The sequence below is a fragment of the Streptomyces sp. NPDC030995 genome (assembly GCF_055571215.1).
In genome coordinates, this window is the sequence record NZ_JBVIFS010000017.1 from 56,464 (window position 1) to 112,847 (window position 56,384).

Below are 56,384 nucleotides of genomic sequence, written 5' to 3' on the forward strand. Positions count from 1 at the left end.
GCACCCGACGCGGTCGGTCTGCTGCACCGGATCGGGCGCGCCCTGGAGTCCGGCGGGGTGCGGGTCCGCAGCGCGCACGTTTCGACGCTGGGCGCGAATGCCGTGGACTCGCTGTACGTGGTCGACGGCGACGGCAAACCCCTTGCCGCGCGGGACGCCGCCGCCTTGGCCTCATCGGTGCAGGCGGCCCTGGCGTAGCTCACGGCGCGGGTCACCTGGGGCTCCGCCCCAGACCCCGCGCCTCAATCGCCGGCGGGGCTTGATTCGGCCGACGCCGGGTAACTTCAGCCCCTCCGGCGTTTGAGGAGCGGGGTACGGGGCGGAGCCCCGCCCACGCGAGCCGGGGCTCCGCGTGGGCGGACGCGCGGGTCCGGGCAGAGCCCGGTTCGGACCGCAGGGTCCACCACGTGGCCCGGCCCGATACCCTGGGGGGCACCAACCGCCCCCGACCCGAGGAATCGCGACCACCGTGTTCGATACGCTCTCCGACCGCTTGGCGAATACCTTCAAGGGCCTGCGCGGCAAAGGCCGGCTGTCCGAGGCTGACATCGACGCAGCGGCCCGGGAAATCCGTATCGCCCTCCTCGAGGCCGACGTCGCCCTCCCGGTCGTCCGCTCCTTCATCGCGAACGTCAAGGAACGCGCGCGCGGCGAAGAGGTCAGCAAGGCCCTGAACCCGGGCCAGCAGGTCCTGAAGATCGTCAACGACGAGCTCGTCACCATCCTCGGCGGCGAGACCCGGCGGCTGCGCTTCGCCAAGACCGCGCCCACCGTGATCATGCTGGCCGGTCTCCAGGGTGCCGGTAAGACCACCCTCGCCGGAAAGCTCGGCCTGTGGCTGAAGGGGCAGGGCCACGCCCCGCTCCTCGTCGCGTGCGACCTCCAGCGCCCCAACGCCGTCAACCAGCTGAGCGTCGTCGCCGAGCGCGCCGGCGTCGCGGTCTACGCGCCGCAGCCCGGCAACGGCGTCGGCGACCCGGTCCAGGTGGCGAAGGACTCCGTCGAGTACGCGCGGACCAAGCAGTACGACATCGTCATCGTCGACACCGCCGGCCGCCTCGGCATCGACGCCGAGCTGATGCAGCAGGCCGCGGACATCCGCGACGCCGTCAGCCCCGACGAGATCCTCTTCGTCGTCGACGCCATGATCGGCCAGGACGCGGTCAACACCGCCGAGGCCTTCCGCGACGGCGTCGGCTTCGACGGCGTCGTGCTCTCCAAGCTCGACGGCGACGCCCGGGGCGGTGCGGCGCTCTCCATCGCGCACGTCACCGGCAAGCAGATCATGTTCGCCTCCAACGGCGAGAAGCTCGACGAGTTCGACGCGTTCCACCCCGACCGCATGGCGGGCCGGATCCTCGACATGGGTGACATGCTCACCCTCATCGAGCAGGCCGAGAAGACCTTCTCGCAGGCCGAGGCCGAGAAGATGGCGGCCAAGCTCGCCAAGGGCCCCAAGGAGTTCACGCTCGACGACTTCCTGGCCCAGATGGAGCAGGTCCGGAAGATGGGCTCCATCTCCAAGCTGCTCGGCATGCTCCCCGGCATGGGTCAGATCAAGGACCAGATCAACAACATCGACGAGCGCGACGTCGACCGCACCGCCGCGATCATCAAGTCGATGACTCCGGCCGAGCGCCACGACCCGACGATCATCAACGGCTCGCGCCGTGCCCGTATCGCCAAGGGTTCCGGCACCGAGGTCAGCGCCGTCAAGTCGCTCGTCGAGCGGTTCTTCGAGGCGCGCAAGATGATGTCCCGCATGGCCCAGGGCGGCGGCATGCCCGGGATGCCCGGCATCCCCGGGATGGGCGGCGGCCCCGGCCGACAGAAGAAGCAGGTCAAGCAGGCCAAGGGCAAGCGCAAGAGCGGCAACCCGATGAAGCGCAAGGAAGAGGAGGCCGCAGCCGCGGCCCGCCGGGAGCAGGGCCCGCAGGCGATCGAGCCCGCGGCCGCCGGCAGCCCCTTCGGCCTTCCGGCGGGCGGTCAGGCCGCTCAGGACTTCGACCTTCCGGACGAGTTCAAGAAGTTCATGAAGTAGGACGCAGTCAGCTGTGCGGGGAGGGCCCCGGCCGTGGTCACACGGTCGGGGCCCTCCCGTTTCTGCTGGGGCGATGGCCCCGTTTATCCCTTATGGTCGGCCGGGAGGATGGCAGAAGGAGGCGCCCCGTGCCCAGCCCCACCCCCGTACCGCCTCGCGACCGGGCCGATACGCCCTGGCGCTCGGAAGGCGCACCGCCCACCCCGCCGCCGAGGAAGCGGATGCCGGGCGGCTGGCGGGGGCTGATCCTCACCGCCCTGATCGTGTACCTGCTGACCAACCTGGTGCTGTCCTTCTTCAACGAGGGGGACGAGCCGACGGTCTCGTACACCGAGTTCAGCAAGCAGGTCACCAACGGCAACGTCTCGAAGATCTACTCCAAGGGCGATGCCATCCAGGGCCAGCTGAAGGCCAAGCAGCCACTGCCCGACGGGGGCAAGGGCGACTACACCAAATTCGTCACCCAGCGCCCGGCCTTCGCCGACGACGACCTGTGGGCCAACCTCACCAAGCAGAACGTGAACGTGACGGCCTCCCCGGTCGTCGTACAGCGCAGCTTCCTCGCCAACCTGCTGATCTCCCTCGCCCCGATGCTGCTGCTGGTCCTGCTGTGGGTGGTCATCGCCCGCCGGATGGGCGCGGGGATGGGCGGCGGCATGGGAGCGCTGGGCCGCAAGGCCCCGCCCAAGCCGGTGGAGCTGGAGGCGGGCGCCAAGCGCACCACCTTCGAGGACGTCGCCGGCATCGACGAGGTCGAGGGGGAGCTCAACGACGTCGTCGACTTCCTCAAGAACCCCCAGGAGTACCGGAAGATGGGCGCCCGGATGCCCGGCGGGGTGCTGCTGTCCGGCCCGCCCGGCACCGGCAAGACCCTGCTCGCGCGGGCGGTCGCGGGCGAGGCCGGGGTGCCGTTCTTCTCCGCCTCCGCCTCCGAGTTCATCGAGATGATCGTCGGAGTCGGTGCCTCCCGGGTGCGCGAACTGTTCGCCGAGGCGCGCAAGGTGGCCCCCGCCATCATCTTCATCGACGAGATCGACACCATCGGACGGGTGCGGGGCGGCGGCGCGGGCATGGGCGGCCACGACGAACGCGAACAGACGCTCAACCAGATCCTCACCGAGATGGACGGCTTCTCGGGCTCGGAGGGAGTGGTCGTGCTGGCCGCCACCAACCGGGCGGACGTCCTGGACCCGGCCCTGACCAGGCCGGGCCGCTTCGACCGCACGGTGGTCGTCTCCCCGCCCGACCGGGGCGGCCGCGAGGCCATCCTGCGCATCCACACCCGCGACATCCCGCTCGCCGCGAGCGTCGACCTGGCGCAGGTGGCCCGTACGACGCCCGGAATGACCGGCGCCGAACTGGCCAACCTCGCCAACGAGGCCGCGCTGCTCGCCGTCAAACGCCAGCAGAACGAGGTCACCCAGTCCGACCTCTCCGACGCCCTGGAGAAGGTCCAGCTGGGCGCGGAGCGCTCCTTGGTCATGCCGCTGGAGGAGCGCCGGCGCACGGCGTACCACGAGAGCGGCCACGCCCTGCTGGGCATGCTCCAGCCGGGCGCCGACCCGGTCCGCAAGATCACGATCGTCCCGCGCGGGCGCGCCCTGGGCGTCACCCTCTCCAGCCCGGACGCGGACCGGTACGCGTACACCGAGGAGTACCTGCGCGGCCGCATCATCGGGGCGCTGGGCGGGATGGCCGCCGAGCACGTCGTCTACGACGTCATCACCACGGGCGCGGAGAACGACCTCGAACAGGTCACCAACATCGTCCGCGGCATGGTCGGCCGCTGGGGCATGAGCGAACGCATCGGCAAGCTCACCGCCATCCCCTCCGACGCGCAGAGCCCCTACGGCCTGTCCGCCGCCCCCGCCACCCTCGACGCGGTGGACCACGAGATGCGGCGGATCGTGGACGAGTGCTACGTGGAGGCCTGCCGCCTGCTGCGCGAGCACCGCCCGAAGCTGGACGCCCTGGCGGAGGCCCTCCTCGCCAACGAGACCCTGGACGAAGCGGCCGCCTACGCCGCCGCGGGCATCCCGCGGCTGACGAAGGCGCACGGCACCGACTGAGGAGCCTCGGTTACGCCACTCGGGCGATCACGTACCGGAAGATGTTCGGCAGCCACACGGCGCCGTCGGACCGCTCGAACGGGTGAAGCGCCTCGGCCAGCTCCTTCTCCGCCAGCGCCGGATCGGCCGCGCCGTCATAGAGCTTGGTCGACAGCAGTCCGCGTACCGCGCTGTCCACGTCCGCGTACCCGAACGGGCAGAACACCCGCCCCGAGCCGTCCGGCAGCAGCCCCGCCCGCTCCACCAGCGCGTCCAGGTCCCGCGGGTCGGGCCCGCCGCCCAGGACGGAGGGCACGGTGCAGCGTTCCGCCGGACCCCAGTCGGCCAGCACCACCGCGCCGCCGCGGCGGACCGCGGGCAGGGCCGCGGCCAGGGCCGCCGGGGACGGCGAGAAGGCCAGCAGGGCGTCGTACGGGCGGGGCGGGTCCGGCGGGGCCGCCAGCACCTCCAGCAGCCGTTCACGGGCCAGCGCCCGCCGGGCCGGATCCGCCTCCACGCCCGTGGCCAGGGCTCCCCGCCCGGCCGCCAGCAGCAGGGCCAGGCCCGCCCCGCAGTCGAGGGCCAGCAGCCGGTCTCCCGGCCCGACCTCCAGCCGGTCGTAGACCGCCTCGTACAGCGGTACCAGCATCCGTTCCTGGATCTCCGCCCAGTCCCGGGCGACGAGCGTCGCCGTCGGCGTCGGTGTCATCGAAAGAGCGCTCCTGATTCCGTGTCGCCCCCTTGCCCCCGTTGCCAGGGAACTCCCCATTCGCCCCCGCGTCCAGAGGAGCGACCACCCGATTCACGCATCGCATGCCCGGCGCCGTACGATTCGCGGCATGGCAAAGGCACCCGTTCTCACCCCGCAGGCGGAGGATTTCCCCCGCTGGTACCAGGATCTGATCAACAAGGCCGAGCTGGCCGACAACGGTCCGGTCCGCGGCACCATGGTCATCCGACCGTACGGCTACGGCCTGTGGGAGCGGATGCAGCAGGAGATGGACGCACGCATCAAGGACGCGGGCGCCCAGAACGCGTACTTCCCGCTGTTCATCCCGCAGTCGTACCTGACGAAGGAAGCGGAGCACGTCGAGGGCTTCGCCCCCGAGCTCGCGGTCGTCACGCACGGCGGCGGCAAGGAGCTCGAAGAGCCGGTCGTCGTCCGGCCGACCTCCGAGACGATCATCAACGACTACTTCTCCAAGTGGGTCCAGAGCTACCGCGACCTGCCCCTGCTGATCAACCAGTGGGCCAACGTGGTCCGCTGGGAGATGCGCCCGCGCGTGTTCCTCCGGACGAGCGAGTTCCTCTGGCAGGAGGGCCACACGGCCCACGCCACGTACGAGGAGGCCCGCGACTACGCCGCCCGGATCCACACGGACGTCTACGGCGACTTCATGACGAACGTGCTCGGCATCGACGTCGTGCTCGGCCGCAAGACCGCCAAGGAGCGCTTCGCCGGCGCCATCAACACCCTCACCCTCGAGGGCATGATGGGCGACGGCAAGGCCCTCCAGCTGGGCACGAGCCACGAGCTGGGCACCAACTTCGCCAAGGCCTTCAACACCCAGTACCTGTCGAAGGAAGGCAAGCAGCAGCTCGTCTGGCAGACCTCGTGGGGCGTCTCGACCCGCATGGTCGGCGGCCTGATCATGTCCCACGGCGACGACAACGGCCTGCGCGTCCCGCCGCGTCTGGCCCACGTCCAGGTCGTCGTCATGGCCATCAAGGGCGACGAGGCCGTCACGAAGGTCCGCGAGCTGGGCGCCCAGCTGAAGGCCGCCGGCATCCGCGCGCACGTCGACGACCGCGTGGACACCCCCTTCGGCCGCCGTGCCGTGGACTGGGAGCTCAAGGGCGTACCGGTCCGCATCGAGATCGGTCCCCGCGACCTGGAGGCCGGCACCGCGATGCTGGCCCGCCGCATCCCGGGCGGCAAGGAGCCGGTCCAGATCACCGAGCTGCTCGACCTGCTGCCCAAGGTGCTCGAGGAGGACCAGGCGCAGCTGCTGCGCGAGTCCCGCGAGCGCCGCGAGGCCCGTACCTCCGACGTCTCCACCATCGAGGAGGCCGCCGAGGCCGCCATCGCCGGTGGCTGGGCGCGGATCCCGTGGGCGGACCTCGGTCCGGAGGGCGAGGCGAAGCTGGCCGAGCAGGCCGTCTCCGTGCGCTGCCTGATCGCCGCGGACGGTTCGGTCCCGGAGTCGGACGACGCCCCCGGTACCCTCGCGATCGTCGCGCGCTCGTACTGAGTGACCTGTACGCCCCGGCGTGCGGCTCGTGCCGCGCGCCGGGGCGGCTTTGTCGTTAGTCCTCGTTACGTACCGACTCATCCTGAGATCGACGCACCCGTCCTCGTCAGGACGCATGAGACTGAACTGACTGGTACGTGCAAAAAATTTGGAATGGCCCGGAATCGGAACACCCGGGCACCCCGGCTCGTTGTCACGACGTGAGCACGACACCACCTGTTCTCGCCGCAGAGCTGGCGCAGGCGTGGGCCGACATTCAGCGGTACCACCCCGAGCTGCCTGACCTTGCCGCGCCCGAGTCCCTGATCGGAGAGTCCTCGTCCGCCTGTGGCGCCGAACTCTCCTTCGAGCGACTGCTGCACGAGGCAGTCCACGGCATCGCCGCCGCCCGCGGTGTCCGCGACACCTCGCGCGCAGGCCGCTACCACAACCGCAGATTCCTCGCGATCGCCGAGGAGATGGGGCTGGACCACTCCGAAGAGCCGCACGCGAGCAGCGGCTTCTCGCTGGTCTCGCTCAATCCCGAGGCGAAGCGGCGCTACCGCCCCACGATGGAGCGGCTTCAGCGCGCGCTGAAGGCGCACACGGTCGCCACGGCCGCCGACACCAAGCGCAGCTTCCGCGGACCGGCCGCCCGGCACGGCTCCTCGGGCGGCGGCGTGCGCGTCAAGGCGGTCTGCGACTGCGGGCGCAACGTGCGGGTGGTCCCCTCGGTCCTGGCCCAGGCCCCGATCGTGTGCGGCGGCTGCATGAAGCCCTTCCGCATCCCCGAGGTGGCCATCGCGGCAGCCTCCTGACCCGCGGGGGTCCGGGGCCGCCGCCCGAGGCGGACCGGGGCGCGCGCTCGCGCAGCCGTGCCCGCGGCAGGCCGCGCAGGGCAGGCGTGCGGGCCCGCCCTCGGGGGACGGTTCACCGCGCTCGGCAGTGCCTCAGGCGTATGGCACAATGGCTAGCTGTACTCGACAGTCGCATAGGACCCCTCTCTCCTCCGGCTGACGCGTCCATCGGGCACCCGAGTACCGCAACCCCACGTGGCATCTCATGTGCCCAACCACGTCAAGTTCAGGAGACACCACTCCAGTGGCAGTCAAGATCAAGCTCAAGCGCCTCGGCAAGATTCGCCAGCCGCACTACCGCATCGTCGTCGCCGACGCCCGTACCCGTCGGGACGGTCGCGCGATCGAAGAGATCGGTATCTACCACCCGACCTACAACCCGTCGCGCATCGAGGTCAACGCCGAGCGTGCGCAGTACTGGCTGTCCGTCGGCGCCCAGCCCACCGAGGCTGTGCTCGCCATCCTGAAGCTGACCGGTGACTGGCAGGCCCACAAGGGTCTCCCCGCCCCCGCGCCGCTCCTGCAGCCGGAGACGAAGGAGAGCAAGCGTCGCTCCTTCGACGAGTTCGCCAAGGCCCTCGAGGGCATCGGCGAGGGCAAGGGCGAGGCCATCACGCAGAAGGCGAAGAAGGCCGACAAGAAGGCGGACGAGGCTGAGGCCGCCGCCGAGTCGACCGAGGCCTGATCATGCTCGAGGAGGCTCTTGAGCACCTCGTAAAGGGCATTGTGGACAACCCCGACGAAGTGCAGGTCGCCTCGCGCAACCTGCGCCGCGGACAGGTGCTCGAGGTCCGGGTTCACCCGGACGACCTCGGCAAGGTGATCGGTCGCAACGGCCGCACCGCACGTGCTCTGCGTACCGTCGTGGGCGCCATCGGCGGCCGGGGGATCCGCGTCGACCTCGTCGACGTGGACCAGGTCCGCTGAGACCCGGTTTGCTAGAAGCGTGAATCACCGGCACGGGCCGGGGAGGGCATTCGTGCCCGCCCCGGCCCGTCGTCGTCTGAACAGGAGAGCACAGTGGAGTTGGTAGTCGCGCGGATCGGCCGCGCCCACGGCATCAAGGGTGAGGTCACCGTCGAGGTGCGCACCGACGAGCCGGAACTGCGGCTCAGTCCCGGCGCCGTGCTCAGGACGGAGCCCGCGACGGCGGGACCGCTCACCATCGAGACGGGCCGCGTGCACAGCGGCAGGCTCCTGCTCCGCTTCGCGGGCGTCAAGGACCGCACCGGCGCCGAGGCGCTGCGCAACATCCTGCTGATCGCGGACGTGGACCCGGCGGAGCTCCCCGAGGAGCCCGACGAGTACTACGACCACCAGCTGATGGACCTGGACGTCGTCCTCGCCGACGGCACCGAGATCGGCCGGATCACCGAGATCTCCCACCTGCCCTCGCAGGACCTCTTCATCGTCGAGCGCCCCGACGGCTCCGAGGTGATGATCCCCTTCGTCGAGGAGATCGTCGCCGAGATCGACCTGGAGGAGCAGCGCTGCGTCATCACCCCGCCGCCCGGGCTGATCGACGAGCGCGACGCGATCATCGACTCGACCCGTGACGCGGACGGGGAAGACGCCTGATGCGTCTCGACGTCGTCACGATCTTTCCCGAGTACCTGGAGCCGCTGAACGTCTCGCTCGTCGGCAAGGCCCGCGCCCGCGGGCAGCTCGACGTACACGTGCACGACCTGCGGGACTGGACGTACGACCGGCACAACACGGTCGACGACACCCCCTACGGCGGCGGTCCCGGCATGGTCATGAAGACCGAGCCGTGGGGCGAGGCCCTGGACGCGGCGCTGGCCGACGGCTACGAGGCGGGCGCGCACGGACCCGTCATGGTCGTCCCCACGCCCAGCGGCCGCCCCTTCACCCAGGAACTGGCCGTCGAGCTCTCCGAGCGGCCCTGGCTGATCTTCACGCCGGCCCGGTACGAGGGCATCGACCGCCGGGTCATGGACGAATACGCCACGCGCATGCCGGTGTACGAGGTCTCCATCGGCGACTACGTCCTGGCGGGCGGCGAGGCCGCCGTCCTGGTGGTCACCGAGGCCGTGGCCCGGCTGCTGCCCGGGGTGCTCGGCAACGCCGAATCGCACCGCGACGACTCCTTCGCGCCCGGCGAGATGGCGAACCTCCTGGAGGGGCCCGTCTACACCAAGCCCCCCGAGTGGCGCGGCCGGGACATCCCCGAGGTCCTGCTGAGCGGACACCACGGGAAGATCGCCCGCTGGCGCCGGGACGAGGCCTTCCGCCGGACCGCGCGGAACCGCCCCGACCTGATCGAGCGCTGCGAGGCCACCGCCTTCGACAAGAAGGACCGGGAGATCCTCTCCATCCTGGGCTGGACGCCGTCCCCCGACGGCCGATTTTGGCGCAGGCCGCAGGTCGTGGAAGAATAGGCGGCTGTTGTGTGCTCGCGGACGCCCCTGCCACAGGGGGACCGTCGCCCGCCGGGTCTCACAGCTCCCGAATTCTCTACGGAAACCCGCATCGGCGACCTGTGGCGTCATGCGAAGAAAGCAGACGAACAACATGTCTCACCTGCTCGATGGCGTCAACGCCGCCGCGCTCCGCTCGGACGTCCCGGCCTTCCGCCCGGGTGACACGATCAACGTGCACGTCCGCGTGATCGAGGGCAACCGCTCCCGTATCCAGCAGTTCAAGGGCGTAGTCATCCGCCGCCAGGGCGCCGGCGTCTCCGAGACCTTCACCGTTCGCAAGGTCTCCTTCAGCGTCGGCGTGGAGCGTACCTTCCCGGTCCACTCCCCGATCTTCGAGAAGATCGAGCTCGTCACCCGCGGTGACGTGCGTCGCGCCAAGCTGTACTACCTCCGTGAGCTCCGCGGCAAGGCCGCGAAGATCAAGGAGAAGCGCGACCGCTGAGGTCCCCTCCGGGGCCCGGGGGTGGCCGGATAGGCTCGCTCCCGATGGACACCGAAGCACCTCACACGCAGCGCGGCCACTCTTCCCCCGGCGAGGGGGAAGGGCGGCCGCGTTTTGCGTTCTCTGCGACCGGGCGACCTCGGGCCGGGCGGCGGGCGACCGCGGGGCCCGGCCGCCGGCGGCCGCTGACCTGGCGACGGGCCGGAGCGCTCGGTGTGATCTGCACCGTCTTCCTGCTGCTGCTCAGCCATTTCGTGGTCCAGCCCTTCCTGATCCCGAGCCGCTCCATGGAGCCGACGCTCCAGGTCGGGGACCGGGTGCTGGTCAACAAGCTGGCGTACCGTTCCGGCGGCCAGCCGCGCCGCGGCGACGTGGTCGTCTTCGACGGCACGGGTTCCTTCGTACGGGAGCGCCCGGACGGCGGCGCCCTCGGCGGGCTGCTGCACGGCGGCGCCTCCGCGCTCGGGCTCGCGGAGCCGTCCGACACCGACTTCGTGAAGCGGGTCGTGGGCGTCGGCGGCGACGACGTGGTGTGCTGCGATGCCGGCGGGCGGATCGAGGTCAACGGGGTACCGCTGGACGAGCCGTACCTGCATCCCGGCGACGCACCCTCGAAGGTGCCCTTCCGGATCGTCGTCCCCCTTGGGACCCTGTGGGTGATGGGTGATCACCGTTCCCAGTCCCGGGATTCGCGGGACCACCTGGGGGAGCCGGGCGGGGGGATGGTGCCGGTGGACAAGGTGATCGGGCGGGCCGACTGGATCGGCTGGCCCGTCTCGCGCTGGGGTAGCGTCGGCGGCGGTCATGGGTAGCCGGGGGCGGCCGCGCGGCGCACGGCAGCCGGAGCCCGAGCCGGAGCCGGAGCCGGAACCCGTCGTGGTGGTCGAGGGCGGCCGGGCCGAACGGCGCCGGCTGGCCCGCAGGGTGCGGCGGCGCCGCCGCACGCGCCGGGCGGGCGAGCTGCCCCTGCTGGTGGTCGTGGCGCTGTGCATAGCCCTGCTCCTCAAGACCTTCCTCGTACAGGCCTTCTTCATCCCGTCGGGCTCGATGGAGCAGACCATCCGGATCGGCGACCGGGTCCTCGTGGACAAGCTGACCCCGTGGTTCGGCTCCGAGATCGAGCGCGGCGACGTCGTCGTGTTCAAGGACCCCGGCGGCTGGCTCCGCGGCGAGGCGGCCCGGCCTGCCCCGGACCCGGTCGGGGTCAAGCAGATCAAGCAGACCCTGACCTTCATCGGCCTGCTGCCCTCGGCCGACGAGCAGGACCTGATCAAGCGGGTCATCGGAGTCGGCGGGGACACCGTCAAGTGCTGCGACAGCCGGGGCCGGGTCACCGTCAACGGCTCGCCGCTCGATGAGCCGTACGTGAACGAGGGCAACGCCCCCTCGGAGATCCGCTTCGAGGTGGAGGTGCCGGCGGGCCGGCTCTTCGTGATGGGCGACCACCGGTCGAATTCGGCGGACTCCCGCTACCACCTCGACGAGGCCTTCCAGGGCACCATCGACGAGAACGGGGTCGTGGGCGAGGCCGTGGTGATCGCCTGGCCCTTCGGGCACTGGAAGCACTTCGAGACGCCGGCGACCTTCCGCATGGTCCCCGATCAGGCGAGGCGCGAGGGACGCGGGCGTCGTCGGCGCCGACGGGGTGTGCCGTTCGCATAGTGTGTCCTGGGTCTCCCGCGCCTTAGGGAACTCCCGCTCGTTAAGGGAGGGGAGGGCCCGTAGCCGGTTCGGCGCGGGCGGCGATCTCGATTGAGGAGTGGATGTGGGGGATGTGGCGGTAGGCGCACGGTCCGGACGCGACGAGGGCGAGGAGCGGCCGGATGACGACGCCGTGAAGGGCGAGGCCGAGGACGGCGGTGCAAAGGCTCGTCCGCACCGCTCGTTCTGGAAGGAGCTGCCGCTCCTCATCGGCATCGCACTGCTGCTGGCCCTGCTGATCAAGACCTTCCTGGTCCAGGCGTTCTCGATCCCGTCCGACTCGATGCAGAACACCCTGCAGCGCGGGGACCGGGTGCTCGTGGACAAGCTGACCCCGTGGTTCGGCTCCGAGCCCGAGCGCGGTGAGGTCGTGGTCTTCCACGACCCCGCGAACTGGCTGTCCGGGGAGCCCACCCCGGATCCGAACCTCGCGCAGCAGATCCTCAGCAAGATCGGCCTGATGCCGTCCGCGGACGAGAAGGACCTGATCAAGCGGACCATCGCCATCGGCGGGGACACGGTCGAGTGCAAGAAGGGCGGACCGGTCGTCGTCAACGGCAAGGAGCTCGTCGAGCCGTACATCTTCCCCGGCAACACCCCGTGCGACGACGCGCCCTTCGGCCCGATCACCGTGCCCAAGGGCAAGATCTGGGTGATGGGCGATCACCGGCAGAACTCTCAGGACTCCCGCTACCACATGCAGGACTCCACCCAGGGCTTCGTACCGGTCGACAAGGTCGTCGGGCGGGCCGTGGTGGTCGCGTGGCCGGTCACCCGCTGGTCCACCCTGCCGATCCCGGACACCTTCGACCAGCCGGGCATCGGCAACCAGGCCGCGGCGACCGCGCTCGGCCTCGGGGCCGCCGGGCTGGCGCCGGTCGGGCTGGGTCCGGCCGCGCTGGGGCTCGCGGGCGCTGTGCCGCTCGTCATGTGGCGCCGTCGGAGGCTGACCAGCGGTCGTACCGCCGGGTAGGGTGCCGCCCAGGTCGACGATCCCGAAGTGTGGGGGCGCAGGAATGGGCGGAACAGAAGCGATACGCAGTGGCAAGGATGGCCGCGGCGGTCTCGGCAACGTGTTGTCGGGACTCGCCGTGGCCATCGGCTTTGCGCTCTTCCTCGGCGGCTTCGTGTGGGGGGCGATCGTCTACCAGCCCTACACCGTGCCGACCGACTCGATGATGCCGACGGTGCGGCCCGGGGACCGGGTGCTCGCGCAGCGCATCGACGGCGGTGAGGTGCGCCGCGGGGACGTGGTCATCTTTACTGATTCCATGTGGAGCGATTCGCCCATGGTCAAGCGGGTCGTCGGCATCGGCGGCGACACCGTGAAGTGCTGCGGCGCGGACGGCGGGCTCACGGTGAACGGCACCCCGCTGGACGAGCCCTACGCCGACGACACCAAGCCCGACACGGGCCTGGCCATGCCGCCCGGACAGGCCGCGCCCCCCGGAACCCCCTTCGAGGTGACGGTTCCCGAGGGGAACCTCTTCCTGCTGGGCGACCGGCGCAGCGCCTCGCTGGACTCCCGGGCCCATCTGCAGGAGACCGGGCAGGGGACCGTGTCCCGGTCGGCCGTCAGCGCCCGCGTCGACGCCCTGGCCTGGCCCTCCATGAAGATGCTGGAGCGGCCGCGGACGTACGCCGCCCTGCCCGGCGGGATCTCACGGCCCGGGCCGCTGCGGCTCCAGGGGGTGGCGGTGGTGGCCGGAGCCGCCCTGGTGCTGCTGGGGGCCGCGTACGGGCCCCTCGTACGGGTCCTGGGGCGCGGGCGGCGACAGGAGCGGGCCGGTGTCAGCTGACCCGGCCGGGGACCACGGCCACCGGAAGGTGTCGCGGGTGATCCTGCTGGACCCCGCGGACCGGATCCTGCTGCTGCACGGCTTCGAGCCGGCGGACCCCGCGGACGACTGGTGGTTCACCCCCGGCGGCGGTCTGGAGGGCACGGAGAGCCGGGAGCAGGCCGCACTGCGCGAGCTGGCGGAGGAGACCGGGATCACAGAGGTGGAGCTGGGGCCGGTGCTGTGGCACCGCTACTGCTCCTTCCCCTTCGACGGGCGGCGCTGGGAGCAGGACGAGTGGTACTTCCTGGCACGTACCACCCAGACCGTGACCGAGATGGGCGGGCTCACCGAGTTGGAGCGTCGCAGCGTCACCGGAGCCAGATGGTGGACCTCCGAGGAACTTCTCGCGGCCCATGAGACGGTGTACCCGACCAGACTCGCCGAGCTGCTCCGTGCACTGCTCGACGAGGGTCCTCCGCGCGCGCCGGTGGTCCTGGCCCCGGAAATCGTTTAGGGGCGCACGACCCTGGCGCACAATGGGGGGACGCACGGCTGAAGGGGAACATGCCATGAGTGCCGAGGACCTCGAAAAGTACGAGACCGAGATGGAGCTGAAGCTCTATCGGGAGTACCGCGACGTCGTCGGGCTGTTCAAGTATGTGATCGAGACCGAACGCCGTTTCTACCTCACCAACGACTACGAGATGCAGGTGCACTCGGTCCAGGGTGAGGTGTTCTTCGAGGTCTCGATGGCCGATGCCTGGGTCTGGGACATGTACCGGCCGGCCCGCTTCGTGAAGCAGGTGCGGGTGCTGACCTTCAAGGACGTGAACATCGAGGAGCTCAACAAGAGCGACCTCGAACTGCCCGGCAGCTGAGCTTCTCACCCGGGAGGGTGACGGGGATATCCACAACGGCCGGGTTGTCCACCAAGATCCACAAGGTGGGCGGGGGCGCGCGATCGTCGGTACCGGAGGTGGTGCCGGATGAACGCGAAGGGCGTGGCACAGCAGGCATTGGGGCGGTATGGCGAGGAGCTCGCGGCGCGGCGGCTGACCGAGGCCGGGATGACCGTGATCGCGCGGAACTGGCGGTGCCGCGGCGGGGAGATCGACATCGTCGCGCGGGACGGGGACGCCCTCGTCGTGTGCGAGGTCAAGACCCGCCGGGCGGGTGAGTTCGAGCACCCCATGGCCGCCGTGCGGCCCGCCAAGGCCGAGCGCTTGCGCACGCTCGCCGGGCGCTGGCTCGCGGACCACGGGGGACCACCCTCCGGCGGCGTGCGCATCGACCTCGTCGGAGTCCTGCTGCCGCGGCGCGGCGCGCCCCTGGTGGAACACGTCAGGGGGGTGGCCTGATGGGGTTCGCGCGGGCCTGCTCGGTGGCCCTGGTGGGCGTCGACGGCGTGGTGGTCGAGGTCCAGGCCGACCTGGAGCCCGGGGTCGCGGCCTTCACCCTGGTGGGGCTGCCGGACAAGACCCTGGTCGAGAGCCGGGACCGGGTGCGGGCGGCCGTGGTCAACTCGGGGGCCGCCTGGCCGCAGAAGAAGCTCACGGTCGGGCTCAGCCCGGCCTCCGTACCGAAATCCGGCGCCGGCTTCGACCTGGCCGTCGCGGCCGCCGTGCTCGGCGCCGCCGAGGTGGTCGACCCGGCCGCGATCGCCGATCTCGTCCTCATCGGGGAGCTGGGGCTGGACGGCCGGGTGCGTCCGGTCAGGGGGATCCTGCCAGCGGTCCTCGCCGCGAGCGAGGCCGGGTACCGGCAGGTGGTGGTGCCGCAGCAGTGCGCCGCCGAGGCCGCGCTCGTGCCGGACGTCTCGGTGCTCGGCGTGCGCAGCCTGCGCCAGCTGATCGCGGTCCTGACCGACGGGGTCGTCCCCGAGGAGGATCCCCCCGACCCGCCGGGCCGCCCCGACCCGATACTGGCCGGACTGCTCGTCCCGGGGGCGGGCCTGGGCACCGGCCTCGCGCCGGGCCGCGCCGGCCAGGGGGACTCCGCGGACTTCCCCGACCTCGCGGACGTCGCCGGGCAGCACACGGCGCGCCGCGCCCTGGAGGTCGCGGCCGCGGGAGGGCACCACCTCTTCCTCAGCGGACCGCCGGGTGCGGGCAAGACCATGCTGGCCGAGCGGCTGCCCTGGATCCTGCCGCCGCTCGGCCGCCAGGACTCCGTGGAGGTCACGGCCGTCCACTCGGTCGCGGGGATCCTCCCGCCCGGCGAACCACTGGTCTCCCGGCCGCCCTACTGCGCACCACACCATTCGGCGACCATGCAGTCCCTGGTGGGCGGTGGGACCGGGATCCCTCGGCCCGGGGCGGTCTCCCTGGCACACCGGGGCGTGCTCTTCCTGGACGAGGCCGCGGAGTTCCACAGCCGGGCGCTGGACGCGCTGCGCCAGCCCCTGGAGTCGGGGCACGTGGTCATCGCCCGCGCCGCCGGGGTCGTGAGGCTGCCGGCCCGGTTCCTGATGGTGCTCGCCGCGAACCCCTGCCCGTGCGGGCGCCACACGCTGCTGGGAGCCGGGTGCGAATGCCCGCCCTCGGTGATCCGGCGCTATCAGGCGCGGCTGTCCGGGCCGCTGCTCGACCGGGTGGACCTGCGGGTGGAGGTCGAGCCCGTGACCCGCTCGGACCTGCTGGGGCAGGGCGGCCGGGGGGAATCCACCGCCGTGGTCGCCGACCGGGTCCGGGAGGCCAGGGAGCGCGCCGCGGCCCGGCTCACCGACACCCCGTGGCGGCTCAACTCCGAGGTGCCCGGGCAGGAATTGCGGACCAGGTGGCAGGCGGGTCCCGGAGCACTGGCGCACGCCGAGCGCGACCTGGAGCGGGGCCTGCTCACCGCGCGCGGGCTGGACCGGGTGCTGCGGGTCGCCTGGACCGTGGCCGACCTGCGGGGGCGGGACCGGCCCGAGGCGCTGGACGTGGCCGTGGCGCTGGAGCTGCGGACCGGGATCGCCCGCGGGGCGATGCCGGTGACGGGGGCGGCGCCATGACCGGGGCCGGGGAAGGCGAGCTGCTCGCGCGGGCGGCGCTGACGCGGGTCCTGGAACCCGGGGAGGAGCATGGCGGGCGGTGGCTGCGCGCGTACGGCGCCGCAGGCCTGATACGGCTGCTGACCGGCCCCGAACCGGAGTCGGCCGCCCTGGCAGGGGTGGGGCCGGAGCGGCTCGCCGGATACCGCAGACGGGCGGCGCTGGCCGACCCCCGGCAGGACCTCGCGCTGGCCGCAGAGTCGGGAGCCCGGTTCGTGTGCCCCGGATCGGCGGAGTGGCCGACCCAGCTCGACGACCTCGGCGACGCCCGGCCCGTCGGGCTGTGGCTGCGGGGCCGGCCGAACCTGCGGACCTGGGCGCTGCGCTCCGTCGCCGTGGTGGGGGCCCGGGCCTGCACGCCGTACGGCGCGCACATGGCCCAGATACTGGCCGCCGGCCTCGCCGAGCGGGGCTGGGTCGTGGTCTCCGGGGCCGCCTTCGGGATCGACGGCGCCGCCCACCGCGGGGCCCTCGCCTCGGGAGGGGCGACCGCCGCGGTGCTGGCCTGCGGGGTGGACGTCTCCTACCCCCGCGGACACTCCGGGCTGCTCGGCCGGATCGCCGGCCAGGGGCTGATCATCGGGGAGCTGCCGCCGGGCAGCCATCCGACCCCCAGCCGGTTCGTCCTGCGCAATCGCGTCATCGCCGCCCTCACCCGGGGCACGGTCGTCGTGGAGGCCGCCCACCGCAGCGGCTCCCTGGTCACCGCCCGGCGCGCCCAGAAGCTCGGGCGGTTCACGATGGGCGTGCCGGGCCCCGCCACCAGCGGACTCTCGGCCGGGGTGCACGAGCTGCTGCGGGGCGAGGCCGTGCTCGTCACCGACGCGGCGGAGGTGGCCGAGCTGGTCGGCTCCATCGGCGAGCTGGCTCCCGAGCGGCGCGGACCGGTGCTCGCCCGGGACCTGCTGGACCAGGACACCGCTCGTGTGCTCGAAGCACTCCCGGCCGGGCGCCCGGCGGCCATGGCGGAGGTGGCACTTGCCTCCGGCATCGGTGCCGATGAAGTCATCGGCAGACTGTACGAACTTCACTCTCTGGGGTTCGTCGAACGGCAGGGCGACGGCTGGCAGTTGAGCAGACAAACGGCTGGAGGAGGCACACAAAGCGCAGTCACCCGGCGAGGCGGTCGTTGACCTGGGGCGTTCCGGTGAAAGAGTGAAAGCGATGAGAGACGCGGTCCTCCCGGTGGCAGTCGCCGGGACCGTGCGCCAGGCGCCGGTCCCGGGTCGCCCGCGCGAGTCGGGACGCCCCTGCGCCCCCGCGCCATCCCGTACTCTTCGCGCACCGCGACACTTTCGTCACGCTACGCTCCCAAGGAATCCGGCTCCGGCAAAGGCGAAGCATGCCCCAGCACACCCCAGGGTCTGACCGCGCTGCGGTGCCCCCCGCTGCCCGTGGCAGTGAGCGGTCCACCGCGCCCTCGTCCCTGGAGGTGCTGTGGCGCTCGTACAAGGAGTCGGGTGACGAGCGGCTGCGGGAGCAGCTGATCCTGCACTACTCGCCCCTGGTGAAGTACGTCGCCGGCCGCGTCAGCGTGGGTCTGCCGCCCAATGTGGAGCAGGCGGACTTCGTCTCCTCCGGGGTCTTCGGACTGATCGACGCCATCGAGAAGTTCGACATCGACCGGTCGATCAAGTTCGAGACGTACGCGATCACCCGGATCCGCGGCGCGATGATCGACGAGCTGCGGGCACTGGACTGGATCCCCCGCTCGGTCCGGCAGAAGGCGCGGGCCGTGGAACGGGCCTACGCCACGCTGGAGGCTCAGCTGCGGCGCACCCCGACGGAGGGCGAGGTCGCCGGCGAGATGGGGATCGGTGTGGAGGATCTCCACACGGTCTTCAGCCAGTTGTCGCTGGCGAACGTGGTCGCCTTGGAGGAGCTGCTGCACGTCGGCGGGGAGGGCGGCGACCGCCTCTCGCTGATGGACACGCTGGAGGACACCGCCGCCGACAACCCGGTGGAGGTGGCGGAGGACCGCGAGCTTCGCCGCCTGCTGGCGCGGGCCATCAACACGCTGCCCGAGCGGGAGAAGACGGTGGTGACCCTCTACTACTACGAGGGCCTCACGCTGGCCGAGATCGGCAACGTGCTGGGGGTCACCGAGAGCCGGGTCAGTCAGATCCACACCAAGTCCGTGCTGCAACTGCGGGCGAAGTTGGCGGATGTAGGACGGTGAGCTTGCGGCACCTCCGTAAAGTGGATGCGTGCCCAGGATTCGAGCGGCCTCCGTGGCCGAGCACCGGTCGATGCAGCGCGGCGCCCTGTTGGACGCCGCGCGTTCCCTGCTGTCCGAAGGTGGGACAGAAGCGCTGACCTTCCCCGCCCTGGCGGAGCGGACCGGGCTGGCCCGGTCCTCCGTCTACGAGTACTTCCGCTCCCGCGCCGCCGTCGTCGAAGAGCTGTGCGCGGTGGACTTCCCCGTGTGGGCCGCCGAGATCGAGGCGGCCATGGAGCAGGCGCAGTCGCCGGAGGCGAAGATCGAGGCCTACGTGCGGAGCCAGTTGGGGCTGGTGGGGGACCGGCGGCACCGGGCGGTGGTGGCCATCTCGGCGAGCGAGCTCGACGCCGGGGCGCGGGAGAAGATCCGCGCGGCCCACGGGGGGCTGGTGGCGATGATCGTCGAGGCGCTGGGTTCGCTGGGGCAGGCGGAGCCGAGGCTCGCCGCGATGCTGTTGCAGGGGGTCGTGGATGCGGCTGTGCGGCGGATCGAGCTCGGTGCGGCCGAGGATCCCGACGTGGTGACGGAGGCGGCGGTCGCGATGGCTCTGCGGGGCGTCCGAGGCTGAGGCCCCGGGGCTCCGCCCCGGACCCCGCGCCTCAAACGCCGGCGGGGCCGGATCTGCCGCCGGGGCTGGATCGGTCGGCTGGGCCGGATGGTGCGGCTGGGCCGGGTGAGGGCAGGAGGCGGGGGGTGGGGCGGGGGAGGAGGGTGAAGGGGTTGAGGTACTCCTCGCCGGCCAGGAGGCCCCAGTGGAGGCACGGTGCCGGGCAGTGGGAGCCCTCCGTCAGGACCGCCACCACCTGCCCCGCCGCGACCTGCTCGCCCTCCGTGACCAGCGGCCGGACGGGCTCGTAGGTCGTGCGCAGACCGTTCGGCAGGGTGAGGGAGAGGACCCCGCGGCCCGCGACCTGCCCGGCGTAGTGGACCCGGCCGGCCGCGACCGCCCGGAGCTCCGCGCCCACCGGCGCGTACAGGTCCACACCGCGGTGCCCGGCCGCGTACGGGGTCGGCGGCGGGTCCCACCAGCGGGCCACGGACAGGGGCGCGGGCAGCGGGCGGACCCCGGGAACGGCGGCCTGGGCCAGGGCCAGGAGAAGGCTGAGCAGCAGTGTCGTCATGGCCCACAGCGTCGCGCGTACGGGTGGGTCCGCGGACGGGCCTGTGGACAGTCCGGGCACTGTGGACAACGGCGTCACCCGGCATACCACCGGGTCCCGTACACTTCTTGTGGCGATCCGGGTCACCGGGTCGACTTCGCACGCCCCAGCACCGGCCCGAAACGGCCAGGTGACAGCGTCTCTCGGTCCCTCATCGGGGCAGGGCGCGGCGGGGCGTCAGGAACCAAACCGAGAAACCAAGGAGATGGCCATGGCCGTCGTCACGATGCGGGAGCTGCTGGAAAGCGGCGTCCACTTCGGTCACCAGACCCGTCGTTGGAACCCGAAGATGAAGCGCTTCATCTTCACGGAGCGCAACGGCATCTACATCATCGACCTGCTGCAGTCGCTGTCGTACATCGACCGCGCCTACGAGTTCGTGAAGGAGACCGTCGCGCACGGTGGCTCCATCATGTTCGTCGGTACCAAGAAGCAGGCCCAGGAGGCCATCGCCGAGCAGGCGACGCGCGTTGGTATGCCGTACGTCAACCAGCGGTGGCTGGGTGGCATGCTCACCAACTTCTCCACCGTCTACAAGCGCCTTCAGCGTCTGAAGGAGCTTGAGGCGATCGACTTCGAGGACGTCGCCGCCTCGGGTCTCACCAAGAAGGAGCTCCTGGTCCTCTCCCGCGAGAAGACCAAGCTGGAGAAGACCCTCGGTGGTATCCGCGAGATGTCGAAGGTCCCCAGCGCCGTCTGGATCGTCGACACCAAGAAGGAGCACATCGCCGTCGGTGAGGCGCGCAAGCTCCACATCCCGGTCGTCGCGATCCTCGACACCAACTGCGACCCCGACGAGGTCGACTACAAGATCCCGGGCAACGACGACGCGATCCGCTCCGTCACCCTGCTCACCCGCGTGATCGCCGACGCCGTCGCCGAGGGCCTCATCGCCCGCTCCGGCGCTGCGACCGGCGACTCGAAGCCGGGCGAGAAGGCCGCTGCCGAGCCGCTCGCCGAGTGGGAGCGCGACCTGCTCGAGGGCGACAAGAAGGCCGACGACGCTGCTGAGGCCGCTCCGGCCGAGGCCGCTGCCGAGGCCCCCGCCGCCGAGGCCCCCGCCGCCGAGGCTGTCGAGGCCCCGGCCGCCGACGCCGAGCAGGCCTGACCCACTGAGAGGGCCCGGCGTTCACCCGCCGGGCACTCGCAGCACGGACGATGACGGCGGGGGAGCCGCGCCTGGGGCGCGGCGCCTCCGCCGTTCACCCGTAGATCTACGACTTCGAGAGAGAATCACAGACTCATGGCGAACTACACCGCCGCTGACGTCAAGAAGCTCCGCGAGCTCACCGGCGCCGGCATGCTGGACTGCAAGAACGCGCTCGTGGACGCCGACGGCGACGTCGACAAGGCCCAGGAAGCCCTCCGCATCAAGGGTCAGAAGGGCGTCGCCAAGCGCGAGGGCCGTTCTGCCGAGAACGGTGCCGTGGTCTCCCTCATCGCCGACGACAACACCTCCGGTGTCATCGTCGAGCTGAAGTGCGAGACGGACTTCGTCGCCAAGGGCGAGAAGTTCCTGGCCGTTGCCAACCAGCTGGCCGCGCACGTCGCCGCCACCTCCCCGGCCGACATCGAGGCGCTGCTCGCGTCCGAGATCGAGCCCGGCAAGACCGTCACCGCTTTCGTCGACGAGGCCAACGCCAACCTCGGCGAGAAGATCGTCCTGGACCGCTTCGCGCAGTTCACCGGCGGTTACGTGTCGGCGTACATGCACCGCACGATGCCCGACCTGCCGTTCCAGATCGGTGTCCTGGTCGAGCTCGACAAGGAGAACGCCGAGGTCGCCCGCGGCGTCGCGCAGCACATCGCCGCGTTCGCCCCGCAGTGGCTGTCCGCCGAGGACGTCCCGGCCGAGAAGGTCGAGTCCGAGCGTCGCATCGCCGAAGAGGTCACCCGCGCGGAGGGCAAGCCCGAGGCTGCCATCGCGAAGATCGTCGAGGGTCGCGTCAACGGCTTCTTCAAGGACGCCACGCTGCTCGGCCAGGCCTACGCCCTGGACAACAAGAAGTCCGTCCAGAAGGTTCTGGACGAGGCCGGTGTCACCCTGAAGCGCTTCACCCGCATCAAGGTCGGCATCTGAGTCCGTCCGTACGCGACGGACACCGGACCCCGGTAGGGTCTGAAGCAGTCGTCCGCGCTTGCGCGAGGCGACCGCAGATCTGACGAGGAGGCCATTGCCGTAGAGGGAACCGCAAGGACCCACCGGCAATGGCCTTCTTCGTATGTGCACGAGGAGATCTCCATGAATCAGGGCGTGGACCCCCACACCGCATCCGACGACAAGAGCGACCAGAACAAGAAGGGCCGCCGCTTCATGCTGAAGCTGTCGGGCGAGGCCTTCTCCGGTGGCGGAGGACTGGGCGTCGACCCCGACGTCGTCCACGCCATCGCGCGTGAGATCGCCGCGGTGGTCCGCGACGGCGCGGAGATCGCCGTCGTGATCGGCGGCGGCAACTTCTTCCGCGGCGCCGAACTCCAGCAGCGCGGCATGGACCGGGCCCGGTCCGACTACATGGGCATGCTCGGCACGGTCATGAACTGCCTCGCCCTCCAGGACTTCCTGGAGAAGGAGGGCATCGACTCCCGCGTGCAGACGGCCATCACCATGGGCCAGGTCGCGGAGCCGTACATCCCGCTGCGTGCCGTGCGGCACCTGGAGAAGGGCCGCGTCGTCATCTTCGGCGCCGGCATGGGCATGCCGTACTTCTCCACCGACACCACGGCCGCCCAGCGCGCCCTGGAGATCGACGCCGAGGCCCTGCTCATGGGCAAGAACGGTGTCGACGGGGTCTACGACTCCGACCCGAAGAAGAACCCGGACGCGGTGAAGTTCGACGCGCTGGAGTACGGCGAGGTCCTCTCGCGCGACCTCAAGGTCGCCGACGCCACCGCCATCACGCTCTGCCGCGACAACAAGCTGCCGATCCTCGTCTTCGAGCTGCTCGCCGAGGGCAATATCGCCCGGGCCGTCAAGGGTGAGAAGATCGGCACGCTCGTCAGCGACCAGGGAACCCGGGCCTGAGCAGTCCGCTGCCGGACCGAGCCCGGACCGGCCCCGTCCGCCCCGCCCGCCTGAACCATCCATTCAAGACATGCAGGAGCACGTGGTGACCGAAGAGATCCTCCTCGAGGCCGAGGAGAAGATGGAAAAGGCCGTCGTCGTCGCCAAGGAAGACTTCGCCGCGATTCGCACCGGTCGTGCGCACCCGGCGATGTTCAACAAGATCGTGGCGGACTACTACGGCGCCATCACGCCCATCAACCAGCTCGCCTCCTTCTCGGTGCCCGAGCCGCGCATGGCGATCGTGACCCCGTTCGACAAGAGCGCCCTGCGCAACATCGAGCAGGCCATCCGCGACTCCGACCTCGGTGTCAACCCGAGCAACGACGGCAGCATCATCCGGGTGACCTTCCCCGAGCTGACGCAGGACCGCCGCAAGGAGTACATCAAGGTCGCCAAGAACAAGGCCGAGGACTCCAAGGTCTCCATCCGCTCCATCCGCCGCAAGGCGAAGGACGCCCTTGACAAGCTCGTCAAGGACAAGGAGGCCGGCGAGGACGAGGTGCGCCGCGCCGAGAAGGAGCTCGACGACACCACCGCGAAGTACGTCGCGCAGGTGGACGAGCTCCTCAAGCACAAGGAAGCCGAGCTCCTCGAAGTCTGATGAACGACTCTTCCTGGCAGCCGGAGCCGGTTCCGGCGGGTCCCGCATACGATGCGCAGGTGGGCCCGCACACTCGGCCCATGCCCATCGTGCCCGATGCCGCCGGCCGTGACTTCGACGACCGGGAAGCACGCGATCGGGGGGCCGCCGCGGACGGCGGCCCCCTCTTCCGCGCCGAGACGCCGCCGCAGGAGCCCATGCCCAGCCCCCCGCCTCCGCATGCCCAGCAGCCGCAGGGCGCCCCGACCCCGCCGCCGAAGAAGCGCGCTGGGCGGGACCTCCGCGCCGCCATAGGGGTCGGTATCGGTCTCGGCGCGGTGATCTTCGCCTCGCTGCTGATCGTCAAGGCCGTGTTCGTCGGCGTCGTCGTCGTCGCGGTCGTCGTCGGCCTGTGGGAGCTCACCTCCCGGCTGCAGGAGCAGAAGGGCATCAAGGCCCCGCTGGTCCCGCTCGCGGTCGGCGGTGCGGCCATGGTCATCGCCGGATACGTCCGGGGGGCCGAGGGCGCCTGGGTCGCCATGGCGCTGACCGTGCTGGCGGTCCTGGTGTGGCGGATGACCGAACCGCCCGAGGACTACCTCAGGGATGTCACGGCGGGCGCCTTCGCGGCGTTCTACGTGCCCTTCCTGGCCACCTTCGTCGCGATGCTGCTCACCGCCGACGACGGTCCGCAGCGCGTGATCACCTTCCTGCTCCTGACCGTGGTCAGCGACACCGGGGCCTACGCGGTCGGCTGGCGCTTCGGGAAGACCAAGCTCGCGCCGCGCATCAGCCCCGGCAAGACCCGCGAGGGACTGTTCGGCGCGGTGGCCTTCGCCATGGCCGCCGGCGCGCTGTGCATGGAGTTCCTGATCGACGGCGGCTCCTGGTGGCAGGGCCTGCTGCTCGGCCTCGCGGTCGCGGTCAGCGCCACCCTGGGCGACCTGGGCGAGTCGATGATCAAGCGGGACCTGGGCATCAAGGACATGGGCACCCTGCTGCCGGGCCACGGCGGCATCATGGACCGGCTCGATTCCCTGCTGCCGACCGCCCCGGTGGTGTGGCTGCTGCTCGCGGCGTTCGTGGGTACGGGCTGAGCCCCGACGGCTCCGGTGCCACGCGGCGGAGCCGCATATCGGATACTGCGCTGCTGCTCCCCGCGTTCGTGGGCACGGGCTGACCTGCGGAAAGGCGTCGTAGGACGCCGGGCGGTTACTCTTGAAAGGCGCGCTGCTTCTGCGGCGCGCCTTTCGTCTTACAAGGAGTACCTGCCATGGCCCGCCCTGTTCCGGGAGAGCTCACCTTCGTCGCCCCGCGCGGAGCCAAGAAGCCGCCCCGGCACCTCGCCGACCTCACGCCGGAGGAGCGCCGCGAGGCCGTCGCCGCGATCGGTGAGAAGCCCTTCCGGGCCAAGCAGCTCTCCCAGCACTACTTCGCCCGGTACGCGCACGACCCGGCCGAGTGGACGGACATCCCCGCGGGCTCGCGCGAGAAGCTCCAGCAGGAGCTCCTCCCGGACCTGATGAACGTCGTCCGGCACATCTCCTGCGACAACGACACCACCCGCAAGACCCTGTGGAAGCTGCACGACGGCACGCTCGTCGAGTCCGTGCTGATGCGCTACCCGGACCGGGTCACGATGTGCATCTCCTCGCAGGCCGGCTGCGGCATGAACTGTCCGTTCTGCGCCACCGGCCAGGCCGGTCTGGACCGCAACCTGTCCACCGCCGAGATCGTGCACCAGATCGTCGACGGCATGCGCGCGCTGCGCGACGGCGAGGTTCCCGGCGGCCCGGCCCGGCTGTCGAACATCGTCTTCATGGGCATGGGCGAGCCGCTCGCCAACTACAACCGCGTGGTCGGCGCCATCCGCCGTCTCACCGACCCGGAGCCCGACGGCCTGGGCCTGTCGCAGCGCGGCATCACCGTTTCCACCGTCGGCCTGGTCCCGGCCATGCTGCGGTTCGCCGACGAGGGCTTCAAGTGCCGTCTCGCCGTCTCGCTGCACGCGCCCGACGACGAGCTGCGCGACACGCTGGTCCCCGTGAACACCCGCTGGAACGTCCGCGAGGTGCTCGGCGCGGCCTGGGAGTACGCGGAGAAGTCCGGCCGCCGGATCTCGATCGAGTACGCCCTGATCCGCGACATCAACGACCAGGCCTGGCGCGGCGACCTGCTGGGCAAGCTGCTCAAGGGCAAGCGCGTCCACGTCAACCTGATCCCGCTGAACCCGACGCCGGGCTCCAAGTGGACCGCCTCGCGGCCCGAGGACGAGAGGGCCTTCGTGGAGGCCATCGCCCGTCACGGCGTGCCCGTGACCGTACGCGACACCCGTGGCCAGGAGATCGACGGCGCGTGCGGTCAGCTGGCCGCCTCGGAGCGCTAGATTCCGCTTCTTCTCTTCATGATTCGGCCACGGGGTACCCTGTGGCCGAACCAATTTCATATTCCGACAGGGGAGCGCCACAGCGCTGAGAGTGCGGCAACCGTCATCCGCAGACCCTCTGAACCTCGCCCCGGTCATTCGGGGTAGGAAGTTCGGTCACCACTCAAGCTGTTGCGCCCTGCCCGGCGTCCGCTCATACAGAGCGCCGGGCAGGGCCGCGTCTTCTCCTGGTCATCCCAGGAGGAATCACCAGTGAGCACCACCAAGAAGATCGCGGGCGCCGCGCTCGCGGCCGCGCTGGGCGTCACCACGCTCAGCGCCTGCGGCGGCGACGCCAAGGACAAGACCGCGGGCGCGAGCGAGGCCCCGAAGTCCAAGACCGTCACCCTCGTCTCCCACGACTCCTTCAACGTGACCGACACGGTCCTGAAGGAGTTCGAGCAGCAGAGCGGCTACACGGTCAAGGTGCTGAAGGCCGGGGACGCCGGCGCGGCGCTGAACCAGGAGATCCTCACCAAGGGATCTCCGCGCGGCGACGTCTTCTTCGGTGTGGACAACACCCTCCTCTCGCGCGCCCTCGACAACGGCATCTTCACGCCGTACGAGGCCAAGGGCCTGGGCGAGGTGAAGCCCGAGTACGTGCTCGACAAGGAGCACCGGGTCACCCCGATCGACTCCGGTGACATCTGCGTCAACTACGACAAGGCGTACTTCGCGGGGAAGAAGATCGCCCCGCCGCAGACGCTGGACGACCTGATCAAGCCGGAGTACAAGAACCTGCTGGTCACCGAGAACGCCGCGACCTCCTCGCCCGGCCTCGGCTTCCTGCTCGCCTCCGTCGGCAAGTACGGCGACGAAGGCTGGAAGGACTACTGGAGCAAGCTGAAGGCCAACGGCGTCGAGGTCGTCGACGGCTGGGAGCAGGCCTACAACGAGCGCTTCTCCGGCTCCGCCGGCGGCAAGAAGGCCAAGGGCGACCGTCCGCTGGTCGTCTCCTACGCCTCCAGCCCGCCGGTCGAGGTGCTGTACGGCGAGCCGCAGCCGGCCGAGGCCCCGACGGGCGTCGCCACCGGCACCTGCTTCCGCCAGATCGAGTTCGCGGGTCTGCTGAAGGGAGCGAAGAACGAGGAGGGCGGCAAGGCGCTCGTGGACTTCCTGATCAGCAAGAAGTTCCAGGAGGACATGCCGCTCCAGATGTTCGTGAACCCGGTGACGAAGGACGCTTCCCTGCCGGAGCTGTTCACGAAGCACGGCGTGGTGGTCGAGAAGCCCGAGAACGTGGCTCCCGAGACCATCGCCAAGAACCGTGAGCAGTGGGTCAAGGCATGGACCGCGCTCGTCGTGAAGTAAGCGGTACGAGGGTTCCGCGCGCGGCGCCGGGGGGCGCCGCGCCGGTCCCCGGCCCGGCCGAGGGGGCCAGGGCGACCGCCGTGCGGCTCGCCCTGATGGCCGTGCCCCTCGCCTTCTTCGGGCTGTTCTTCGCCTACCCCGTCGCCGCGATCGTCGGGCGCGGCCTCAAGACCGACGACGGGTGGCAGTTCGGCCGGATCGGCGAGGTGATCACCCGGCCCGACATCGCCGAGGTGCTCTGGTTCACCACCTGGCAGGCGCTCGCCTCCACCGCGCTCACGCTGCTGATCGCACTCCCCGGCGCGTACGTCTTCGCGCGCTTCGAGTTCCCCGGCAAGCAGGTGCTGCGCGCCGTGGTGACCGTGCCCTTCGTGCTGCCGACCGTGGTGGTCGGCACCGCCTTCCTCGCCCTGGTCGGCCGCGGCGGGCTGCTGGACGAGCTGGCGGGCGTCCGGCTCGACACCACCGTCTGGGCGATCCTGCTCGCGCACGTCTTCTTCAACTACGCGGTCGTCGTCCGCACGGTGGGCGGGCTGTGGGCCCAGCTGGACCCGCGCCAGGAGGAGGCCGCCCGGGTGCTGGGCGCCGGCCGGTTCGCCGCCTGGCGGCGGGTGACGCTGCCCGCGCTGGCCCCGTCGGTGGCCGCCGCCTCGCTGATGGTGTTCCTGTTCACCTTCAGCTCCTTCGGCGTCGTGCTGATCCTGGGCGGGCCCTCGTACTCCACCCTGGAGGTGGAGGTCTACCGGCAGACCGCGCAGCTCCTGGACCTGCCCACGGCCGCCGTGCTGACGATGGTGCAGTTCGCCGCGGTCGGCGCGATCCTCGGGGTGCACGCCTGGACCGTGCGCAAGCGCGAGACCGCGCTGAGGCTGGTCGACCCGGGCCGGACCACCCACCGCCCGCGCGGCCGGGCGCAGCGCGCCCTGCTGGGCGGGGTGCTGCTGACGGTGGCGCTGCTGATCGTGCTGCCGCTCGGCGTACTGGTGGAACGGTCCTTCGACACCCCCGGCGGCTACGGCACCGGCTTCTACCGGGCGCTCCAGGACGCGGGCGCCGGCGGCGGAACCTTCCTGGTGCCGCCGCTGGAGGCGATCGGTAACTCCCTCCAGTACGCGCTCGCCGCCACGGCGATCGCCCTGGTCATCGGGGGGCTCGCGGCCGCGGCCCTCACCCGGCGCGGCGGCCGCTTCGTACGCGGCTTCGACGCGCTGCTGATGCTCCCGCTGGGGGTGTCCGCCGTGACCGTGGGCTTCGGCTTCCTGATCACCCTGGACGAGCCGCCGCTGGATCTGCGGACCTCGTGGATCCTGGTGCCGCTCGCGCAGGCGCTGGTGGGCGTGCCCTTCGTCGTACGGACCATGCTGCCGGTGCTGCGCGCGGTGGACGGCCGGCTCAGGGAGGCGGCCGCGGTGCTCGGCGCGTCACCGCTGCGGGCCTGGCGGGAGGTGGACCTGCCGCTGGTGCGGCGGGCGCTGCTGATCGCGGCCGGGTTCGCCTTCGCGGTCTCGCTGGGCGAGTTCGGTGCGACCGTCTTCATCGCGCGGCCGGACCAGCCGACGCTGCCGGTGGCCGTGGCGCGGCTGCTGGGGCGGGCCGGTGAGCTGAACTACGGGCAGGCGATGGCCCTGAGCACGATTCTGATGCTGGTGTGCGCGGTGTCCCTGCTGGTGCTGGAGCGACTGCGACCCGACAAGACCTCCGGAGAATTCTGATGACACTGCTTCAACTGGAAGGGGTGTCGGTCCGGTTCGGCGAGCGCGCCGTCGTGGACCGCGTGGACCTGGAGGTCGCCGAGCACGAGATCGTGTGCGTGCTGGGGCCGAGCGGAAGCGGCAAGTCCACGCTGTTGCGGGTCGTCGCCGGGCTCCAGCGGCTGTCCGAGGGGCGGGTCCTGCTCGGCGGGGCGGACCAGGCCGCGGTGCCCGTGCACCGGCGGGGCGTGGGCCTGATGTTCCAGGACCACCAGCTCTTCCCGCACCGCGACGTCGCCGGGAACGTCGCCTTCGGCCTGAGGATGCGGGGCCTCCCGCGTGCGTCGTACGGGGCCCAGGTCGCGGAGCTGCTGGAACTGGTCGGGCTCCCCGGGGCCCAGAGCCGGGCGGTGGCCTCCCTGTCGGGTGGTGAACAGCAGCGGGTCGCGCTGGCCCGGGCGCTGGCGCCGTCGCCACGGCTGCTCATGCTGGACGAGCCGCTGGGCCAGCTGGACCGCGGGCTGCGCGAACGGCTCGTGGTGGAGCTGCAGGGGCTGTTCTCCCGGCTGGGCACCACGGTGCTCGCGGTCACGCACGACCAGGGCGAGGCGTTCGCCCTGGCCGACCGGGTGGTGGTGATGCGGGACGGGCGGATCGCGCAGGCCGGGACTCCGCTGGATGTGTGGAAGCGCCCGGCGTCGGAGTTCGTGGCGCGGTTCCTCGGTTTCGAGAACGTGGTCCCGGCCGGGGTGTCGGGCGGCGCGGCCGTCACCGCGTGGGGCAAGGTCCCGGTCCCGGCGGGCACCCCGGACGGGGAGCACCGGCTGCTGATCCGCCCCGCGGGGGTCGTGCTGTGCGCCGCCGGTCTGGCCTGCGAGGTGGTCTCCCGGACCTTCCGGGGCACCCACGTCGCACTGCTGTTGCGGCCGGAGGCGGGGCCGGCGCTGGAGGCGGAGTGTGAGCTCGCCGGGGCGCCCGCGGTGGGCGACCGGGTCGCGGTCACCTTCAGCCCGGCCGAGGTGGTCGTCCTGCCGGCGCACACCCGCTAGCGCCGGGTGCCGTGACCTGGTGAACCTTTCGGCACAGCACTAGGGCCTGTCTTTCGGATCAGGCCGGGCCTGCGGCGTCCGGCACCGCGCCTCGCCGCGTTGTCGTCGGTCGCCGACGCTCCGCGTCGACTCCCTCCTCCGCCTTCCGATGCACGGCACCGGACGCCGCAGGCTGATCCGCCCTGATCCGAAAGACAGGCCCTAGGCGGGGAGGATCCTGTCGCAGGCGATCGGCAGGTGGCGCGGGCCGCGCAGGACCGCGTTCTGGCGGTAGGGCGGGGGGTCCTCCAGCAGCCGGGGGTTCTCCAGCCTGCGGGCCAGCTCGCTCAGCGCCAGCGCGGCCTCCAGCCGGGCCAGCGGCGCGCCGAAGCAGCTGTGAATGCCGCTGCCGAGGCCCAGGTGCTGGACGTCCGGGCGGTCCGGGTCGAAGCGGTCCGGATCCTTGAACCGTCGGGGGTCGCGGTTGCCGGAGGCCAGGATCAGCCAGAGCGAGGCGCCCTTGGGGATGGTCACCCCCTCCATCTCGATGTCGGCCAGGGGGGTGCGCTGCGGCAGCAGCTGCACCGGGGGCTCGTAGCGCAGCAGCTCCTCGACGATCGGGACGGACAGCGTCGGATCGGCGCGCAGCCGGTCCAGGACCTCCGGATGGCGCAGGAGGGTGAGCATGCCGTTCGTGATCAGGTTGACGGTGGTCTCGTGCCCGGCGATCAGCAACAGCGCCGAGGTGCTGAGCACTTCCATCGTGCTCATGGCGCCGTCCGGCCCCTGCCCGGTCGCCAGCTCCGAGAGCATGTCCCCGGTGGGGTTCTTGCGCCGCTCCTCGATCAGCCCGGCCAGGTACATGCCGAGTTCCATGCGGGCGTCCTGCGTCTTCTTGACGCGTTCGGTGGCATCGGCGTCCGGATCGGGGTCCAGGCTCGCGGCGAGCGTGTCGGCCCAGACGTGGAAGCGGGCCTCGTCCTCGCTCGGCACGCCCAGCAGCCGGCAGATCACCGTGACCGGGAAGGGGTACGAGAACTCCTCGACCAGGTCGATCCGCCCCGGGTCGCCGTGCTCGGAGATCGTATCGATCAGACCGGTGACGATGCCGCCCAGCTCGCCGCGCATGTCGTGAACGCGGTGCGGTGAGTGCGGCGGCCCGAAGGGGCGGTTCGTCATCCGGCGCAGCCGGTCGTGGTCGGGCGGGTCCAGCTTCAGGAAGGCCGGAGGCAGGACCGTCTCCTCCTCCTCGTCCCCCTCGTTCAGCGGGTCGCCGGCGGCCGGTGCCAGGTTGCGGGAGTCGGAGCTGATCCGTGGATCGTGCAGCAAGCTCTTGATCTCGTGATAGGTGCTGACGACGTACGGTCCGTCCCCGTCGTGGAACACCGGGGTCTTGCGGAGTTCCTCATACAGGGGATACGGGTTGGCCCGGCTGGAGTAGTCGAGGATCTGCCGCAGGATGCCTTCAGTCATGAGAGGTCCTCGTGCTCAGTTGTGCGCCGGCGTGAACGTCATCCGCCGGTCGGCCGGTGAGTAGCCGCTCAGGGTGATGGTCGGGCCGTGCGTCGGCACCGACGGGTCGGGGAAGTCCGCGTCCAGCGGCTTGTTCCCCTCGCTCCTGCGGTCCACCGTCGTGAAGGGGGGCGGGAACGGCGCGGTGTGCTCGATCTGCTGCTCGTAGAAGTCCAGCCAGCGGCACTGGTCGAAGGTCACGGCACCGATGACGCGCCCCTGGTAGCCGTAGACGCCGACGAACCTGCGCTCGCCGCGGGACCCCTGCGTGATCATGATCTCGGTGCCCATCGAGGGCACCCCGACCGACTTGATGTTCACCCCGAACTGGGAGGACCAGAAGGCCGGAACCCACACGTGGGGGCGGCGGTCCACGCCTTCGCTGAGCATGTTGTGCGCCGCCGTCTCGGCCTGGGCGACGGCGTTGCCCCAGTGCTCCAGGGACAGGAACTGGTACCCGAAGAGCGCGTGCGGGGAACGTGCCACGTCACCCGCCACATAGATGTCGTCGGTGACGATGCCCCAGATGTTGAAGGCCCGGCAGCCCGCGTCACAGGCGATGCCCCGCGGGCCCGCGCCCAGTCCTGAACCGGCCAGCCAGTCGGTGTTGCGCTGGGCGCCGAGCGACACGATCACGACGTCGGCCTCCAGGACGCTGCCGTCCGACAGGTGGGCGGCGCGTACCTGGCCGGAAGAGTTGCCCTCCAGCCCGGTGACCATGATCCCGGTCCGCAGATCCACCCCGTTCTCACGGTGCATCTCGGCCGCGACCTCGCCGATCACCCCGCCCAGGGCCCCGACCAGGGGTCCGGCGCCCCGCTCGGCGACCGTGACCGGGAGGTCCCGCTCCCGGCAGGCGGAGGCGATCTCGGAGCCGGTGAATCCGGCGCCGATGACCAGCACCCGGCGCGGTCCGGCCGCGAGCCGCCGCTCCAGGGCGGCGCCGTCGTCCCGGGTACGCAGGGTGAAGACGCCATCGAGGGCCGCCTCCTCCTCGTTCGGCCACGGCCGGGCCCGTACCCCGGTGGCGATCAGCAGCCGGTCGTACTCCACCTCGTCCCCGTCGGCGAGCTTGACCCGTCTGGCCGCCATGTCCAGACCGGTGGCGGGTACGCCGAGCCGCCACTTGGCGTCGATGTCCCGGCGGCGGGGGAGGGCCGTACGGTCCGCGGTCGCCTTGCCCAGCAGGACCTGCTTGGACAGCGGGGGGCGGTCGTACGGCTCGTAGGGCTCGTCGCCGATCATCGTGAGCGATCCGGCGAACCCCTTCTCGCGCATGGTCTCGGCGGCCCGCAGGCCGGCGAGGGAAGCGCCCACGACCACGATGCGGCCTTCGCGCTTGAGCCGCTCCAGGGCTGAGTCACCGCTCACCATGCGCCTCCGAGGTCGGCAGGGACCCGTTCATCGCGTCCAGCAGGATGGCCCTGACGGGGCAGGCGTGGACGGCGCGGACGACGTTCTCGCGGTGCTCCTCGTCGGGCTGCGGGTCGTACAGCAGTGACTCTTCGCCGTGCATGGCGAAGACGTCCGGGGCGAGGAACGCGCACTGTGCGTACCCCTGGCAGCGATTGAGGTCGACGACAAGCCTCATGAGGCATCAGCCTTTCGGTGGCCCGATCTTCCCCGTCATCCCCGAGCCCCCCGACCCCCGCCCCGTTCCTCTTCCAGCATGCACGCGGCAGCCGGGCACGTCCTCCGGGCCGATGAACCCCCAGGTCAGTGTGGGTCTCGGTGATCCGGAAGCGGGCTATGGCAGCCGGGTCCGCAGGATGTGGATGCTGACGACGAGAGCCCAGGCCGGGAACACCAGCTCGGACCAGGGCACGCCGGACCCCACCACGATCAGGACCAGGCCGACGACGGTGCCCAGCAGGACCAGCGGCCTGGGGAAGACCCCGAGCCGCCTCCCGATCGTCGAGGTCGCGAGGACGAAGACGGCCGCCATGCGCATGGAGTAGGTCGAGAGGATCGTGTACGCGTAGTGGCGGCCGAAATCGGAGGGCGTGTTCTCCGCCAGTACGGTTCCCGCCGCCCCGGCGGCGACGAACAGGGAGGCGACGCAGACGAAGCCGCTGCCGAGGAAAACGGTGGAGACGAACTTGTCCTCGGCCTCGCCGACGTGGGCGCGCAGTGCGCCCATGAACCACAGGAAGGCGATGCCGGCGAAGGGCACGATCTCCAGGGCCAGACGCACCGCCCAGCGGTCGGCGGGGTCGATCGGCGCCTTGGCACCGTCGCCGGAGGGGATGGCGATCCGCATCAGGACGATCGCCGCCGCGAGCAGTACGGCGAAGGCGATGCCGGCCGCCCCGGCGGCCCGGGGTGTGTGCAGCCGCGCGGTCGTGGTCTCCATGGGACCCTCGCTCTCTCCCCCGTCCAGCAAGCGGCGGACGCCGGGAGTCCGCCACCGGGAACGGCCGAGCGGGTGAAAGAGCGCCCCCGGGCCGCAGGGGCTACGCCGCAGGGAGCTAGCCGACGGCCGCCGGGACCGGGGCTTCCGCCTCCGGATCGGAGCCCTCGTGCTTGCCGTACCAGGCGACGGCCACCGCGCCGGTGACGGCCAGGACGAAGCCGAGTACCGCCAGCCAGGCTAGGCCGGGGCGGGACGCGTCGCCGAGCCACAGGACGCCGATCGCGCCCGGGAGGACCGTCTCGCCGACGACCAGCGCCGCCGTGGCGCCGTTCACCGAGCCGATCTGGAGGGCGACCGTGTGCAGGTACATGCCGCCGATGCCCGCCACGAGAATGGCGTAGAGGGCCGGGTCGGACAGGAAGGTGCCGAGGTCGAACGGGTCGACGCCGTCGAGGATCCGGACGCCGACGCCCAGCGCGCCGAAGCCCAGGCCCGACAGCAGGCCCGCCAGGATCGCGGCCCCGCCGCCGAGGAGGCGTACGGCCACGGTGCCGCCCACCATCAGCAGCACGGTGATCCCCAGCAGCCACCAGTGCGTGGACATCGCCGCGTGGTGGCCGCCCTCGTGGCCCGCCGCCGTCGCCAGCAGCACCAGCGCCGTGCAGACGACCCCGATCGAGGTCCACTCCTTGCGGCTCAGCCGGATGCCGAGCATCTTCACGCTCAGCACGGCCGTGATCACCAGGTTGGCGCTGATCACCGTCTGGGAGAGGAACAGGGGCAGCAGGCGGGCGGCCAGGGCGCCGAGCCCGAAGCCCACGAAGTCCAGGATCGTGCCGACGATGAATTCCCAGGTCATCGCCGCTTTCGCCGTGGACGAGAGGTTGGGGCCGCCATGGGCCGTCACCCCGGCGGCGGTCGGGGACATCCGTGCGGCGCGGCGGGATCCGACGGCTTGCAGCACGGAACCCGTGCCGTAGCAGATGGACGCCGCGACAGCGGTCAGCAGGCCTATGAGCACCAAGGGCTCCGTTCACGTCTGGCAGGTTTTGCGGTACCTCTGCCAGACGTGTGAATCGGCCGGGAAGTTGCCTCCGGAGCTCAGCTCATCGACGCGAGGATGTCCGGTACCTCGTCCACCGAGTCGACGAGCGCGATCCGCGACTCCATCGCGCGGCCGCGTGCCAGAGCCTGGAGCAGCGGCCACGCCGGGAGGTGGTCGGTCCAGTGGGCGCGGCCGACGAGGATCATCGGGGCCGGCTCGCCCCGCGACGCGTAGTAGTTCGGCGTGCCGCTGTCGAAGATCTCCTGGACCGTGCCCGCCGCGCCGGGCAGGAAGACCACGCCCGCGCCGGACCGGGCCAGCAGACCGTCCTCCCGGGTGGCGTTCGCGAAGTACTTCGCGATGTGTCCCGCGAAGGCGTTCGGCGGCTCGTGCCCGTAGAACCAGGTCGGGATGCCCACCGAGTCGCCGCCGCCGGGCCAGCGGTCGCGTACGGCGAAGGCCGCCTGCGCCCAGTCGGACACCGACGGGGTGAAGGAAGGGGCCTTGGCCAGCAGCTCCAGGGCTTCGGTAAGAGCCGCGTCCGGGGCCGGGGCCAGGTAGGCGCCGAGGTTGGCGGCCTCCATCGCGCCGGGGCCGCCGCCGGTGGCGACCGTCAGCCCGGACCGGGTCAGGGCCCGGCCCAGCTCGGCCGCGCCACGGTAGTCCGTACTGCCGCGGGACATCGCGTGGCCGCCCATCACGCCCACCACCCGGGCACCGGCGAGGTGCTCGTCGAGGGCGTCGGAGATGGTGTCGTCGTGGATGGAACGGAGCATCGAGGAGAAGATGTCGCCGTCGGCCTTGGTCTCCTGGAACCAGGCGTACGTCTGGGCGTCCGGGGTGGCCTCGTACCCGTCTGGCAGGCCGGCGAACAGCTCCTCGGGGCTGTAGAGCAGGCCCCGGTACGGGTTGAACGGCAGGTCCGGTACGGGCGGGAAGACCAGCGCGCCGTCGCCGCGGACCTTCGCCGCGGCATCGGGCTCCATCGCGCAGCCCAGGAACACGGCTGCCGAGGTGTCGGCGGACAGCAGCGCGAAGGTCCGCTCCAGCAGGTTGACCGACTGGACCCGGTAGCCGCTGAGCGAGCCGCGGGACACGACCTGGTCGAATTCGGCGAGCGTTTCGATCTCGATGTCTGCGTTGACCATTCGGCCCACCCTAAGCGCTGCCCGTGTCAGCGGGTCAGTGCCAGCGACGTCAGCTGTGCCACACCCCAGCTGAGCGGTACGCACACGGCGACGAGCGCGGTGGCCCGCAAACTCGCCGCCGTCCGCAGGACCTTGGCGGGAGCGCCCATGCCGAGCATGGCCTCGCGTCCGGCGGCCCGGCTCTGGCGGGCCTCCACCGCGGATGTGAGAAGGGTCGCGGTGGCGCACAGGGCCACCAGGGCCGCGGCCGGCCCCGTCAGCGGGCCCAGCGGGACGTGCAGCCCGCCCCGGTCGTGCAGGGCCAGGGCGGTGAGGGCGCCCGCGCCGACCGAGCACAGCACCCCCAGCGGCGGCCCGATCCTGGGCGCCTCCTCCTGGAGGGCCCGCCCGGCCAGCAACCGGAGCCCGCCCGGGCGCACGGCCTGGACCAGGCTCCCGCAGGCGTAGGCGAGGCCGGGTCCGGCCAGGGCGAGCCCGATCGCGGTCAGTGACCAGCCGGCGAGCATCGCGGCGCCGCCCCGGCCCGCGTAGGCCAGGGCGGCCAGCCCGCACGCGGTCAGCGCGATGCCCCAAGGCAGTCCGGTCTGCGGGGCCAGCGGGGTGTGCGGGCGCAGTGCGAAGGCGGTGGCGGCCGAGGCGGCCAGCGGGACCAGGGCCAGCAGGGTGAGGGAGGCCGCCACGGGCAGCGGCCGGTCGGCGTGGAGCAGTGCGGCCCCGGCCCCGTCGAAGGGCAGCCCGGCCAGGTCCCCGCGCAGGTGGAGGAAGGCGGCCAGGGCCAGGGCGCTGCCCAGGGTGCACGCGACGGCGGTGGAGATCGCGGCGACCAGGATGAGCCGTACGGGGCCCAGCCCGGCGGCGTCCATTCCCTCGCGGGGTCGGGTCGCGGGGTCGGCCCGGGCCACGGCGACGGCGAAGTGGACGGTGGCGGCCAGCGGGATCATGGCCCACAGCAGGCGAGGGAACGATCCGGCGGGCCGGGCCACGGCCCCGGCGAGTACGTAGAGCAGCAGGAATCCGGTGCCGGCCGAGGCGGCGGCGACGAGGAGCCGCCGCAGCTGGACCAGCGGCCGGGCACCGCGGGCTAGGCGGAGAGCGAGCACGCGGCCTGGCCCTCCGGGGTGTCGGCGGCGGGGGAGCAGGCCGCCGCGGCCCCGGCCAGGCGGCCGTCGAGCAGGGCCAGGCGGCGGTCCGCGACGGCCGCGGTGGCCTCGTCGTGGGTGGCCAGCAGCACGGTGATCTCGTGGGAGCGGGCCGCGGTGGTCAGCGTCCGGAGCAGCAGGGCGCGCTCGGCGCGGTGCAGCGGGGCCGTGGGCTCGTCGGCGAAGATCACCGCGGGCACGTTCACCAGCGCCCGGGCCAGGGCGACCCGCTGGGACTCGCCGCGGCTCAGCGCGCTGGGGCGCTTGCGGGCGAACCCGCCGATGTCGAGGCGGTCCAGCCATTCGCAGGCGGCGTGCTTGGCGCTGCGGTGGGAGGCCCCCGCCAGCAGCAGCGGCAGGGCCGCGTTCTCCCAGACCTTCAGCTCGGGCAGCAGCTGAGGCTCGGGGCCGATCCAGCCGAACCGGTCGCGGCGCAGCCGCTCGCGGGCCAGCGCGCCCATGGTGTGCACGGGGACGCTGTTGAACCAGACCTCGCCCTGTTCGGGCCGAAGCTGCCCGGACAGACAGCGGAGCAGGGTGGTCTTGCCGCTGCCGCGGGGACCGGTCAGGGCCAGGATCTCGCCCTGGCGCACTCCCACGGAGACCCCGACGAGGCCGGGGGAACCTCCCCCAGACTTCGTCCGGGGGGACCCCCAGTGGGAGTAGTGCAGGGACCGTGCCCACAGGACGTCATTGTCAGGCGGGGCATTGTCCGGTGGAGCCACCATGGCGTACACCTCCGTCCGGGGGAACGAAGCGGAGCCCGCTGAAGTCACTGGCGCCGCACTGAGATGTAAAGAGATGAACCTCTTGGACGGTGACAGCACACGGCCCGGACCCCCGCGTTCTCACTCGAACGGAGGATCCGGGCCGTGTGGTCGGACTATGTGCAGCCTTCTGGCTACAGCTTCGTCCACGCCTCGGTGAGCACCGAGCGCAGGATGCCTTCGATCTCGTCGAAGGTGCCCTGGTCCGCGGTCAGCGGCGGCGCGAGCTGGATGACCGGGTCGCCGCGGTCGTCGGCCCGGCAGTACAGGCCGTTCTCGAAGAGCGCCTTGGAGAGGAAGCCGTAGAGCACGCGCTCCGTCTCCTCGTCCGTGAAGGACTCCTTCGTGACCTTGTCCTTGACGAGCTCGATGCCGTAGAAGTAGCCGTTGCCGCGGACGTCGCCGACGATCGGCAGGTCGTGCAGCTTCTGCAGCGTCGAGAGGAAGGCGCCCTCGTTGTCCAGCACGTGCTGGTTGAGGCCTTCCTTGTCGAAGATGTCGAGGTTGGCCAGCGCGACCGCCGAGGAGACCGGGTGGCCGCCGAAGGTGTAGCCGTGCAGGAAGGTGTTGTCGCCCTTGTAGAAGGGCTCCGCGAGGCGGTCCGAGATGATGCAGGCACCGATCGGGGAGTAGCCCGAGGTCATGCCCTTGGCGCAGGTGATCATGTCCGGGATGTAGTCGAACTTGTCACAGGCGAACATCGTGCCGAGGCGGCCGAAGGCGCAGATCGTCTCGTCGGAGACGAGCAGGACGTCGTACTCGTCGCAGATCTCGCGGACCCGCTGGAAGTACCCGGGCGGCGGCGGGAAGCAGCCGCCGGCGTTCTGCACCGGCTCCAGGAAGACGGCCGCGACGGTGTCGGCGCCCTCGAAGAGGATCTCCTGCTCGATCTGGTCGGCGCACCAGCGGCCGAAGGCCTCGGGGTCGTCGCCGTAGATCGGGGCGCGGTAGATGTTGGTGTTCGGCACCTTGTGAGCGCCGGGAACCAGCGGCTCGAAGGGAGCCTTCAGGGCCGGCAGGCCCGTGATGGACAGGGCGCCCTGCGGGGTGCCGTGGTAGGCGACCGCACGCGAGATGACCTTGTACTTGGTGTGCTTGCCCTGGAGCTTGAAGTACTGCTTGGCGAGCTTCCAGGCGGTCTCCACGGCCTCGCCGCCACCGGTGGTGAAGAAGACCTTGTTCAGGTCACCGGGGGCGTAGTGGGCGAGGCGCTCGGCGAGCTCCACGGCCTTGGGGTGCGCGTACGACCAGATGGGGAAGAACGCGAGTTCCTGCGCCTGCTTGTAGGCGACCTCGGCCAGTTCCTTGCGGCCGTGACCTGCGTTGACCACGAACAGTCCGGCGAGACCGTCGAGGTAGCGCTTGCCCTTGTCGTCGAAGATGTAGGTGCCCTCACCACGCACGATGGTGGGGACGGGTGCGTTCTCGTACGACGACATGCGGGTGAAGTGCATCCACAGATGGTCGTAGGCGGTCTTGGAGAGGTCCTGGCTCACGGGCTATCGAGTTCCCCACATGTAGGTCTGCTTCTTCAGCTTCAGGTAAACGAAGCTTTCGGTTGATCGCACGCCGGGGAGCGTGCGGATCTTCTTGTTGATCGTTTCCAGCAGGTGGTCGTCGTCCTCGCAGACGATCTCCACCATCAGGTCGAACGACCCCGCGGTCATCACCACGTACTCGCACTCGGCCATGGCGGTCAGTGCGTCGGCCACCGGGTCGAGGTCGCCCTCGACGTTGATGCCGACCATGGCCTGGCGTCGCAGGCCCACGGTGAGCGGGTCGGTGACGGCAACGATCTGCATGACGCCCTGGTCGAGCAGCTTCTGCACGCGCTGGCGCACGGCCGCTTCGGACAGGCCCACGGCCTTGCCGATCGATGCATAGGGACGGCGACCGTCCTCCTGCAGTTGCTCGATGATCGCCAGGGACACAGCATCGACCGAAGGGGACGGTTGTCTGTTCCTGGAATCTGCGCTTCGACTGACCACGACCTCACTGTGCACGAGGAGTCGTCTGTTCCGCAAGACGGAATCGATGAAATCCGTTGTTTGGCGTCTTGGATCTCACTGATTTCGTAGTTCGTGGCGTCTGGGTCTGTCGAAAGCCTCCGCCGAGCGGCTACGATTGGTAATCGTCTCAATCGTTGGACATGTGATCAGGAGTGTGGCTGTAGTGACCACCGAACTGCGTCGTCTGCGCAACTACATCGGCGGGGAGTTCAAGGACGCCGTCGACGGGCGGACCACCGAGGTGGTCAACCCGGCCACCGGCGAGGTTTACGCCACCGCGCCGCTCTCGGGCCAGGCCGATGTCGACGCCGCCATGGCCGCCGCCGCGGCCGCCTTCCCGGGCTGGCGCGACACCACCCCCGCGGAGCGCCAGAAGGCGCTGCTGAGGATCGCGGACGCCTTCGAGGCGCGCGCGGACGAGCTCGTCGCCGCCGAGTCGGAGAACACCGGCAAGCCGCTCGGCCTCACGGCCAGCGAGGAGCTGCCGCCGATGGTGGACCAGATCCGCTTCTTCGCGGGTGCCGCCCGCCTGCTCGAGGGTCGCTCGGCCGGCGAGTACATGGACGGGATGACCTCGATCATCCGCCGTGAGCCGGTCGGCGTCGTCGCCCAGGTCGCGCCGTGGAACTACCCGATGATGATGGCCGTGTGGAAGTTCGCCCCGGCCATCGCCGCGGGCAACACCGTCGTGCTCAAGCCCTCGGACACCACCCCGGCCTCCACCGTGCTGATGGCGGAGATCATCGACTCGGTCCTGCCCAAGGGCGTCTTCAACGTCGTCTGCGGTGACCGCGAGACCGGCAAGGCCATGGTCGAGCACTCCACCCCGGCGATGGCCTCGATCACCGGCTCGGTGCGCGCGGGCATGCAGGTCGCCGAGAGCGCCTCGAAGGACGTCAAGCGCGTCCACCTGGAGCTCGGCGGCAAGGCCCCGGCTGTGGTCTTCGAGGACGCCGACATCGCCAAGGCCGTCGAGGACATCGCGGTCGCGGGCTACTTCAACGCCGGCCAGGACTGCACCGCCGCCTGTCGCGTGCTCGTGCACGAGTCGATCCACGACGAGTTCGTGACCGCGCTCGCCAAGGCCGCCTCCGACACCAAGACCGGCCAGCCGGACGACGAGGACGTGCTCTACGGCCCGCTGAACAACCCGAACCAGCTCAAGCAGGTCGCGGGCTTCATCGACCGCCTCCCCGCCCACGCCAAGGTCGAGGCGGGCGGCCACCAGGTCGGCGAGAAGGGCTACTTCTACGCCCCGACCGTCGTCTCCGGCCTCAAGCAGGATGACGAGATCATCCAGAACGAGGTCTTCGGCCCCGTCATCACGGTCCAGTCCTTCTCGGACGAGGCCCAGGCCCTGGAGTACGCGAACGGCGTCGAGTTCGCCCTCGCCTCCTCCGTGTGGACCAAGGACCACGGCCGCGCGATGCGGATGTCCAAGAACCTCGACTTCGGCTGCGTGTGGATCAACACCCACATCCCGCTCGTCGCCGAGATGCCGCACGGCGGGTTCAAGAAGTCCGGCTACGGCAAGGACCTCTCCGCCTACGGCTTCGAGGACTACACGCGCATCAAGCACGTGATGACCTCGCTCGATGGCTAAGACCGCTGGATCGGCTGGACCGGCCGGATCGGCCGCTGCGCGGCATTGATCACAGCACAGCATTGAAGGGGCGGGCAGTAGACAACATGTCTATTGCCCGCCCTTTCGCGTTCACCGAGGCTGGGCCCATGCCTGAACTCGCCTTCTCCCGCCGTGCCGCGCTGTCCGGCCTCGGTGCCGCGGGCCTCTCGGCCGCCCTGGCCGGCTGCGGAGTACCCGCCGCCTACGTTCCCGAGGACCGGCGAGAGGGCCCGGACCGCTCGGAGGGGGACCGGAGCGTCGCCTTCTCCAACTGGCCGCTCTACATCGACACCGACGAGGAGGACGAGGAGCGCCGTCCGACGCTCGACGCCTTCTCGGAGCGGACCGGCATCGAGGTCCGGTACACCGAGGAGATCAACGACAACGACGAGTTCTTCGGCAAGGTCAGCCCGGCCCTGATGAACCGCCAGGAGACCGGCCACGACCTCGTCGTGGTCAGCGACTGGATGGCCGCCCGCTTCGTCCACCTGGGCTGGGCCCAGAAGATGGACCGCTCGGCCCAGTCCAACGTGGCCAGGCACCTCGACCCGCAGCTGCGTTCCCCCGCCTTCGACGAGGGCCGGCTGCACACCGTCCCCTGGCAGTCGGGGATCACCGGCATCGCCTACAACCGCCGGGCCCTGGGCCGGGAGATCAAGTCGGTCCAGGACCTGTGGCAACCGGACCTGGCGGGCAAGGTCACCCTCCTCTCGGGCCTGGACGAGTCCTTCTCCCTGCTGATGCAGGGCAACGGCGTGGACGTCACCCGCTGGACCGAGTCCGACTTCCACCGGATGTGCGACCAGGTCGAGGAGCTGGTGAAGAAGAAGCACATCCGCCGCTTCACCGGCAACGACTACACCTCCGATCTGAGCAGCGGCGACGTCCTCGCCTGCCAGGCCTACTCCGGTGACGCCATCCAGCTCCAGGCCGACAACCCGGACATCGAGTTCGTGGTCCCCGAGGAAGGGGCCGAGCTCTGGGCGGAGAGCCTGCTGGTCCCCAACCTGGCCCGGCACAAGGCCAATGCCGAGGCTCTGATCGACTACTACTACGCCCCGGAGGTGGCCGCGTCGCTCGCCGCCTCCGTCAACTACGTCTGCCCCGTACCCGCCGCCCGGGAGGTCCTGGCCGGCTCCGACGACAAGGAGACCGCCGAGCTCGCCGAGAACCCGCTGATCTTCCCGGACGACGAGATGCGCAAGCGCCTGGTCGTGGCCCGGGACATCTCCTCGGCCGAACGCCGGTCCCTCGCCAAGCGCTGGAACGCGATCGTCGGGCTCTGAGCGCGCTCCCATTGTGGAACTGAACACGTTCAGCAATTTGGCTGAACGTGTTCAGAAAGAGGCGTAGGCTTCCTTCCATGATCGAGAGAAGCGCCCTCGAGCGGCGAATCCGTGCCTGGCTGGTCCTGTTCCTCGTCTGCCTGGTGCTCAGCGGCCTCACGGCCTTCCCCCTGGTCAGCGAACTCCGCTGGGCCAATGCCCTGGTGGACAGCGAGTGGCTGCGCCGGGTGGGCGACGGCTTGGACCAGGCCGACGCCGACTACCCCTTCCTCCTGTACGGAACCGACTGGCTCGCCTTCGCGCACCTCGTCATCGCCGTCTTCTTCTACGGCGTCCACCGCGACCCGGTCCGCAACATCTGGATCGTCGAAGCCGGCATGATCGCCTGCGCCGGGGTGATACCCCTGGCCCTGATCTGCGGCCCCATCCGGGGCATCCCCGTCTGGTGGAGTGTCATCGACATGTCGTTCGGCGTCTTCGGTGTGATCCCCCTGCTGGTGCTCCGGCGCATGATCAAGCGCCTTGAGGCGCTGCCCGCCTAGGCTCGGTCCGGGCTACTTGGCGAAGGCCGCCATCACGATGCCGAGGGCCACCGGGTTCATGTCCTCGCCCTTCGCGTTCGTGGAGTTGACCGAGTAGACCAGGGTGCGGGAGAGATCGCGGGTCGCTCCTATCGCGGTGTTGTAGCCGTGCCGGCCGCCCGTCTTGCCCCACGCCACCGTGCCGTCCGGCAGGACGATCCTGGACAGGCCCGCCGTCAGCGTGGCGTCCTTCCCGTTGACGAAGTTCTTCACCGCGGGCACCGTGAACATCTCCTCCAGCTGGGCCTTCGGCACGATCCGCCCGCTGAACAGGGCCGTGGTGAAACGCTCCAGATCGGCCGTGGTCGAGATGATGTCCCCCGCCGCCCACCGGTCCGAGGAGTTCCACTCCGTCACGTCCCGCAGCTCCCTGGAGCCGTCCGCCCCGGCTATCGCCTGGTAGCCCCGGTTGTGCGGACCGTGGATCTCCGTCTGCGTCCGCGCCGGGAACGAGGTCTGACGCAGACCCAGCGGCTTCAGGATCCGCCGGGCGACCGCCTCCTCGTACGAGGTGCCCGTCACCTTCTCGATGAGTACGCCCAGCACCGTGTAATTGATGTTCAGGTAGTGCTGGGCCGCCCCCGGGACGAACTCAGGCTTCTTCGCGAAGGCGTTGGCCAGCTGATCGTGCGGGTCGGTCACATCGAAGCGGTGCTCCCACTGCGCCTCGAACGAGTCGCCCGGACCGTCCGCCGCCGGTATGCCGCTGGTGTGGTTGAGCAGCTGCCGGACGGTGACCCTGCCATAGGCGTCGGGGACGGTCCCGGGCAGATACCAGCGGACCGGCCGGTCCAGATCCACCCGGCCCTCGGCCGCCAGCCGGAGCACCACGGCCGCGGTGAAGGTCTTGGTCACCGACCCGGCCCGGAACCGCCCCTGCTCCACAGCCTTGCGCCCGGTGACGATGTCCGCGACACCGGAACCGCCCCGCCAGTCACCGCTCGTACCCCCCACTCGGACCAGCGCGGCCGTCGCGTCCTTGTGGTCCGGGCCGAGCCCCGCGATCGCCTCGGCCAGCGCCGCCGCGTTCGGCGGGGTCGAGACGCCCGGTGCGGTGACCTCCGCCGAGGCGGGAGCCGGAGCGGCGTGTGCGACGACCGGTCCGGACGCGATGCCCAGGACCAGGGCGGCGGCGATCAGCGTGCGCGTGCGAGCCTTCATGATGGGATCCCCCTCTGAGTCCACCGGGAGCCGCTGCGGCCCCGATGACTCAATGCTGCTGGTCAGAGGGGTAGTTGCGGATCACCATGGAGAGGGGTCTTTACCGGTACGACAACTCACCGGCCAGAGGGAGGCGACACGCCGTGCCCTCACTCCGCAGAGGGAGTACCCGCCGCGATCAGGCCCGTCTCGTACGCGCAGATCACCGCCTGGATCCGGTCCCGCAGCCCCAGCTTCGCCAGCACGTTCCCCACATGTGACTTCACCGTGTGCTCGCTCACCACCAGCGATGCCGCGATCTCCGCGTTCGACAGCCCGCGCCCCAGGTGCAGCAGCGTCTCCCGCTCCCGGGCCGTCAGCACGTCCAGCCGCGCCGCCGGCAGCTCGGGCCGCGCCGCCCCCGTCACCGCCGTGTACTCCTCGATCAGCCGCCGCGCCACCGAAGGCGCCAGCAGGGACTCGCCCGCAGCCACCACCCGTACCGCATGCACCAGATCGTCCCGCCGCACGTCCTTCAGCAGGAACCCGCTCGCCCCCGCGTGCAGCGCCTCGTACACGTACTCGTCCGAGTCGAAGGTCGTCAGCATCACCGTGCGGCACGCACTCCCGGCGGAGATCGTCCGGCAGGCCTCGATCCCGTCCATCACCGGCATCCGGATGTCCAGCAGCGCCACATCGGGTGAGAGCCGCCGCACCGCCTCGACCGCCGCCGCGCCGTCCCCGACCTCCGCCACGACCTCGATGTCCTCCTGGACGTCCAGGATCATCGCGAACCCGCTGCGCACCAGCTCCTGGTCGTCGGCCACCACCACACGGATCGTCACTTCCCCACCTCCAGCGGCGAGGTTACAAGGACCACCCGCACCGAATATCCGACGCCACCCGGTCCCGGTCCGGTCCACGCCGTCCCGCCGTGCGCCGCCGCCCGCTCGCGGATGCCGATCAGACCGTGCCCGCCCGAGGCGCCGCCCGGCCCCCGGCCGTCGTCCGTCACCGTGACCGTGAGGGCGCCGGGGCCGTACGCGAGCGTCACGTCCACCGCCGAAGCCCCGGCGTGCTTGACCACGTTGGTCAGTGCCTCCTGCACGACCCGGTGGACCGTGGCCTCCAGGGCCGCCGGCAGCTCGCGCACCGCGCCCGTCCGCTCGTACGACACGCGCAGCCCGCTGGCCCGTACCCGCTCCACCAGCTCCGGCAGTGCCGCGATCCCGGGCTGTGGGCTCCTGGGCGAGGCCGCGTCGGTGCGCAGCACGCCCAGCATCGCGCGCAGCTGCGTCATCGCGTCGCGCCCCGTCTCCGCGATGGCCTCGAAGGCGGCCTCGGCCCGCTCGGGGGCCCTGCGTACGGCCACCGGCCCGGCCTCCGCCTGCACGATCATGATGCTGACCGCGTGCGAGAGGACGTCGTGCATCTCCCGCGCGATCCGGGCCCGTTCGGCCGCGGCCGCCTGCTCCGCCTCGATCCGGTTGGCCCGCTCCAGCTCGGCGGCGCGGGCCTCGACGGCCTCGGTGTAGGCCTGGCGCGTGTGCTGGAGCCGTCCCAGGACGTAGGCCGCCGCCGAGACGAAGAGGGTGAACAGCAGCTCCCGCGCCGTCCCCGTCTCCCAGCCCACCGACAGGGCGACCACCGCCACGCTGACCAGCCCCACGGCCGCGCGGACCCGGGGGGCGCACTGCAGGGCGACCGTGTAGAAGGCGATGAGGCCCGCGTACGGCAGCGGCTGGCCAGGCCCGTCGACAGTGACCTTGTAGATCCCTCCGATGACCAGGATCGCCGCCAGTACGGCCACCGGTGCCCGGCGCCGCCAGATCAGGGGGAGCACGGCGAGCGTGGTCATGCCGTACGAGGACCAGTTCGCCGGGGGCAGATCGGGTGACCGGGGCACGACGAACGGCATCGTGACGGCCAGCTGCACCAGCAGGGTCAGGCCCAGGTCCTGCCACCGCGGATCGGCGGCGCGGATCCGCACGCCGAAGGCGCGTATCACCGGCCGAGCCCGGCCCGTACGGCCGCCAGCGCGTCCACCCGGTTCGTGGTGATCGAGTCGACCCCCGCCGCGAGGAGCCCCCTCATCGCCCGCTTGGTGTCCGCCGTCCAGGCCGACACCAGGAAGCCGTCCCGGTGCAGCGCGTCCACGAGCTCCCGGCTCACCAGCCCGAAGCGGTAGTTGAGCCAGCGCGGCGCCACGGCGTCGAGCAACACCCGCCTCGGCGGCGACAGCGTGGTCCAGGTCAGGGCGATCTCCGCACCCGGATCGGCGGCGCGGACCGCCAGCATGCTGTTCGGGCCGGCGCAGTAGTACGTGCGCTCGCGCGCCCCGCACTCGCGGACCTGGTCCACGACGGTGCGCACCGACTCGGCGGTCCCGCCCGGCAGGTCGAGCATCAGCCGGCCCGCCCCGGCCGCCATCAGGGCCTCGCGCAGTGTCGGAACGCCGCCGTCCGTCAGCTCCTTCAGCTGCGGGGCCGTGACGTCGCCGAGGCGTACGTCATGGCCCCACAGCCGCTGGAGCGTCTCGTCGTGGAGCAGGACGGCCACCCCGTCGCGGGTCAGCCGTACGTCGATCTCGACCGCGTCCGCCCCGCGCGCGAAGGCGGAGCGGATCGAGGACAGGGTGTTCTCACGGACACGGTAGGGATCGCCGCGGTGGCCGACGGCAGTCAGGGTGCGCATGGCCCCATTCTCAGGGGCCGACGGGACCAACGGGGTGTCAGCGCGCGAGCCACGCCTCGGTGTACGCGTCGATCTCCGCGCCCAGCTTCGCCTTGCCGGCCGGGTCCAGGAAGGAGGCCTCGACGGCGTTCTTGGCGAGCTGCGCGAGCCCGCGCTCGTCGAGGTCGAGGAGGCGGGCCGCCACCGCGTACTCGTTGTTGAGGTCGGATCCGAACATCGGCGGGTCATCGCTGTTGATGGTGACGAGCACGCCCGCCGCGACCATCTCCTTGACCGGATGCAGGTCGAGGTCGGTCACCGCGCGGGTCGCGATGTTGGAGGTCGGGCAGACCTCCAGCGCGATGCGGTGCTCGGCGAGGTACGCGAGGAGCTCCGGGTCCCGGGTGGCGCTCGTGCCGTGGCCGATGCGCACGGCGCCCAGCTCACGGATGGCGTCCCAGATGGTCTCGGGGCCGGTGGTCTCGCCGGCGTGCGGCACGCTGTGCAGGCCGGCGGCCCGGGCCGCGTCGAAGTACGGCTTGAACTGCGGGCGCGGGACGCCGATCTCGGGCCCGCCGAGGCCGAAGGAGACCAGGCCCTCCGGGCGCAGGTCCACGGCGAGCCGGGCGGTCTCGGCGGCGGCTTCGAGTCCGGCCTCGCCGGGGATGTCGAAGCACCAGCGGAGGATGACGCCGAGCTCGGCCTCGGCGGCCTTGCGGGCGTCCTCGATGGCCTCCATGAAGGCCTTCTCCTCGATGCCGCGCCGGGTGGAGGAGTACGGGGTGATGGTCAGTTCGGCGTAGCGGATGTTCTGCCGGGCCATGTCACGGGCGACCTCGAAGGTCAGCAGCCGTACGTCCTCGGGGGTGCGGACCAGGTCGACGACCGACAGGTAGACCTCGATGAAGTGCGCGAAGTCGGTGAAGGTGAAGTAGTCGGCGAGGGCCTCGGGGTCGGTGGGGACCTTCGAGTCGGGGTGCCGGGCGGCCAGCTCGGCCACGATGCGCGGGGAGGCGGAGCCGACGTGGTGGACGTGGAGTTCGGCCTTGGGCAGCCCCGCGATGAAGGGGTGCAGGTCGGTCATGGGGGTGCCTCCGAAAGGACGCTGGTGCGGGCAGGTCTGGATTCATCGTAGGCAGGCTCCGTGACTGTCGGTGGCAGCGCTTAGCATGGCTGTACGAGAGGGGGGCGCCGCATGACCGAGAACAGCCCCGAGCCGCGAGACCCGTGGGCGCCGCCGGAGCGGCCGGCGGTGAACCTGGGCAAGTCGCGGGGCACGCCGGGCGTGTCGGGCCCGCCGTCCGTGCACGACCAGCCGACGCTCGCCGGGATGCCGGGTGACCAGCTGCCCCCGTCCGGCCCGGCCCCGCATCCGGCTCCGGCCCCGATGTCGACGCCGCCGCCCATGCAGGGGCCGATGCCGACGGCGCCTCCGATGCAGGCGCCGATGCCCGGGCCCGCGCCGGCGGCCTACGGATACCCGGCCGCCCAGCCCGGCTACGGATATCCCGGTGACGCCGGATACCCCGGGTACCCGGGCCATCCCGGCTATCCCGGCTATCCGGGCCATGGCGCGTACCAGCCGTACGGGACGCAGCGGAGCAACGGCTTCGGCATCACCGCCCTCGTCCTCGGCATCCTGTCGGTCATCGGCTGCATCACCAGCTTCATAGCGATAGCGCTCGGGATCGGCGCGGTCGTCTTCGGCGCCCTGGGCAAGGGCAAGGCGAACCGCGGCGAGGCCGACAACGGCGGGATGGCGCTCGCGGGCATCATCCTCGGCGCTGTCGGCATCCTGCTGGGCGGCCTGATGCTCGTGGCCATGTTCGCCGACTTCATGGACCGGGACTTCGACGACTCCCGGTACGACAGCCCCTACGACAACTCCCAGGTCCGCGAGAAGGTCTGACCGGCTCGGATCCTCTTCGGGCTCAGGAGGCCCACGGCCAGTCGGCGTTCCGGCCGTCCTCGATCAGGGACACCATGCGGAAAGCCGCATCGGTGAGCCCGCCGAAGGCGTGCCGGTTCGCGCCGCCGGAGGGCGCGTGGCCCACCCGGTAGCCGGCCAGGTTCCAGGTGTAGACGGCAGCCGTGAGCGGCACCTCCGCCGTCGGATCGCCGCCGTGGCCGTACGCGGCGGCCTGCTCGTCGGTGACGATCAACACCCGGTCGTGGCCCCGGTAGTGCTCCTTCACGGCCCGGGCCGTGTAGGTGCCCCCGAGGTTCCCGAACCGCTCCAGCACCTTCAGTACGGACTCGCCCCGGGTGTACGGGACCGCGTGGCTGGTCGTACCGAACTGCACCAGGTCGGCCTGCTCGGCCCGCAGCGCCAGCGCCGACCCGAAAACGGCGGCGGCGTCGGCCCGGTTGAGCTTGGAGCGTTCCGACAGCGGGGTCCACATCGACCCGGACCGGTCCACCATGACCAGCGTCCGACCGGGCAGCGCCGGTACGTTGGCCAGCGAGTGGCCGAGCGCCCGCTCCAGCGGATACGCCCAGCGCAGCGAGGGAGCGTGCTGGTAGGCGGCCAGGTAGCGGAAGGGGAACTGCCGGGACCGTGCGACGACCTCGGGGTCGGAGATCCTCGCCGCGACCTGTGCGGCCACCGCGTCCGAGACCCCCGCCTGGTCGAAGTTGCGCAGGTTGCGCAGCAGGGCCATCGCGCCCATGGACGGGATGACCGCCTCCCAGGCGGCCGCGTCCATCGGCCCCTGCAGCCACCCGGCCAGCGCCTCCCAGGTCATGCCCGCCTCCGCGAGCCGCTCCGCGCCGTCCGGGGCGAGGACCACACCGCGCCGCTCGGACACCGGCAGCGCCATCAGGGCCCGGTGGGCGGCGAGGGTGCGGTCGCCCGCCGGTACCTCGGCGCTCTCCGGGTGGTGCCGGCGGTCCAAGGCATAGCGGAAGAGCTCGACCTGCCAGGGCTTGGCCGGGTCGGGGGAGGCGTGCACGAGGTTGAGGACGTCACCGAAGCGGTACCCCCGTCGAGCGGAGTCGGTGTCGTACTTCAGCAGCGAGGTGCCGGAGTAGAGGCGTCGTACGGCGTCGGCGATCCCGCGCTTGACGGGCTTGGGCACGTTGCGCCCGTACGTCGACGTCCAGTAGGCCAGCAGTTCACCGGGCTCGTCCGCGCGCCGCAGTACGGAGTCCACGACCTGGCGGTTCGAAGGCCCGTCGGCGGCGCCCGCGTCGAGCCGCGCCTTCACGTATTCGGCGGCGCCGACGAGCGAGGCGGTGCGCATGTTCGCGTCCCCGCGGAGCCAGCCCAGCAGGCCGGCGGTCCACGCGGGATCCTCGACGGCGAGGGTGCGGACGAGCGCGCCGAAGCGGTCGTCACGGGCCTCGCCGCTCTCGTACGCGGTGTGCTGCGTCACGAAGTTGGCGACGGCGAGCAGGAACAGCTCGGAGCGCGAGTCGCGTTCGTACCCCGGGCCGCCCTGGTGGGTGCGGGCGCGGTCGGTCGAGCGTACGGGCGACGTGGGCGCGGCCGAGGTCTTGAACGCGCGCAGGTTGAAACGAGCCATGATGAATCCCCCCGAATTCAAAGGACAGCGGGGGAGACGTGACGTGCGGAATGCCCGAGATCGAAGTCGGCGACGGACTATGTCGACTGCTCTGCCAAGCTGAGCTACCGGCCGTGGCCGGGCGGGATTCGAACCCGCGACCCGTCGATCCGGAAGTAGCCGTTGCCTGCGCACCGGGCATCCCGCACGCGTGCCTCCCGAGATCAAAGTGGCGGCGGCTTGGGAATCTCTGCAAAAGAAGGAGCCGCAGCCCGCGCACCGGGAGGTGCGTGACGTGGGTGTCCAGAGAACAGGGTCGGTGAAACCGCGCGATGCTCTAACCAGCTGAGCTACACCGGCGCGAGGCCGGTGACGGGGCTCGAACCCGCGGCAGTCGAAGTAGGTCTCGCCTGCGCACCTGGACAAGGATCACGCTAGGCGCCGGGGCCGGGATCCACCACGCAATTACTCAGCAGTGTGGGCACCATGACCGACTCGCCGTCCGTGCCGCGCGACAGCGGGACCCAGATGAGCCCGACCATCCTCGGGCAGTCGCACTCCAGGTCGGGGTCCACGCCCAGCTGCGGCTCCCCGGGCGCCACCTCCACGCGGAAGCAGGTGGTCCACCCCGAGGGGTAGGGCGCTTCGTACGCGTACCGCACGTCCAGGGCGTGCAGGCCGACCTCCTCGGCCACCTCCCGCCGGACCGCCTCCTCGGGCTCCTCGCCCGCCTCCAGTCCGCCGCCGGGCAGGGTCCAGTACTCCGGTCCGTCGTGCAGCCCGGTGGGCCCCCACCCGCGCTCGCGCACCATCAGCACGCAGCCGTCCCGGACGATCACCGCGGCCACCCGGCGCCGCTCCGGTACGCACGGCTCCGTCACGCGCCGCTCCGTCACGCGCTGTCCTCGCGCAGCCGCGTCCGGGCCTCCATGAGTGCGAAGCCCAGCAGGTTCAGCCCGCGCCAGCGCGCCGGGTCCAGGGCGCGTTCGTCGTCGGGCGCCAGCCCGACGCCCCAGATCCGGTCCAGCGGGCTCGCCTCCACCAGCACCCGGTCCCCGGTCGTCAGCAGGTACGCGCGCAGCGCCGGGTCGGAGCCGAACTTGTGGGCGCTGCCCTCCACGACCAGGGCGAACCGCTCCCGCGCCCATATCGCGTCGTCGAAGCCGCGCACGAGCCGCCCGGCCTTCTTCGCCTCGGCCGGAGTCCTCGCCCCCAGAGCCGCGCGCTCCGCGTCCGCGTCCCCGAACAGCCTGGCCTTTCCGGCCATCATCCAGTGCTCGGCCGTGGCATAACGGACGTCACCGACAGTGAAAGCGGACGGCCACCACTGGCTCAGGCAGCTCGGTCCGAGCTTCCCGTCCGGCCGGGGCTGGTGCCCCCAGAACGGCAGGAACTTCACCCGCTCACCCTGGCTGACCTGCTTGATCAGGTTGTCGATCATCTCCATGCACGCGAGTGTGGCAGTCGCCACTGACACTTCGTACGGGATTTTCGGTGTGCCTCGACACATGGTCGACCGATTCCGTCGCGTAATCAAAAGGCAACAACGGAATCACTTGGCCGAGGGCACCTCCTCTGTCAGGATCGGCACTCAATTCGAGCTGTAGCTCGAACTGTAGCTACGGAGAGCGTGAGAGCGTGATGGGCAATCGCTTCCAGGTCAAGGACCGCTTCGCGGACGGCGCGCAGTACATCGACGGGCAGCTGAGGACCGGCACCTCCGGTCATTCACACACGGTGGTCGATCCGGCGACCGGCGACGAGATCCTCACCTACGAGCTCGCGAGCACGACGGACGTCGACGAGGCCGTCGCCGCCGCCAAGCGGGCCTTCCCCGGCTGGTCCGGCGCCACCCCCGGCGAGCGTTCGGACGCCCTGCACCGGCTGGCCGCCGTACTGGCGGAGCAGGCGGAGGACTTCGCGTACGCCGAGTCCCTCCAGTGCGGCAAGCCGATCAAGCTGTCCACGGAGTTCGACGTACCGGGGACCATCGACAACACCGCCTTCTTCGCGGGGGCCGCGCGCCACCTCCAGGGGCAGGCCGCCGCCGAGTACTCCGGCGACCACACCTCCTACGTACGCCGCGAGGCCATCGGGGTCGTCGGCTCCATCGCGCCCTGGAACTATCCGCTCCAGATGGCCGCCTGGAAGATCCTCCCGGCGATCGCCGCGGGCAACACCATCGTCCTCAAGCCCGCCGAGCTCACCCCACTGACCTCCCTGATGTTCGCGCAGGCGGCCAAGGAGGCGGGCCTGCCCGACGGCGTGATCAACATCGTCACCGGCGCGGGCCGGGACGCCGGGGAGCACCTGGTCGGCCACCCGGACGTGGTGATGACCTCCTTCACCGGCTCCACCGCCGTCGGCAAGCGGGTCGCGGAGATCGCCACCGCCACCGTCAAGCGGCTCCACCTGGAGCTCGGCGGCAAGGCTCCCTTCCTCGTCTTCGACGACGCCGACCTGGAGGCCGCCGCGCACGGAGCCGTCGCCGCCTCCCTGATCAACACCGGTCAGGACTGCACGGCCGCCACCCGCGCCTACGTCCAGCGCCCCCTCCACGACGCCTTCGTCGCCCGGGTGGCCGAACTGATGGAGACCGTCCGCGTCGGCGACCCCTTCGAGCCCACCACCGACCTCGGCCCGCTGGTCTCCCACGCCCAGCGCGACCGGGTCGCCGGTTTCGTCGAGCGGGCCCGGGCCTACGCCACCGTCGTCACCGGCGGTGAGATCCCGGCGGGCGAGCTCGCCGAGGGCGCGTACTACCGGCCCACCCTCATCGCCGGCGCAACCCAGGACAGCGAGGTGGTCCAGTCCGAGATCTTCGGCCCGGTCCTCGTCGTCCTGCCCTTCGACACCGACGACGAGGGGATCGCGCTGGCCAACGACACCCCGTACGGACTCGCGGCCTCCGCCTGGAGCCGCGACCTCTACCGGGCGAACCGCGCCACCCGCGAGATCAAGGCGGGCTGCGTCTGGATCAACGACCACATTCCGATCATCAGCGAGATGCCCCACGGGGGCTACAAGGCGAGCGGCTTCGGAAAGGACATGTCGGCCTACTCCTTCGAGGAGTACACGCAGGTCAAGCACGTGATGTACGACAACACGGCGGTAGCCGCCAAGGACTGGCACCGCACGATCTTCGGGGACCGTCCGTAACCATTTGCGGCTACCGCCGCGTGGAACCACCGCCCGACCAGCGGTACACCTCCCGAAAGGGCACAGCGCATGGAGCAGTTCGAGCCCGACCGCCTCTCGGCGGCGCAACTCGCCGCGATGCGGCGCAGCCTCACCAGCGGGCGCGGAGCCCTCACCCGCCGCTCGCTGCTGCGCGCCTCCGGAGTCGGAGCGCTCACCCTCGGCGGCCTGTCCACCCTCGCCGCGTGCGGAATCCCGCCCGCCAAGCGCGAGGGCGACTCGGCGGTGGCCTCCGACGACCATTCGGCCCAGGAGAAGGAGATCAACTTCTCCAACTGGACCGAGTACATGGACACCAGTGAGGACGAGAAGACCCGTCCCACCCTGGAGGAGTTCACCAAGCGGACCGGGATCAAGGTCAAGTACACCGAGGACATCAACGACAACGTCGAGTTCTTCGGCAAGATCAAACCGCAGCTCGCAGCCGGCCAGGACACCGGCCGCGACCTGATCGTGGTCACGGACTGGCTCGCCGCCCGCATCATCCGCCTGGGCTGGGCACAGAAACTGGACCCCTCCCAGCTGCCCCACGCCTACGCCAACCTGATCCCGCAGTTCCGCACCCCCGACTGGGACCCGGGCCGCGCCTACAGCTACCCGTGGACCGGCATCGACACCGTCATCGCCTACAACACCAAGGCCACCGACGGGAAGAAGGTCGACTCCGTCACCCAGATGCTCGACGACCCCACGCTCAAGGGCAGGGTCGGCTTCCTCACGGAGATGCGCGACTCCGTCGGCATGACCCTGCTCGACCAGGGCAAGGACCCGGCCCGCTTCACCACCGCGGACTTCGACGGCGCCATCGGCCGCCTGCAGAAGGGCGTGGACACCAAGCAGATCCGCCGCTTCACGGGCAACGACTACACCTCCGACCTCGACAAGGGCGACCTCGCCGCCTGCCTCGCCTGGGCGGGCGACGTCATCCAGCTCCAGGCCGGCAACCCGGACATCCAGTACGCGATCCCGGCTCCCGGATACATCACCTCCAGCGACAACCTGCTGGTCCCCGCCAAGGCCCGGCACAAGGCCAACGCGGAGAAGCTCATCGACTACTACTACGAGCCCCCGGTCGCCGCCCAGCTGGCCGCCTTCATCAGCTACGTCTGCCCGGTCGAGGGCGTCAAGGACGAACTGGCCAAGATCGATCCGGCGCTGGCGGACAACCCCCTGATCGTCCCGGACAAGGCAATGGCCGCGAAGGCACACGCCTTCCGCTCCCTCACCAGTGAGGAAGAGACCGCGTACGAAGAGAAGTTCGCCAAGCTCATCGGCGCGTAGCCGTCCGTGCCGTACGGCGAACCCTCCCTTGTCCTCTCCGCCTACCCACCCCCGGGACCCATCAATGACTGACAAGACCGCGGGCGGCGACGTCCGCCTCTCCGGGATCAGCAAGCACTACGGCACCTTCACCGCCGTGCACCCGCTGGATCTCACCATCCCCCAGGGCTCCTTCTTCGCTCTGCTCGGCGCCTCCGGCTGCGGGAAGACCACCACCCTGCGCATGATCGCCGGCCTGGAGGAGCCCTCCACCGGCACGGTCCACCTCGGCGAGCGGGCGGTCACCCACCTGCCGCCCTACAAGCGCCCGGTCAACACGGTCTTCCAGAGCTACGCGCTCTTCCCGCACCTGGACATCTACGAGAACATCGCCTTCGGACTGCGCCGCCGCGGCATCAAGTCGGTGAAGAAGCAGGTCGACGACATGCTGGAACTGGTCCAGCTCGGCCAGTTCGCCCAGCGCAAGCCGCACCAGCTCTCCGGCGGCCAGCAGCAGCGCGTCGCCGTCGCCCGCGCCCTCATCAACCACCCGCAGGTACTGCTCCTCGACGAGCCCCTCGGCGCCCTCGACCTCAAGCTGCGCCGCCAGATGCAGCTGGAGCTGAAGCGGATCCAGACCGAGGTCGGCATCACCTTCGTGCACGTCACGCACGACCAGGAGGAGGCCATGACCATGGCCGACACGGTCGCGGTGATGAACGGCGGCCGCGTCGAGCAGCTGGGCGCCCCCGCCGAGCTGTACGAGAACCCGGGCACCACCTTCGTCGCCAACTTCCTCGGCACCTCCAACCTCATCGAGGCGTCCGTCGAGTCCGCCGGCTCCGACGTCGTGGTATCCGCCTCCGGTACGAAGCTCCGGCTGCCCGCGGCCCGCTGCGCGACCACGCCCGCCAACGGCGGAAAGCTGCTGGTCGGAGTGAGGCCCGAGAAGATCTCCCTGGTCCACGCCGACGAGGAGCACACCATCGCGGCGGGCCGGAACACGATCGCCGGCCGGATCGCCGCCACCTCCTTCATCGGCGTCTCCACCCAGTACGTCATCGACAGCCCGGTCTGCCCCGAGCTGGAGGTG

At 71.0% G+C, this 56,384-nt stretch carries 56 protein-coding genes and 1 pseudogene (2 of these 57 only partly in view); 37 read left to right on the forward strand and 20 right to left on the reverse strand.

Going from position 1 to position 56,384, the window contains the following annotated elements; genetic code table 11:
* The 3 genes from ACZ45T_RS24215 to ftsH form a co-directional block, all read left to right on the forward strand.
* On the forward strand, positions 1-198 hold the final stretch of the coding sequence (locus tag ACZ45T_RS24215; protein WP_468444595.1) for a [protein-PII] uridylyltransferase. It extends 2,229 nt beyond the left edge of the window; the window shows 198 of its 2,427 coding nt (coding positions 2,230-2,427); its start codon lies off the left edge, out of view; it ends in the stop codon at positions 196-198.
* A 271-nt stretch (positions 199-469) separates the two neighbouring features.
* A complete protein-coding gene (gene ffh / locus ACZ45T_RS24220; protein WP_468444597.1) occupies positions 470-2,041 on the forward strand; it encodes a signal recognition particle protein in 1,572 nt (523 codons plus the stop codon).
* Between the two features lie 128 nt (positions 2,042-2,169).
* Positions 2,170-4,110, forward strand: coding sequence for an ATP-dependent zinc metalloprotease FtsH (gene ftsH / locus ACZ45T_RS24225; protein WP_468444599.1), 1,941 nt, complete (start codon positions 2,170-2,172; stop codon positions 4,108-4,110).
* Between the two features lie 10 nt (positions 4,111-4,120).
* Here ftsH and ACZ45T_RS24230 read toward each other — a convergent pair whose 3' ends face one another.
* A complete protein-coding gene (locus ACZ45T_RS24230; protein ID WP_468444601.1) occupies positions 4,121-4,798 on the reverse strand; it encodes a methyltransferase type 11 in 678 nt (225 codons plus the stop codon).
* A gap of 130 nt (positions 4,799-4,928) precedes the next feature.
* Here ACZ45T_RS24230 and proS point away from each other — a divergent pair, with 130 nt between their 5' ends.
* The 18 genes and pseudogenes from proS to ACZ45T_RS24320 all read left to right on the forward strand — a co-directional run bounded on the left by proS (position 4,929) and on the right by ACZ45T_RS24320 (position 19,362).
* Positions 4,929-6,341 carry a proline--tRNA ligase gene (proS, locus tag ACZ45T_RS24235; RefSeq protein WP_468444603.1) on the forward strand — a complete coding sequence of 471 codons (1,413 nt, stop codon included), beginning with the start codon at positions 4,929-4,931 and terminating at the stop codon, positions 6,339-6,341.
* Positions 6,342-6,541: 200 nt separating this feature from the next.
* A complete protein-coding gene (locus ACZ45T_RS24240) occupies positions 6,542-7,138 on the forward strand; it encodes a hypothetical protein (protein ID WP_468444605.1) in 597 nt (198 codons plus the stop codon).
* Positions 7,139-7,421: 283 nt separating this feature from the next.
* Positions 7,422-7,862, forward strand: a complete 441-nt coding sequence (rpsP, locus tag ACZ45T_RS24245) for a 30S ribosomal protein S16 (protein WP_030386406.1) — start codon at positions 7,422-7,424, stop codon at positions 7,860-7,862.
* A 2-nt stretch (positions 7,863-7,864) separates the two neighbouring features.
* On the forward strand, positions 7,865-8,104 hold the full coding sequence (locus ACZ45T_RS24250; RefSeq protein WP_030011889.1) for an RNA-binding protein: 240 nt from the start codon (positions 7,865-7,867) through the stop codon (positions 8,102-8,104).
* A 93-nt stretch (positions 8,105-8,197) separates the two neighbouring features.
* On the forward strand, positions 8,198-8,755 hold the full coding sequence (gene rimM, locus ACZ45T_RS24255; RefSeq protein WP_468444608.1) for a ribosome maturation factor RimM: 558 nt from the start codon (positions 8,198-8,200) through the stop codon (positions 8,753-8,755).
* On the forward strand, positions 8,755-9,576 hold the full coding sequence (trmD, locus tag ACZ45T_RS24260; RefSeq protein WP_468444610.1) for a tRNA (guanosine(37)-N1)-methyltransferase TrmD: 822 nt from the start codon (positions 8,755-8,757) through the stop codon (positions 9,574-9,576). Before rimM ends, trmD begins: the two co-directional genes overlap by 1 nt.
* A 133-nt stretch (positions 9,577-9,709) precedes the next feature.
* Positions 9,710-10,060: a 50S ribosomal protein L19 gene (gene rplS / locus ACZ45T_RS24265; protein WP_030386403.1), complete on the forward strand. Its 351-nt coding sequence runs from the start codon at positions 9,710-9,712 to the stop codon at positions 10,058-10,060.
* Positions 10,061-10,104: 44 nt separating this feature from the next.
* Positions 10,105-10,872, forward strand: a complete 768-nt coding sequence (gene lepB / locus ACZ45T_RS24270; RefSeq protein ID WP_468444613.1) for a signal peptidase I — start codon at positions 10,105-10,107, stop codon at positions 10,870-10,872.
* Positions 10,865-11,887 (forward strand): annotated as a pseudogene (lepB, locus tag ACZ45T_RS24275) (signal peptidase I). The gene lepB (ACZ45T_RS24270) and the pseudogene lepB (ACZ45T_RS24275) overlap by 8 nt, the downstream one beginning before the upstream one ends.
* Positions 11,835-12,734 (forward strand): signal peptidase I, encoded by a 900-nt coding sequence (gene lepB / locus ACZ45T_RS24280; RefSeq protein ID WP_468444615.1) that lies wholly within the window; start codon positions 11,835-11,837, stop codon positions 12,732-12,734. Before lepB (ACZ45T_RS24275) ends, lepB (ACZ45T_RS24280) begins: the two are co-directional and overlap by 53 nt.
* 43 nt (positions 12,735-12,777) lie before the next feature.
* Complete coding sequence (lepB, locus tag ACZ45T_RS24285; protein ID WP_468444617.1) at positions 12,778-13,560, forward strand: signal peptidase I; 783 nt, start codon at positions 12,778-12,780, stop codon at positions 13,558-13,560.
* Positions 13,550-14,056, forward strand: coding sequence for an NUDIX hydrolase (locus ACZ45T_RS24290; RefSeq protein ID WP_468444619.1), 507 nt, complete (start codon positions 13,550-13,552; stop codon positions 14,054-14,056). Before lepB (ACZ45T_RS24285) ends, ACZ45T_RS24290 begins: the two co-directional genes overlap by 11 nt.
* Before the next feature lie 55 nt (positions 14,057-14,111).
* Positions 14,112-14,420, forward strand: a complete 309-nt coding sequence (locus ACZ45T_RS24295) for a DUF2469 domain-containing protein (RefSeq protein ID WP_005311352.1) — start codon at positions 14,112-14,114, stop codon at positions 14,418-14,420.
* Between the two features lie 108 nt (positions 14,421-14,528).
* Positions 14,529-14,900 carry a YraN family protein gene (locus tag ACZ45T_RS24300; protein ID WP_468444621.1) on the forward strand — a complete coding sequence of 124 codons (372 nt, stop codon included), beginning with the start codon at positions 14,529-14,531 and terminating at the stop codon, positions 14,898-14,900.
* Positions 14,900-16,534 carry a YifB family Mg chelatase-like AAA ATPase gene (locus ACZ45T_RS24305; RefSeq protein ID WP_468444623.1) on the forward strand — a complete coding sequence of 545 codons (1,635 nt, stop codon included), beginning with the start codon at positions 14,900-14,902 and terminating at the stop codon, positions 16,532-16,534. Before ACZ45T_RS24300 ends, ACZ45T_RS24305 begins: the two co-directional genes overlap by 1 nt.
* Positions 16,531-17,706, forward strand: coding sequence for a DNA-processing protein DprA (gene dprA, locus ACZ45T_RS24310; RefSeq protein WP_468444625.1), 1,176 nt, complete (start codon positions 16,531-16,533; stop codon positions 17,704-17,706). Before ACZ45T_RS24305 ends, dprA begins: the two co-directional genes overlap by 4 nt.
* A 209-nt stretch (positions 17,707-17,915) precedes the next feature.
* Positions 17,916-18,752 carry an RNA polymerase sigma factor WhiG gene (gene whiG, locus ACZ45T_RS24315; protein ID WP_468444627.1) on the forward strand — a complete coding sequence of 279 codons (837 nt, stop codon included), beginning with the start codon at positions 17,916-17,918 and terminating at the stop codon, positions 18,750-18,752.
* A 52-nt stretch (positions 18,753-18,804) separates the two neighbouring features.
* Positions 18,805-19,362 carry a TetR/AcrR family transcriptional regulator gene (locus ACZ45T_RS24320; protein WP_468444780.1) on the forward strand — a complete coding sequence of 186 codons (558 nt, stop codon included), beginning with the start codon at positions 18,805-18,807 and terminating at the stop codon, positions 19,360-19,362.
* A gap of 31 nt (positions 19,363-19,393) precedes the next feature.
* On the opposite strand, the gene ACZ45T_RS24325 is transcribed toward ACZ45T_RS24320, so the two are convergent.
* A complete protein-coding gene (locus tag ACZ45T_RS24325; protein WP_468444629.1) occupies positions 19,394-19,915 on the reverse strand; it encodes a M23 family metallopeptidase in 522 nt (173 codons plus the stop codon).
* A 250-nt stretch (positions 19,916-20,165) separates the two neighbouring features.
* On the opposite strand from ACZ45T_RS24325, the gene rpsB reads away from it, so the two are divergent.
* The 9 genes from rpsB (at position 20,166) to ACZ45T_RS24370 (ending at position 30,074) form a co-directional block, all read left to right on the forward strand.
* Entirely contained in the window at positions 20,166-21,062 is an 897-nt protein-coding gene (rpsB, locus tag ACZ45T_RS24330; protein ID WP_468444631.1) for a 30S ribosomal protein S2, read from the forward strand.
* A gap of 135 nt (positions 21,063-21,197) precedes the next feature.
* Positions 21,198-22,034, forward strand: coding sequence for a translation elongation factor Ts (gene tsf, locus ACZ45T_RS24335; protein WP_468444633.1), 837 nt, complete (start codon positions 21,198-21,200; stop codon positions 22,032-22,034).
* Positions 22,035-22,196: 162 nt separating this feature from the next.
* Complete coding sequence (pyrH, locus tag ACZ45T_RS24340; protein WP_468444635.1) at positions 22,197-22,976, forward strand: UMP kinase; 780 nt, start codon at positions 22,197-22,199, stop codon at positions 22,974-22,976.
* 85 nt (positions 22,977-23,061) lie between these two features.
* Positions 23,062-23,619, forward strand: coding sequence for a ribosome recycling factor (gene frr, locus ACZ45T_RS24345; protein WP_329378766.1), 558 nt, complete (start codon positions 23,062-23,064; stop codon positions 23,617-23,619).
* On the forward strand, positions 23,619-24,695 hold the full coding sequence (locus tag ACZ45T_RS24350) for a phosphatidate cytidylyltransferase (RefSeq protein ID WP_468444638.1): 1,077 nt from the start codon (positions 23,619-23,621) through the stop codon (positions 24,693-24,695). Before frr ends, ACZ45T_RS24350 begins: the two co-directional genes overlap by 1 nt.
* A gap of 176 nt (positions 24,696-24,871) precedes the next feature.
* Positions 24,872-25,984 (forward strand): dual-specificity RNA methyltransferase RlmN, encoded by a 1,113-nt coding sequence (gene rlmN, locus ACZ45T_RS24355; protein ID WP_385398670.1) that lies wholly within the window; start codon positions 24,872-24,874, stop codon positions 25,982-25,984.
* A 252-nt stretch (positions 25,985-26,236) separates the two neighbouring features.
* The gene (locus ACZ45T_RS24360) at positions 26,237-27,334 is read left to right on the forward strand and encodes a thiamine ABC transporter substrate-binding protein (RefSeq protein WP_468444640.1); all 1,098 of its coding nucleotides are present in this window, start codon (positions 26,237-26,239) and stop codon (positions 27,332-27,334) included.
* A 95-nt stretch (positions 27,335-27,429) separates the two neighbouring features.
* A complete protein-coding gene (locus ACZ45T_RS24365) occupies positions 27,430-29,046 on the forward strand; it encodes an ABC transporter permease (protein ID WP_468444782.1) in 1,617 nt (538 codons plus the stop codon).
* Entirely contained in the window at positions 29,046-30,074 is a 1,029-nt protein-coding gene (locus tag ACZ45T_RS24370) for an ABC transporter ATP-binding protein (RefSeq protein WP_468444642.1), read from the forward strand. Before ACZ45T_RS24365 ends, ACZ45T_RS24370 begins: the two co-directional genes overlap by 1 nt.
* 201 nt (positions 30,075-30,275) lie before the next feature.
* Here ACZ45T_RS24370 and ACZ45T_RS24375 read toward each other — a convergent pair whose 3' ends face one another.
* From ACZ45T_RS24375 to ACZ45T_RS24420, 10 genes are all read right to left on the reverse strand, one after another.
* Positions 30,276-31,526 carry a cytochrome P450 gene (locus tag ACZ45T_RS24375; protein ID WP_468444644.1) on the reverse strand — a complete coding sequence of 417 codons (1,251 nt, stop codon included), beginning with the start codon at positions 31,524-31,526 and terminating at the stop codon, positions 30,276-30,278.
* A 15-nt stretch (positions 31,527-31,541) separates the two neighbouring features.
* Complete coding sequence (locus ACZ45T_RS24380; protein WP_468444646.1) at positions 31,542-32,939, reverse strand: NAD(P)/FAD-dependent oxidoreductase; 1,398 nt, start codon at positions 32,937-32,939, stop codon at positions 31,542-31,544.
* A complete protein-coding gene (locus ACZ45T_RS24385; protein ID WP_468444648.1) occupies positions 32,926-33,156 on the reverse strand; it encodes a ferredoxin in 231 nt (76 codons plus the stop codon). Before ACZ45T_RS24385 ends, ACZ45T_RS24380 begins: the two co-directional genes overlap by 14 nt.
* 156 nt (positions 33,157-33,312) lie before the next feature.
* Complete coding sequence (locus ACZ45T_RS24390) at positions 33,313-33,918, reverse strand: hypothetical protein (RefSeq protein WP_468444650.1); 606 nt, start codon at positions 33,916-33,918, stop codon at positions 33,313-33,315.
* Between the two features lie 115 nt (positions 33,919-34,033).
* Complete coding sequence (locus ACZ45T_RS24395) at positions 34,034-34,939, reverse strand: DMT family protein (RefSeq protein WP_468444652.1); 906 nt, start codon at positions 34,937-34,939, stop codon at positions 34,034-34,036.
* 80 nt (positions 34,940-35,019) lie between these two features.
* Positions 35,020-36,111, reverse strand: a complete 1,092-nt coding sequence (locus ACZ45T_RS24400; protein WP_468444654.1) for an LOG family protein — start codon at positions 36,109-36,111, stop codon at positions 35,020-35,022.
* A 26-nt stretch (positions 36,112-36,137) separates the two neighbouring features.
* Entirely contained in the window at positions 36,138-37,211 is a 1,074-nt protein-coding gene (locus ACZ45T_RS24405) for a hypothetical protein (protein ID WP_468444656.1), read from the reverse strand.
* On the reverse strand, positions 37,193-37,978 hold the full coding sequence (locus tag ACZ45T_RS24410; protein ID WP_468444658.1) for an ABC transporter ATP-binding protein: 786 nt from the start codon (positions 37,976-37,978) through the stop codon (positions 37,193-37,195). The genes ACZ45T_RS24405 and ACZ45T_RS24410 overlap by 19 nt, the downstream gene beginning before the upstream one ends.
* Positions 37,979-38,151: 173 nt before the next feature.
* Entirely contained in the window at positions 38,152-39,513 is a 1,362-nt protein-coding gene (locus ACZ45T_RS24415; RefSeq protein WP_468444660.1) for an aspartate aminotransferase family protein, read from the reverse strand.
* Between the two features lie 3 nt (positions 39,514-39,516).
* Positions 39,517-40,020 carry an Lrp/AsnC family transcriptional regulator gene (locus ACZ45T_RS24420; RefSeq protein WP_007266859.1) on the reverse strand — a complete coding sequence of 168 codons (504 nt, stop codon included), beginning with the start codon at positions 40,018-40,020 and terminating at the stop codon, positions 39,517-39,519.
* A gap of 169 nt (positions 40,021-40,189) precedes the next feature.
* Between ACZ45T_RS24420 and ACZ45T_RS24425 the strand changes: the two genes are divergently transcribed.
* The 3 genes from ACZ45T_RS24425 (at position 40,190) to ACZ45T_RS24435 (ending at position 43,478) form a co-directional block, all read left to right on the forward strand.
* On the forward strand, positions 40,190-41,629 hold the full coding sequence (locus tag ACZ45T_RS24425; protein ID WP_468444662.1) for a gamma-aminobutyraldehyde dehydrogenase: 1,440 nt from the start codon (positions 40,190-40,192) through the stop codon (positions 41,627-41,629).
* 128 nt (positions 41,630-41,757) lie between these two features.
* A complete protein-coding gene (locus ACZ45T_RS24430; RefSeq protein ID WP_468444663.1) occupies positions 41,758-42,936 on the forward strand; it encodes a polyamine ABC transporter substrate-binding protein in 1,179 nt (392 codons plus the stop codon).
* Positions 42,937-43,013: 77 nt separating this feature from the next.
* On the forward strand, positions 43,014-43,478 hold the full coding sequence (locus ACZ45T_RS24435) for a hypothetical protein (protein ID WP_468444664.1): 465 nt from the start codon (positions 43,014-43,016) through the stop codon (positions 43,476-43,478).
* Between the two features lie 12 nt (positions 43,479-43,490).
* Here the strand turns inward: ACZ45T_RS24435 and ACZ45T_RS24440 are convergent, their stop codons facing one another.
* The 5 genes from ACZ45T_RS24440 to ACZ45T_RS24460 all read right to left on the reverse strand — a co-directional run bounded on the left by ACZ45T_RS24440 (position 43,491) and on the right by ACZ45T_RS24460 (position 48,414).
* Positions 43,491-44,678, reverse strand: coding sequence for a serine hydrolase domain-containing protein (locus ACZ45T_RS24440; RefSeq protein ID WP_468444666.1), 1,188 nt, complete (start codon positions 44,676-44,678; stop codon positions 43,491-43,493).
* Positions 44,679-44,827: 149 nt separating this feature from the next.
* Complete coding sequence (locus ACZ45T_RS24445) at positions 44,828-45,502, reverse strand: response regulator (protein ID WP_468444668.1); 675 nt, start codon at positions 45,500-45,502, stop codon at positions 44,828-44,830.
* A complete protein-coding gene (locus tag ACZ45T_RS24450) occupies positions 45,499-46,665 on the reverse strand; it encodes a sensor histidine kinase (protein WP_468444670.1) in 1,167 nt (388 codons plus the stop codon). The genes ACZ45T_RS24445 and ACZ45T_RS24450 overlap by 4 nt, the downstream gene beginning before the upstream one ends.
* On the reverse strand, positions 46,662-47,351 hold the full coding sequence (locus ACZ45T_RS24455; protein WP_468444672.1) for a glycerophosphodiester phosphodiesterase: 690 nt from the start codon (positions 47,349-47,351) through the stop codon (positions 46,662-46,664). The genes ACZ45T_RS24450 and ACZ45T_RS24455 overlap by 4 nt, the downstream gene beginning before the upstream one ends.
* A gap of 37 nt (positions 47,352-47,388) precedes the next feature.
* Positions 47,389-48,414, reverse strand: coding sequence for an adenosine deaminase (locus tag ACZ45T_RS24460; RefSeq protein WP_468444674.1), 1,026 nt, complete (start codon positions 48,412-48,414; stop codon positions 47,389-47,391).
* Between the two features lie 111 nt (positions 48,415-48,525).
* On the opposite strand from ACZ45T_RS24460, the gene ACZ45T_RS24465 reads away from it, so the two are divergent.
* The gene (locus ACZ45T_RS24465; protein WP_468444676.1) at positions 48,526-49,239 is read left to right on the forward strand and encodes a DUF4190 domain-containing protein; all 714 of its coding nucleotides are present in this window, start codon (positions 48,526-48,528) and stop codon (positions 49,237-49,239) included.
* A 22-nt stretch (positions 49,240-49,261) separates the two neighbouring features.
* Here ACZ45T_RS24465 and ACZ45T_RS24470 read toward each other — a convergent pair whose 3' ends face one another.
* The 3 genes from ACZ45T_RS24470 to ACZ45T_RS24480 form a co-directional block, all read right to left on the reverse strand.
* Complete coding sequence (locus ACZ45T_RS24470; protein ID WP_468444678.1) at positions 49,262-50,854, reverse strand: TROVE domain-containing protein; 1,593 nt, start codon at positions 50,852-50,854, stop codon at positions 49,262-49,264.
* Between the two features lie 413 nt (positions 50,855-51,267).
* Complete coding sequence (locus tag ACZ45T_RS24475; RefSeq protein WP_468444680.1) at positions 51,268-51,729, reverse strand: NUDIX domain-containing protein; 462 nt, start codon at positions 51,727-51,729, stop codon at positions 51,268-51,270.
* Positions 51,726-52,280, reverse strand: a complete 555-nt coding sequence (locus ACZ45T_RS24480; RefSeq protein ID WP_468444682.1) for an NADAR family protein — start codon at positions 52,278-52,280, stop codon at positions 51,726-51,728. Before ACZ45T_RS24480 ends, ACZ45T_RS24475 begins: the two co-directional genes overlap by 4 nt.
* Before the next feature lie 194 nt (positions 52,281-52,474).
* On the opposite strand from ACZ45T_RS24480, the gene ACZ45T_RS24485 reads away from it, so the two are divergent.
* The 3 genes from ACZ45T_RS24485 to ACZ45T_RS24495 all read left to right on the forward strand — a co-directional run.
* Positions 52,475-53,992, forward strand: a complete 1,518-nt coding sequence (locus ACZ45T_RS24485) for a gamma-aminobutyraldehyde dehydrogenase (protein ID WP_468444784.1) — start codon at positions 52,475-52,477, stop codon at positions 53,990-53,992.
* Between the two features lie 69 nt (positions 53,993-54,061).
* The gene (locus tag ACZ45T_RS24490) at positions 54,062-55,312 is read left to right on the forward strand and encodes a polyamine ABC transporter substrate-binding protein (RefSeq protein ID WP_468444684.1); all 1,251 of its coding nucleotides are present in this window, start codon (positions 54,062-54,064) and stop codon (positions 55,310-55,312) included.
* Between the two features lie 64 nt (positions 55,313-55,376).
* Positions 55,377-56,384 carry the 5' portion of an ABC transporter ATP-binding protein gene (locus ACZ45T_RS24495; RefSeq protein WP_468444686.1) on the forward strand. The gene runs 141 nt beyond the window's last position, so only the first 1,008 of its 1,149 coding nucleotides appear in the window; its start codon is at positions 55,377-55,379; its stop codon lies beyond the right edge, outside the window.

Bases quoted from the DNA above. Each gene is read 5' to 3' on its own strand.
- ACZ45T_RS24230 (WP_468444601.1), bottom strand. From the start codon at position 4,798: ATGACACCGACGCCGACGGCGACGCTCGTCGCCCGGGACTGGGCGGAG.
- proS (WP_468444603.1), top strand. From the start codon at position 4,929: ATGGCAAAGGCACCCGTTCTCACCCCGCAGGCGGAGGATTTCCCCCGC.
- ACZ45T_RS24250 (WP_030011889.1), top strand. From the start codon at position 7,865: ATGCTCGAGGAGGCTCTTGAGCACCTCGTAAAGGGCATTGTGGACAAC.
- trmD (WP_468444610.1), top strand. From the start codon at position 8,755: ATGCGTCTCGACGTCGTCACGATCTTTCCCGAGTACCTGGAGCCGCTG.
- rplS (WP_030386403.1), top strand. From the start codon at position 9,710: ATGTCTCACCTGCTCGATGGCGTCAACGCCGCCGCGCTCCGCTCGGAC.
- lepB (WP_468444613.1), top strand. From the start codon at position 10,105: ATGGACACCGAAGCACCTCACACGCAGCGCGGCCACTCTTCCCCCGGC.
- lepB (WP_468444617.1), top strand. From the start codon at position 12,778: ATGGGCGGAACAGAAGCGATACGCAGTGGCAAGGATGGCCGCGGCGGT.
- ACZ45T_RS24295 (WP_005311352.1), top strand. From the start codon at position 14,112: ATGAGTGCCGAGGACCTCGAAAAGTACGAGACCGAGATGGAGCTGAAG.
- ACZ45T_RS24300 (WP_468444621.1), top strand. From the start codon at position 14,529: ATGAACGCGAAGGGCGTGGCACAGCAGGCATTGGGGCGGTATGGCGAG.
- ACZ45T_RS24305 (WP_468444623.1), top strand. From the start codon at position 14,900: ATGGGGTTCGCGCGGGCCTGCTCGGTGGCCCTGGTGGGCGTCGACGGC.
- dprA (WP_468444625.1), top strand. From the start codon at position 16,531: ATGACCGGGGCCGGGGAAGGCGAGCTGCTCGCGCGGGCGGCGCTGACG.
- whiG (WP_468444627.1), top strand. From the start codon at position 17,916: ATGCCCCAGCACACCCCAGGGTCTGACCGCGCTGCGGTGCCCCCCGCT.
- ACZ45T_RS24325 (WP_468444629.1), bottom strand. From the start codon at position 19,915: ATGACGACACTGCTGCTCAGCCTTCTCCTGGCCCTGGCCCAGGCCGCC.
- rpsB (WP_468444631.1), top strand. From the start codon at position 20,166: ATGGCCGTCGTCACGATGCGGGAGCTGCTGGAAAGCGGCGTCCACTTC.
- tsf (WP_468444633.1), top strand. From the start codon at position 21,198: ATGGCGAACTACACCGCCGCTGACGTCAAGAAGCTCCGCGAGCTCACC.
- pyrH (WP_468444635.1), top strand. From the start codon at position 22,197: ATGAATCAGGGCGTGGACCCCCACACCGCATCCGACGACAAGAGCGAC.
- ACZ45T_RS24350 (WP_468444638.1), top strand. From the start codon at position 23,619: ATGAACGACTCTTCCTGGCAGCCGGAGCCGGTTCCGGCGGGTCCCGCA.
- rlmN (WP_385398670.1), top strand. From the start codon at position 24,872: ATGGCCCGCCCTGTTCCGGGAGAGCTCACCTTCGTCGCCCCGCGCGGA.
- ACZ45T_RS24365 (WP_468444782.1), top strand. From the start codon at position 27,430: ATGGCCGTGCCCCTCGCCTTCTTCGGGCTGTTCTTCGCCTACCCCGTC.
- ACZ45T_RS24370 (WP_468444642.1), top strand. From the start codon at position 29,046: ATGACACTGCTTCAACTGGAAGGGGTGTCGGTCCGGTTCGGCGAGCGC.
- ACZ45T_RS24375 (WP_468444644.1), bottom strand. From the start codon at position 31,526: ATGACTGAAGGCATCCTGCGGCAGATCCTCGACTACTCCAGCCGGGCC.
- ACZ45T_RS24380 (WP_468444646.1), bottom strand. From the start codon at position 32,939: ATGGTGAGCGGTGACTCAGCCCTGGAGCGGCTCAAGCGCGAAGGCCGC.
- ACZ45T_RS24385 (WP_468444648.1), bottom strand. From the start codon at position 33,156: ATGAGGCTTGTCGTCGACCTCAATCGCTGCCAGGGGTACGCACAGTGC.
- ACZ45T_RS24390 (WP_468444650.1), bottom strand. From the start codon at position 33,918: ATGGAGACCACGACCGCGCGGCTGCACACACCCCGGGCCGCCGGGGCG.
- ACZ45T_RS24400 (WP_468444654.1), bottom strand. From the start codon at position 36,111: ATGGTCAACGCAGACATCGAGATCGAAACGCTCGCCGAATTCGACCAG.
- ACZ45T_RS24410 (WP_468444658.1), bottom strand. From the start codon at position 37,978: ATGGTGGCTCCACCGGACAATGCCCCGCCTGACAATGACGTCCTGTGG.
- ACZ45T_RS24430 (WP_468444663.1), top strand. From the start codon at position 41,758: ATGCCTGAACTCGCCTTCTCCCGCCGTGCCGCGCTGTCCGGCCTCGGT.
- ACZ45T_RS24435 (WP_468444664.1), top strand. From the start codon at position 43,014: ATGATCGAGAGAAGCGCCCTCGAGCGGCGAATCCGTGCCTGGCTGGTC.
- ACZ45T_RS24440 (WP_468444666.1), bottom strand. From the start codon at position 44,678: ATGAAGGCTCGCACGCGCACGCTGATCGCCGCCGCCCTGGTCCTGGGC.
- ACZ45T_RS24455 (WP_468444672.1), bottom strand. From the start codon at position 47,351: ATGCGCACCCTGACTGCCGTCGGCCACCGCGGCGATCCCTACCGTGTC.
- ACZ45T_RS24460 (WP_468444674.1), bottom strand. From the start codon at position 48,414: ATGACCGACCTGCACCCCTTCATCGCGGGGCTGCCCAAGGCCGAACTC.
- ACZ45T_RS24465 (WP_468444676.1), top strand. From the start codon at position 48,526: ATGACCGAGAACAGCCCCGAGCCGCGAGACCCGTGGGCGCCGCCGGAG.
- ACZ45T_RS24470 (WP_468444678.1), bottom strand. From the start codon at position 50,854: ATGGCTCGTTTCAACCTGCGCGCGTTCAAGACCTCGGCCGCGCCCACG.
- ACZ45T_RS24480 (WP_468444682.1), bottom strand. From the start codon at position 52,280: ATGGAGATGATCGACAACCTGATCAAGCAGGTCAGCCAGGGTGAGCGG.
- ACZ45T_RS24485 (WP_468444784.1), top strand. From the start codon at position 52,475: ATGGGCAATCGCTTCCAGGTCAAGGACCGCTTCGCGGACGGCGCGCAG.
- ACZ45T_RS24490 (WP_468444684.1), top strand. From the start codon at position 54,062: ATGGAGCAGTTCGAGCCCGACCGCCTCTCGGCGGCGCAACTCGCCGCG.